This window comes from [Zimmermannella] faecalis ATCC 13722 (assembly GCF_000381765.1).
Taxonomy (GTDB): domain Bacteria; phylum Actinomycetota; class Actinomycetes; order Actinomycetales; family Microbacteriaceae; genus Gulosibacter; species Gulosibacter faecalis.
Genome location: NZ_KB907079.1, coordinates 1 through 56455, shown reverse-complemented (window position 1 = coordinate 56455; position 56455 = coordinate 1). Strand labels below are relative to the sequence as shown.

51 protein-coding genes are annotated in these 56455 nt (G+C 70.7%); 30 read left to right on the top strand and 21 right to left on the bottom strand.

Annotation, left to right across the window (positions count from 1 at the left end; genetic code table 11):
• Nucleotides 1-46: 46 nt before the first annotated feature.
• Nucleotides 47-748, bottom strand: a complete 702-nt coding sequence (locus G328_RS14850) for a FadR/GntR family transcriptional regulator (protein WP_019618892.1) — start codon at nucleotides 746-748, stop codon at nucleotides 47-49.
• Between the two features lie 121 nt (nucleotides 749-869).
• On the opposite strand from G328_RS14850, the gene G328_RS0108320 reads away from it, so the two are divergent.
• Genes G328_RS0108320 through G328_RS15890 form a run of 4 tightly spaced genes read left to right on the top strand, consistent with a single transcriptional unit; the run spans nucleotide 870 to nucleotide 4883 of the window.
• Nucleotides 870-1886 (top strand): ABC transporter substrate-binding protein, encoded by a 1017-nt coding sequence (locus tag G328_RS0108320; RefSeq protein ID WP_019618891.1) that lies wholly within the window; start codon nucleotides 870-872, stop codon nucleotides 1884-1886.
• Nucleotides 1883-2944, top strand: a complete 1062-nt coding sequence (locus tag G328_RS0108315) for a FecCD family ABC transporter permease (protein ID WP_019618890.1) — start codon at nucleotides 1883-1885, stop codon at nucleotides 2942-2944. Before G328_RS0108320 ends, G328_RS0108315 begins: the two co-directional genes overlap by 4 nt.
• Nucleotides 2941-3705: a heme ABC transporter ATP-binding protein gene (locus G328_RS0108310; RefSeq protein WP_019618889.1), complete on the top strand. Its 765-nt coding sequence runs from the start codon at nucleotides 2941-2943 to the stop codon at nucleotides 3703-3705. The genes G328_RS0108315 and G328_RS0108310 overlap by 4 nt, the downstream gene beginning before the upstream one ends.
• A complete protein-coding gene (locus G328_RS15890; protein ID WP_019618888.1) occupies nucleotides 3702-4883 on the top strand; it encodes an alpha/beta hydrolase in 1182 nt (393 codons plus the stop codon). Before G328_RS0108310 ends, G328_RS15890 begins: the two co-directional genes overlap by 4 nt.
• Here the strand turns inward: G328_RS15890 and G328_RS0108300 are convergent.
• Entirely contained in the window at nucleotides 4813-5748 is a 936-nt protein-coding gene (locus G328_RS0108300; RefSeq protein ID WP_019618887.1) for an EamA family transporter, read from the bottom strand. The genes G328_RS15890 and G328_RS0108300 overlap by 71 nt on opposite strands.
• A 78-nt stretch (nucleotides 5749-5826) precedes the next feature.
• On the opposite strand from G328_RS0108300, the gene G328_RS0108295 reads away from it, so the two are divergent.
• Together G328_RS0108295 and G328_RS0108290 are read left to right on the top strand one after the other, a co-directional pair.
• Nucleotides 5827-6702 carry a LysR family transcriptional regulator gene (locus G328_RS0108295; RefSeq protein WP_019618886.1) on the top strand — a complete coding sequence of 292 codons (876 nt, stop codon included), beginning with the start codon at nucleotides 5827-5829 and terminating at the stop codon, nucleotides 6700-6702.
• A gap of 99 nt (nucleotides 6703-6801) precedes the next feature.
• Nucleotides 6802-7107, top strand: coding sequence for a metal-sensitive transcriptional regulator (locus tag G328_RS0108290; RefSeq protein ID WP_019618885.1), 306 nt, complete (start codon nucleotides 6802-6804; stop codon nucleotides 7105-7107).
• Nucleotides 7108-7255: 148 nt separating this feature from the next.
• Here G328_RS0108290 and G328_RS14840 read toward each other — a convergent pair whose 3' ends face one another.
• Entirely contained in the window at nucleotides 7256-8041 is a 786-nt protein-coding gene (locus G328_RS14840; RefSeq protein ID WP_019618884.1) for a hypothetical protein, read from the bottom strand.
• Nucleotides 8038-8682 (bottom strand): TetR/AcrR family transcriptional regulator, encoded by a 645-nt coding sequence (locus tag G328_RS14835; protein ID WP_019618883.1) that lies wholly within the window; start codon nucleotides 8680-8682, stop codon nucleotides 8038-8040. Before G328_RS14835 ends, G328_RS14840 begins: the two co-directional genes overlap by 4 nt.
• Before the next feature lie 144 nt (nucleotides 8683-8826).
• On the opposite strand from G328_RS14835, the gene G328_RS0108275 reads away from it, so the two are divergent.
• On the top strand, nucleotides 8827-9699 hold the full coding sequence (locus tag G328_RS0108275) for a siderophore-interacting protein (protein ID WP_040905260.1): 873 nt from the start codon (nucleotides 8827-8829) through the stop codon (nucleotides 9697-9699).
• Nucleotides 9700-9734: 35 nt separating this feature from the next.
• Nucleotides 9735-10097 (top strand): DUF2200 domain-containing protein, encoded by a 363-nt coding sequence (locus G328_RS0108270; protein ID WP_019618881.1) that lies wholly within the window; start codon nucleotides 9735-9737, stop codon nucleotides 10095-10097.
• A 133-nt stretch (nucleotides 10098-10230) separates the two neighbouring features.
• Here the strand turns inward: G328_RS0108270 and G328_RS0108265 are convergent, their stop codons facing one another.
• Nucleotides 10231-11514 (bottom strand): DUF3500 domain-containing protein, encoded by a 1284-nt coding sequence (locus G328_RS0108265; RefSeq protein WP_019618880.1) that lies wholly within the window; start codon nucleotides 11512-11514, stop codon nucleotides 10231-10233.
• Between the two features lie 80 nt (nucleotides 11515-11594).
• Between G328_RS0108265 and G328_RS0108260 the strand changes: the two genes are divergently transcribed.
• The gene (locus tag G328_RS0108260) at nucleotides 11595-12107 is read left to right on the top strand and encodes a DUF192 domain-containing protein (protein ID WP_187325751.1); all 513 of its coding nucleotides are present in this window, start codon (nucleotides 11595-11597) and stop codon (nucleotides 12105-12107) included.
• A gap of 63 nt (nucleotides 12108-12170) precedes the next feature.
• On the top strand, nucleotides 12171-12563 hold the full coding sequence (locus G328_RS15885) for a DUF4262 domain-containing protein (RefSeq protein WP_019618878.1): 393 nt from the start codon (nucleotides 12171-12173) through the stop codon (nucleotides 12561-12563).
• 101 nt (nucleotides 12564-12664) lie between these two features.
• On the opposite strand, the gene G328_RS0108250 is transcribed toward G328_RS15885, so the two are convergent.
• Genes G328_RS0108250 through G328_RS0108230 form a run of 5 tightly spaced genes read right to left on the bottom strand, consistent with a single transcriptional unit; the run spans nucleotide 12665 to nucleotide 19537 of the window.
• A complete protein-coding gene (locus tag G328_RS0108250; protein WP_019618877.1) occupies nucleotides 12665-13354 on the bottom strand; it encodes a TetR/AcrR family transcriptional regulator in 690 nt (229 codons plus the stop codon).
• Between the two features lie 9 nt (nucleotides 13355-13363).
• A complete protein-coding gene (locus G328_RS0108245; protein ID WP_019618876.1) occupies nucleotides 13364-15163 on the bottom strand; it encodes an ABC transporter ATP-binding protein in 1800 nt (599 codons plus the stop codon).
• Nucleotides 15156-16922, bottom strand: a complete 1767-nt coding sequence (locus G328_RS0108240; RefSeq protein ID WP_019618875.1) for an ABC transporter ATP-binding protein — start codon at nucleotides 16920-16922, stop codon at nucleotides 15156-15158. The genes G328_RS0108245 and G328_RS0108240 overlap by 8 nt, the downstream gene beginning before the upstream one ends.
• Nucleotides 16923-16978: 56 nt before the next feature.
• Nucleotides 16979-18004 (bottom strand): asparaginase domain-containing protein, encoded by a 1026-nt coding sequence (locus G328_RS14825; protein WP_019618874.1) that lies wholly within the window; start codon nucleotides 18002-18004, stop codon nucleotides 16979-16981.
• 3 nt (nucleotides 18005-18007) lie between these two features.
• Complete coding sequence (locus tag G328_RS0108230; RefSeq protein ID WP_019618873.1) at nucleotides 18008-19537, bottom strand: amino acid permease; 1530 nt, start codon at nucleotides 19535-19537, stop codon at nucleotides 18008-18010.
• A 148-nt stretch (nucleotides 19538-19685) separates the two neighbouring features.
• Here G328_RS0108230 and G328_RS0108225 point away from each other — a divergent pair, with 148 nt between their 5' ends.
• Nucleotides 19686-20360, top strand: a complete 675-nt coding sequence (locus G328_RS0108225) for a FadR/GntR family transcriptional regulator (RefSeq protein ID WP_026339757.1) — start codon at nucleotides 19686-19688, stop codon at nucleotides 20358-20360.
• Between the two features lie 156 nt (nucleotides 20361-20516).
• Here the strand turns inward: G328_RS0108225 and G328_RS0108220 are convergent, their stop codons facing one another.
• From G328_RS0108220 to G328_RS0108205, 4 genes are read right to left on the bottom strand one after another with little or no spacing between them, the layout of a single operon-like run.
• Nucleotides 20517-21689, bottom strand: a complete 1173-nt coding sequence (locus G328_RS0108220; RefSeq protein ID WP_019618871.1) for a thiolase family protein — start codon at nucleotides 21687-21689, stop codon at nucleotides 20517-20519.
• 25 nt (nucleotides 21690-21714) lie between these two features.
• Nucleotides 21715-23199, bottom strand: a complete 1485-nt coding sequence (locus G328_RS0108215) for an aldehyde dehydrogenase family protein (RefSeq protein WP_019618870.1) — start codon at nucleotides 23197-23199, stop codon at nucleotides 21715-21717.
• Entirely contained in the window at nucleotides 23196-24353 is a 1158-nt protein-coding gene (locus G328_RS0108210) for an acyl-CoA dehydrogenase family protein (RefSeq protein WP_019618869.1), read from the bottom strand. The genes G328_RS0108215 and G328_RS0108210 overlap by 4 nt, the downstream gene beginning before the upstream one ends.
• A 6-nt stretch (nucleotides 24354-24359) precedes the next feature.
• The gene (locus tag G328_RS0108205; RefSeq protein WP_019618868.1) at nucleotides 24360-25118 is read right to left on the bottom strand and encodes an SDR family NAD(P)-dependent oxidoreductase; all 759 of its coding nucleotides are present in this window, start codon (nucleotides 25116-25118) and stop codon (nucleotides 24360-24362) included.
• A 128-nt stretch (nucleotides 25119-25246) separates the two neighbouring features.
• On the opposite strand from G328_RS0108205, the gene G328_RS0108200 reads away from it, so the two are divergent.
• The 4 genes from G328_RS0108200 to G328_RS0108185 all read left to right on the top strand — a co-directional run bounded on the left by G328_RS0108200 (nucleotide 25247) and on the right by G328_RS0108185 (nucleotide 28882).
• A complete protein-coding gene (locus tag G328_RS0108200) occupies nucleotides 25247-26056 on the top strand; it encodes an electron transfer flavoprotein subunit beta/FixA family protein (RefSeq protein ID WP_019618867.1) in 810 nt (269 codons plus the stop codon).
• On the top strand, nucleotides 26053-27033 hold the full coding sequence (locus G328_RS0108195) for an electron transfer flavoprotein subunit alpha/FixB family protein (RefSeq protein WP_019618866.1): 981 nt from the start codon (nucleotides 26053-26055) through the stop codon (nucleotides 27031-27033). Before G328_RS0108200 ends, G328_RS0108195 begins: the two co-directional genes overlap by 4 nt.
• Before the next feature lie 392 nt (nucleotides 27034-27425).
• Nucleotides 27426-28283 carry a cytochrome b/b6 domain-containing protein gene (locus G328_RS0108190; RefSeq protein WP_019618865.1) on the top strand — a complete coding sequence of 286 codons (858 nt, stop codon included), beginning with the start codon at nucleotides 27426-27428 and terminating at the stop codon, nucleotides 28281-28283.
• 53 nt (nucleotides 28284-28336) lie between these two features.
• Nucleotides 28337-28882 carry a MarR family transcriptional regulator gene (locus G328_RS0108185; RefSeq protein ID WP_019618864.1) on the top strand — a complete coding sequence of 182 codons (546 nt, stop codon included), beginning with the start codon at nucleotides 28337-28339 and terminating at the stop codon, nucleotides 28880-28882.
• Between the two features lie 224 nt (nucleotides 28883-29106).
• Here the strand turns inward: G328_RS0108185 and G328_RS0108180 are convergent, their stop codons facing one another.
• Genes G328_RS0108180 through G328_RS0108165 form a run of 4 tightly spaced genes read right to left on the bottom strand, consistent with a single transcriptional unit; the run spans nucleotide 29107 to nucleotide 33459 of the window.
• Nucleotides 29107-29877, bottom strand: coding sequence for an enoyl-CoA hydratase (locus G328_RS0108180; protein ID WP_019618863.1), 771 nt, complete (start codon nucleotides 29875-29877; stop codon nucleotides 29107-29109).
• Between the two features lie 29 nt (nucleotides 29878-29906).
• Nucleotides 29907-30806, bottom strand: a complete 900-nt coding sequence (gene mmsB / locus G328_RS0108175; RefSeq protein ID WP_019618862.1) for a 3-hydroxyisobutyrate dehydrogenase — start codon at nucleotides 30804-30806, stop codon at nucleotides 29907-29909.
• A complete protein-coding gene (locus G328_RS0108170) occupies nucleotides 30803-31960 on the bottom strand; it encodes an acyl-CoA dehydrogenase family protein (protein ID WP_019618861.1) in 1158 nt (385 codons plus the stop codon). The genes mmsB and G328_RS0108170 overlap by 4 nt, the downstream gene beginning before the upstream one ends.
• 2 nt (nucleotides 31961-31962) lie before the next feature.
• Entirely contained in the window at nucleotides 31963-33459 is a 1497-nt protein-coding gene (locus G328_RS0108165) for a CoA-acylating methylmalonate-semialdehyde dehydrogenase (protein WP_019618860.1), read from the bottom strand.
• Nucleotides 33460-33731: 272 nt separating this feature from the next.
• On the opposite strand from G328_RS0108165, the gene G328_RS0108160 reads away from it, so the two are divergent.
• On the top strand, nucleotides 33732-35054 hold the full coding sequence (locus G328_RS0108160) for a threonine/serine exporter family protein (RefSeq protein ID WP_019618859.1): 1323 nt from the start codon (nucleotides 33732-33734) through the stop codon (nucleotides 35052-35054).
• 61 nt (nucleotides 35055-35115) lie between these two features.
• On the opposite strand, the gene pepN is transcribed toward G328_RS0108160, so the two are convergent.
• Entirely contained in the window at nucleotides 35116-37659 is a 2544-nt protein-coding gene (pepN, locus tag G328_RS0108155; RefSeq protein ID WP_019618858.1) for an aminopeptidase N, read from the bottom strand.
• Nucleotides 37660-37784: 125 nt separating this feature from the next.
• Between pepN and G328_RS14820 the strand changes: the two genes are divergently transcribed.
• From G328_RS14820 to G328_RS0108120, 7 genes are read left to right on the top strand one after another with little or no spacing between them, the layout of a single operon-like run.
• Entirely contained in the window at nucleotides 37785-38978 is a 1194-nt protein-coding gene (locus G328_RS14820; protein ID WP_019618857.1) for an LLM class flavin-dependent oxidoreductase, read from the top strand.
• Nucleotides 38979-38981: 3 nt separating this feature from the next.
• Complete coding sequence (locus tag G328_RS14815; RefSeq protein ID WP_019618856.1) at nucleotides 38982-40643, top strand: ABC transporter substrate-binding protein; 1662 nt, start codon at nucleotides 38982-38984, stop codon at nucleotides 40641-40643.
• Nucleotides 40628-41608, top strand: coding sequence for an ABC transporter permease (locus G328_RS14810; RefSeq protein ID WP_222828680.1), 981 nt, complete (start codon nucleotides 40628-40630; stop codon nucleotides 41606-41608). Before G328_RS14815 ends, G328_RS14810 begins: the two co-directional genes overlap by 16 nt.
• Nucleotides 41605-42408, top strand: a complete 804-nt coding sequence (locus G328_RS0108135) for an ABC transporter permease (RefSeq protein ID WP_019618854.1) — start codon at nucleotides 41605-41607, stop codon at nucleotides 42406-42408. The genes G328_RS14810 and G328_RS0108135 overlap by 4 nt, the downstream gene beginning before the upstream one ends.
• Nucleotides 42405-43898, top strand: a complete 1494-nt coding sequence (locus G328_RS14805) for an ABC transporter ATP-binding protein (protein ID WP_019618853.1) — start codon at nucleotides 42405-42407, stop codon at nucleotides 43896-43898. The genes G328_RS0108135 and G328_RS14805 overlap by 4 nt, the downstream gene beginning before the upstream one ends.
• 10 nt (nucleotides 43899-43908) lie before the next feature.
• Nucleotides 43909-45453 carry a class I adenylate-forming enzyme family protein gene (locus tag G328_RS0108125; protein ID WP_019618852.1) on the top strand — a complete coding sequence of 515 codons (1545 nt, stop codon included), beginning with the start codon at nucleotides 43909-43911 and terminating at the stop codon, nucleotides 45451-45453.
• Nucleotides 45450-46805, top strand: coding sequence for an NtaA/DmoA family FMN-dependent monooxygenase (locus G328_RS0108120; protein ID WP_019618851.1), 1356 nt, complete (start codon nucleotides 45450-45452; stop codon nucleotides 46803-46805). The genes G328_RS0108125 and G328_RS0108120 overlap by 4 nt, the downstream gene beginning before the upstream one ends.
• A 10-nt stretch (nucleotides 46806-46815) precedes the next feature.
• On the opposite strand, the gene G328_RS0108115 is transcribed toward G328_RS0108120, so the two are convergent.
• Both G328_RS0108115 and G328_RS14800 read right to left on the bottom strand, forming a co-directional pair.
• Complete coding sequence (locus G328_RS0108115) at nucleotides 46816-47430, bottom strand: response regulator transcription factor (protein ID WP_019618850.1); 615 nt, start codon at nucleotides 47428-47430, stop codon at nucleotides 46816-46818.
• A complete protein-coding gene (locus G328_RS14800; RefSeq protein ID WP_019618849.1) occupies nucleotides 47427-48620 on the bottom strand; it encodes a sensor histidine kinase in 1194 nt (397 codons plus the stop codon). Before G328_RS14800 ends, G328_RS0108115 begins: the two co-directional genes overlap by 4 nt.
• Nucleotides 48621-48748: 128 nt before the next feature.
• Here G328_RS14800 and G328_RS0108105 point away from each other — a divergent pair, with 128 nt between their 5' ends.
• From G328_RS0108105 to G328_RS0108075, 7 genes are read left to right on the top strand one after another with little or no spacing between them, the layout of a single operon-like run.
• Nucleotides 48749-49813, top strand: coding sequence for an ABC transporter permease (locus G328_RS0108105; RefSeq protein WP_019618848.1), 1065 nt, complete (start codon nucleotides 48749-48751; stop codon nucleotides 49811-49813).
• A 28-nt stretch (nucleotides 49814-49841) separates the two neighbouring features.
• Nucleotides 49842-50534: an ABC transporter ATP-binding protein gene (locus G328_RS16360; protein WP_019618847.1), complete on the top strand. Its 693-nt coding sequence runs from the start codon at nucleotides 49842-49844 to the stop codon at nucleotides 50532-50534.
• Between the two features lie 42 nt (nucleotides 50535-50576).
• Nucleotides 50577-52325, top strand: a complete 1749-nt coding sequence (locus G328_RS0108095) for an ABC transporter ATP-binding protein (RefSeq protein WP_019618846.1) — start codon at nucleotides 50577-50579, stop codon at nucleotides 52323-52325.
• Entirely contained in the window at nucleotides 52322-54136 is a 1815-nt protein-coding gene (locus G328_RS0108090; protein ID WP_019618845.1) for an ABC transporter ATP-binding protein, read from the top strand. Before G328_RS0108095 ends, G328_RS0108090 begins: the two co-directional genes overlap by 4 nt.
• Nucleotides 54137-54155: 19 nt before the next feature.
• Nucleotides 54156-54767, top strand: a complete 612-nt coding sequence (locus G328_RS0108085; protein WP_019618844.1) for a mycothiol-dependent nitroreductase Rv2466c family protein — start codon at nucleotides 54156-54158, stop codon at nucleotides 54765-54767.
• Nucleotides 54767-55303: a ribose-5-phosphate isomerase gene (locus G328_RS0108080; protein WP_019618843.1), complete on the top strand. Its 537-nt coding sequence runs from the start codon at nucleotides 54767-54769 to the stop codon at nucleotides 55301-55303. The genes G328_RS0108085 and G328_RS0108080 overlap by 1 nt, the downstream gene beginning before the upstream one ends.
• Before the next feature lie 2 nt (nucleotides 55304-55305).
• Nucleotides 55306-56289 carry an Fpg/Nei family DNA glycosylase gene (locus G328_RS0108075; RefSeq protein ID WP_019618842.1) on the top strand — a complete coding sequence of 328 codons (984 nt, stop codon included), beginning with the start codon at nucleotides 55306-55308 and terminating at the stop codon, nucleotides 56287-56289.
• Nucleotides 56290-56455: the final 166 nt, after the last annotated feature.

Sequence of the window (56455 nt, the reverse complement as noted above, 5' to 3'; positions counted from 1 at the left end):
ACGACGTTGTCACCGACTACACCGAATTGATGCAGCTCGTGACGTCCTAGGAAATCTGAGCCGCCGGCCCACCCCCACGCGCCGCAATATCCCGCGCGACATGCCGCGCCATAGCATCCGCGGCGGCAGCAGCATCCCCCTGCTCAATCGCCAATGCGATCCGCGCATGGTCCTCCCGGCGCAGCTCAGCCCGATCATCGTCCTGAATCAACCCTGCGCCCCGCTTGTCGCGAATCGCCGCGATCGCGGCAACGTACAGGTCGCGCAGCAGCAGGTTCCCCGACGCCTCGACGATCTGCTGGTGGAACCCGCCGGGTGCCTGCCCGTGCGCGCGGGGGAGTGAGGTCTCGGCGCCGGCGTTGTGGGCGTCGCTCAACAGCATCCGCAGCCGCTCCGCCTGCTCGTCGGTCCGGTGCAGGGCGGCCTGGCGCGCGGCCTCGATCTCGAGCGCGGCGCGAAATCCGAGCACATCCTCGACCCCATACGCACCGATCGACGACGCCACGACCGCATTAACCGGCGTGCGCGAACGCACGAAGGTGCCCACCCCGCGAATCGGCTCGAGCATCCCGATGCCCGCGAGCGAACGCACGGCCTCGCGCACGGTCGATTTGCCGACGCCCATGAGCTCCATGAGCTCGGGCTCGCGGGGGATGCGGGAGTTCACCGCCCACTCGCCCGAGGCGATCCGCGCGCGCAGAAAGTCGACGGCGGCGGCGGACTTGCCAGAACCCAGTGCATCGGCCATCGAATCCCCTTCGTCGGCGGCGAAGCCGCACCAAGCTCTCGAGCGCGCTGGCGTCATGCGAGCGCGCACACCAATGCTAACGTACTTAGGCCATCCTTACTTACATCAGAAGAAGGTCACTATGCCACGAAGCCGCCCCGCAGCCATCGCGCTAACCCTCACCGCACTGCACCTCACCGGATGCGCAACGGCGACCGGCGCTACCGACGAGACGAGCGCCGCGTCGGCAATCGACGTCGAGATCCCCGACGCCTGGCACGTCGTCGAGGGGGATGCGCAGCCGACCGCGGTCGCCGACCCGCAGCTTCCCGTTTCGGTCACCGACGCCACCGGCGCCGAGGTCGAGATCGACGACATCAGCCGCATCATCGTCGCCGGTGATGACGTCGCCGAGATTCTCGGTGCGCTCGGGCTCGGCGACTACGTCTATGCCGCACCGGCCGACGGGGCCTCGCAGATCGCGCTCGACGCGCCGGTGCAGTACGAGTTCTCGCAGGCGACCGGCACCGAGGGGCTGCTCTCGATCGAGGGCACCCTGTTCATCGGCAACAACCCGCGCCGCCACGGCGACGTCGCCGAGCAGTTCCGCGACGCGGGCATCGACGCCGTCGTCTACGACGACCAGCAGTCGACCGCCGACAAGATCCGCGCCGTCGCCTCGTACATCGGCGCCCCGGAGGCTGGCGAAGAGATCGCCTCGGCCGTCGAGGAGCAGCTGACGCAGGCGGCGAGCCTCTCAGAGCAGATCGGCGACCTGCGCGTACTGCAGGTGACGTCGAGCGGCGCCGGCGGCGCGAACGCCGTGGTCGGCACGGGCACGGCCGGCGCCGATATCGCCGACGCCATCGGCTTCACGAGCATCGGCGTCGACAGCGGGCTGCGCGGATACTCCGTCGCATACAGCGACGAGGGGCTGCTCAGCACGCAGCCCGACGCGATTCTCGTCGGCACGGCCGACCTCGAAGAGTGGGGCGGCGTCGACGGCTTCATCGAGGCATTCCCAACGCTCATCGACACCCCCGCCTGGCAGAACGACCGCATCTACGTCATGCCGAGCACCCAGATCAAGATCAGCGGCCCCGCCCTCGGTACCGGCGCGCTCGCCCTCGCCGAGGCACTCGCCGCCGACTCGGAATGACGACGACCACCGCACCCGCCCGTCCGGTGCGCCGGCTCCCGCTCAGCGCGGGGCTCGCCGTCGGGCCCGCACTCATCGTCGTCGCGGTCGTGCTCGCCTTCGGCATCGGGCCGATCGAGATCGCGCCCGACCGGGTGATCCGCATCGTGCTGCACGACGTGATCGGCGTCGGCTGCGCAGGGGAGGCGCTCGAGACCACGGTCGTGATGCACCTCCGGATGCCGCGCGTGCTGTTCGGCGCACTCGTCGGCGCGGCGCTCGCGGTGTCGGGCGCCGCGCTGCAGGGACTCTTTCACAACCCGCTCGCTGACCCCGGCATCATCGGGGTCAGCGGCGGTGCCTCCGCCGGCGCCGTCTCAGCGATCGTGCTGCTGCCACCGATCAGCAGTGCCCTGTACGGCTGGCTCGTGCCGGCGAGCGCCTTCGCCGGCGGTGCCCTGGCCACCGTGCTGATCTACGTGCTCGCGCGACCCCGCGCATCCCGCGGCACGGCCCGGCTCCTGCTCGTCGGCGTCGCGGTCGGCGCGGGCTTCGCCGCGTTGACCGGATTTCTCACCTACGTCGCCGACGACGACGAGCTCGAGTCGGTCGTGTTCTGGCAGATGGGCTCGCTCGGCGGCATCGACTGGCTGAAGCTCGCCCTCGTCGCCCCGCCAATCATCGCGGGCCTCATCGTGCTCATGGCGCACCACCGCGCCCTCGACCTGCTCGCACTCGGCGAGCGGGATGCGCGACACCTCGGCCTCGACGTGACCCGCACGCGCGCGATCGTGATCGCCACCGCGGCGCTGCTCACCGGCGCGGCCGTGAGCTTCGCCGGCACGATCGGCTTCATCGGACTCGTGGTGCCGCACATCGTGCGCTTCATGTTCGGGCCGGCCCACCGGGCGGTCGTGCCGATGTCGGCGATCGTCGGGGCCCTGCTCATCGTGGTCGCCGACACGGCGGCCCGCACGATCGCCCCGCCGTCGGAGGTGCCGATCGGGCTGTTCACCGCGGCGCTCGGCGCACCGTTCTTCCTCTGGCTCGTCATGCGGTCGAAGGAGGTGCGCGTGTGAATGCCGAGGATGCGGTGCGCATCGAACAGGTGAGCGTGCGCGTCGACGGCCGCGCGCTGCTCCACGACGTGTCGCTGCGCGCGCAGCCCGGGGAGGTCGTCGCGCTCGTCGGGCCGAACGGCGCGGGGAAGTCGACCCTGCTGCGCGTGCTCGCGGGCGACATCGACCCGAGTGGCGGGGATGCGGCGATCTGCGGCAAGGCACCGCACGCGTGGAAGCCGAAGGAACTCGCGCGCCACCGCGCGGTCATGGCGCAGGACCACGCGGTCGCATTCTCGTTCACGGTGCGCGAGATCGTCGAGATGGGGCGCGTGCCGCACGACCGCTCCGATGACGACGACGCGATCGTCGACGCCGCGCTTCGCGACGGCGACGTCGACGCGCTCGCGGAACGGGACGCAACGACCCTCTCGGGCGGGGAACTCGCCCGCACCGTGTTCGGCCGCGTGCTCGCGCAACGCACCGGCGTCGTGCTGCTCGACGAGCCGACCGCGACGCTCGACCTGCGGCATCAAGAGCGGGCGATGCGCGTCGCCGCACGCCTGGCCGGCGAGGGCTGCTGCGTCATCGTCGTGCTGCACGACCTCAACCTCGCCGCCCGCTACGCGCACCGCGTCGTCATGTTCGCGGATGGGCAGATCGTCGCCGACGGCGCCCCCGCCGACGTGCTCACATCGGAGCGCATCCACGACGTGTACCGGCAAGACGTGCGGATCCTCGCGCATCCCACAACCGGCAGCCCGTTGGTGGTGCCGGTATGACCGCGAGCTTCGAGCGGCTGCAGCCGCTGCCCCGGCCGTCGGGGCACGACCGCACGTCCGTTCCGCGCCTCGGTGAGGCGGTTCCCGCGTATGACGAGCTCGGGCCCGGCTGCCGCGTCGTGCAGCGCGAGGGCGGCGAAGCGATCGTGCGGTTCTGGCATCACGCATCCGCGGCGCGCGCGGTTGCCTTGGCCGTATCAGGATGGTTCGTGCCCGACCAGCCCGATGCCTGCGACCTCGACCCGGCCGGCGACGGCTGGTGGACCGCCGCGTTCCGCGTACCTGACGACTGGCAGGCCGCGTACCAACTCGTTGAGCACGATGGCGATTGGCCGCCGCCGTGGCACACGGATGGGCTGCACCGGCGACCGCGGAGCGGGCCCGCGCGCCCGGGATCGCGGGATGTCGGGGCACGTACCGTCGTGCGGCTGCCCGAGGGGCGGACGTGGGCGTTGGCAGGGGAGTCGGGAGCGCGGGAGGAGGTCGTGACGCTGCTCTGCGAACGCCCCGGCGACCCGCGGGTTCGGCTGTGGCGCTCATCGTCTGGCGACGCGCGCGTGCCGCTCGTCGTGTTCTTTGATGGCGATGCGCACCTCGACCGGATGCACACCCCGGCCGTGCTGCGGGCGGCCGAACGTGAAGGTCTCCTGCCCGGTATTGCGGCGGTGTTTGTTGACGCCGGTGCCCGCCGCGCTCATGACCTTGGGCTTCCCGGTGGGCAGTCGGAATGGGTCGCGTCGCGGCTCGTGCCGCGGCTGCATCGCGAGGGTGTGCTCGGCGAGGTTGCGCCCGAGCAGACCATCGTCGTCGGGTCGTCATTCGGCGGACTGTCGGTGCTGTTCGCCCTCGCGCACGCGCGGGGCACGATCACCGCCGCCGTCGCCCAGTCGACCTCATTCTGGCGGTTCCCCGACGCCCTCGACGACGCACTTGCGCGTGCCTACTCCGGCACCGGGATGCGCGTGCGGCTGCAGGCGGGTAGGTACGAAGGTGCTGGGCCGGCTCGCAGTCGGGCGCTCGCGGAGCGCCTCGCGGACGTCGGGGTCGACGCGTCTGCTCGCGTCGTCAGCGGCGGGCACGACTGGACGTGGTGGGTGCCCGAAGCCGTCATCGATCTTGGTCGGCTGCTGCGGTCGCCCACCGAGGCCCCGGAAGCTGCCCCGCGACCATCGCGATGAGCGCGAGTGCGAAGCCGAGCAGTTGAATAGCCGTGAGTGCCTCGCCGGCGATCGCCGCACCGAGCACCGCCGCGACGAGTGGGGAGAGCGGCCCGAGCAGCGCGGTCGCGGTGACCGGGAGGTGGCGGATGCCCGCGAACCAGATTGTGTAGGTCAGCAACGCGCCGACGATGCCGAGCCAGGCGTATCCGAGCCACGCGGCGCCATCGATGTTCGGCGGCACGCCGTCGATGAGGAGTGCCGGCAGCAGGAGCACGAGCCCAGCCGCGGTGAGCTGCCACCCCGCGAGACCGATCGGCGAGACTCCCTCGGGGCGGCCCCACTTCTTCGTGAGCACGACGCCGGTTCCCATCGACGCGGCGCCACCGATTCCGGCAGCGACGCCGAGCGGCGACATCGCGGCGTCGGGGCCGAGCACGACGAGCGCGACACCGACCATGCCGAGCACGCCCCAGAACACGCGCCAGAGCGACAGTCGTTCGTGCAAAATCGCCACCGCCAAGAACGCGATCACGATGGGCTGTGTCGCCCCCAGAGTGGCGGCGACCCCGCCGGGCAGCTCCTGCGCCGCGAGAAACAGCAGCGGGAAGAACGCGCCCATGTTCAGCGTGCCGAGCACGAGGCTCTTCCACCACCACGACCCGCGCGGCAGCTGCCGTGCGATCAGCAGCGCCATGAGCCCGGCCGGGAGCGAGCGCATCATCGCCGCGAACAACGGATGCCCCTCGGGCAGCAGGTGCGTCGTGACGATGTAGGTCGTGCCCCACACCATCGGCACGATCGCGGTCAGTGCCGTCCAGCCCACGCGGTTGGGGGAGTCTGCCGCGGCGTTCTGCGGTGCCAGGGTCGGCGTCGTGGTGGTCATGTATCCATCGTTGGCCGCGACTGAGTATGCGTCCAACAGATTGCTGCCATAGCAATGATGAACTGCGACCATAGGAGCATGGAATTGCAGCAGCTTCGGTACGTCGTCGCCCTCGCTGAAGAGCAGAACTTCACGCGCGCGGCCGCGCGGTGCTTCGTCGTGCAGTCGTCGCTCAGCCACCAGATCAAGGCGCTCGAAGACGAGCTCGGGGTCAAACTGTTCGCCCGCAGTAGCCGCCGCGTCGAGCTCACCGCCGCGGGGGAGGCATTCCTCGACCACGCCCGCGCAAGCCTCGACGCCGCCGAGCGTGCCGTCGCCGACGCCGCGGCGGCGACCGGACAGATTCGCGGCACACTGACCGTCGGCGTGATCCCCACCGCGACGGCGATCGACGTGCCCGCGCTGCTCGGCGAGTTTCACCGCGCCCACCCGGATGTGCGCATCCGGCTCAGGGGCGGCGGCAGCGACGACTTCATCGCCGCGATCCGCGCCGGCCGCATGGACGTCGCCGTCCTCGGCCTTTCCGACCGCACGCCGCCGACCGGTGTGAACTCGCGCGTGCTCGCGAGGGAGCGACTGGTCGCCGTCGTCTCGGTCGAGCATCCACTCGCTGGGCGTCGGAGACTGCGGCTGGCGGACCTCGCAGAGGAGGCCTTCGTCGACTTTCCTGCGGGATCGCCAGGCCGGGCGCAGTCCGACCTCGCGTTCGACGCAGCGGGGCTGCACCGCGACGTCGCGTTCGAAGTGGCAAGCAGCGAGCTCATGCTCGACCTCGTCAGGCAGGGGCTCGTCGTCGCGCTGCTCCCACCGGCGGTGATTCCCGACTGTGAGGAGCTGCGCACGATCCCGGTCACCGCCGGCCCGACCCGGGTCGAGTATCTCGCGTGGAGCAGCTTCAATCCCTCGCCCGCGGCACGGGCGTTTCTTGACATGGTCGGGCCAGCAATCGGCTAAACGCGTAAGTGGGCTACCGCAACGCTCGCCCCGCCGCCCGCCCGATATCCTGGCGGCGGCGGGTTCACCCTGCCGATCGTCAGAAATGAGGACCTGCCCATGTGCGCCGACCCCGAGACCCACCAGCACGGCTACATCAGCGATAAAGAGCGCTACCTCAGCCGCATGAAGCGCATCGAGGGGCAGGCCCGCGGCATCGCGAAGATGATCGACGACGAGAAGTACTGCATCGACATCCTCACCCAGGTCTCCGCGCTTACCCGCGCGCTCCAGGGCGTCGCGACCGGGCTGCTCGACGACCACCTCAAGCACTGCGTGCTCGACGCCGCAAAACTGAGCGACGAAGCCGGCCTCGAGAAACTTCAGGAAGCCTCCGAAGCAATCAGCCGGCTCGTGCGCTCGTAGGCTCGCCGCGCATCCGTCAGCGCCGGTATCGGCGCAGCTGCAGCTTCTTCGGCGGCTCAGGCGCAGCGGAGCGTGTCGTGCCCGTCGTCGCTCGCGAACGAGCCCGGCCACTCCGCCTCATCCCAAAACGGCTCCGGGGCGACCGCGGTCAGAGGGTCCAGGCCTCGCCGCGCCAGCGCAGCACCTCGGCGAAGCGCAGCTGCCCGACGAGCTTCGCGGGCCGCCGCGGCGTGATCAGCAGGCCCCAGCCGTCGGCCGGTGGGTTCGGCTGCCGCACGAGATAGCCGCCGGTCGCCTGCGGGCCGAAGATTTCCTCCGCGGTCATCACCGTCGCACCGCGCGGCTGCCAGCCGACGTCGCGCGCCGCGATGTCCGCATCCGGGTCGGCCTCGAGTCGAGCGAGCCAGATTCGGAACGCCGTCAGCAGCCGCGCGGCCTGTGCATCCGGCGCCGCCGCGTCGATCGCGACGCACGTGCCGTGGTAGCCGTCGCCCTCGTGCACGTGGAACTTCGAGGTGCGCAGCTCGCAGAGCACGATGCGCACCGGCGGGATTTCCTGCAGGTCGCGGCCGCGTTGCCGCATCCGTCGTACCAACTCCCACACCGTCAGCGCCACGGCCACCACGAGCAGCCCGATGCCGATCGCCCAGAGCGCCGGAGCCGGTATCGCGCCGGCCCCTGACATTGGCAGCACCCCGACCGCGAGCCCGCCGAGGACGATCGCGCCCACCACCGCGGCGACGACCGCGAACGCCGGCAGCATCGACCGCTGCTCGCCGAGCCAGTCGAGCGTCGACGCGAAATCGGCCGACTCGACCTCGGGCGGGTCGGTCAGCCGCGTGATCGGGTCGGGGGAGTGGGTCGCCTCACGCCACGCCGACTCGGGGTCAGCCGGCCAGCGCGGGGCGGCGGGCGCTTGCGGTTCGGTGGTCATGTCGTGCTCCCGGGCGCGGATGCGCGGCTCGGCAGCCCGAGCAGCTGCATGGTTCCCCGCGCGGCGGCGCGCATCGACCACTCGAATCGTGCCTGGGGCGACAGCTCGGCGGCGGCCAGCGCGCCCGCGCGAACCGTCGCAAGACTCGTGCTCAGGTGGTCGGGGCTGCGGCGCTCCCGATGCGACCAGAAATCGAGCGCCGCGAGGGCGATCGCGTGCTCGGCGACGGTCGACACGAGGATGCTCGCCTGTTCGGCTGGGAATGCGTACCGCTCGGCGAACTGGGTCTGCGCGCGGTTGATTCGGTCGACGGCGAGCTGGGTGCGCGGCCCGAGGTTCGCGAGGTAGTCGGCGATGCCCGGATGCTCGAGCACGAACTCGCGCAGCCGCACGGCGAGGTCGACGAGCGCATCCTCGGGGTCGTCGAGGTCGGCAAGCGTGAAGTTGGCGCGGTCGATGATCGCTTCGGCGACGAGGTTTCGCAGCCCCTCGGCATCGCCAGTGTGCCGGTAGATCGACATCTCGCTCACGCCGAGCTCGGCGGCAATGCCGCGCACCGTGACGTTCGGCAGCGTTAGCTTCACCCCCGCGTCGGCAATGGCCTCAGCGGTGATGCGGCGGGGACGTCCGGGGGTGCTCACGCGTTCAGTCTCGCGTACGGGGCTTGTGATGTTCCGGGCATGATTAATAAGGTTAGCCTTACTCACATAATTCACGCACGCAAGGAACGCATGTCGAACTCAGCCGCGCCCTCGAACTCAGCCGCGCAGCAAGCCCAAGCCCAAATGTCGCGAGAAGAAGTGGCCGGCCTGCTGGCCGTACTGCAGCATCCCGACCACAAAACGGGCATCGAAGACCGCTACCTCACCGTCACCGGCATCGAGCGCCGCGCCGCGGGGCTTGTGCGGGTGTCGGCCACCGTCTCGGGCGACGACGACCTCGCGCACTGGGACCTGCCGAACCCCACCGTGCGCATCTCGATGCCGGAGCCGCCCGAGGAGTTCGCCTCGATTCCGGGCGCACCGCAGTCCACCTCCCGCGTGTACACGCTCGCCGACGTCGATATCGCCCGTCGCACCGTGGAGATCGACCTCGTGCGCCACGGTGAGGGCTCCCCGGCGATGCGGTGGCTCGCCGCGCTCGCGGTCGGCGACCGCATCGACGTTGTCGGACCGCGCGAGCACCGCATCCCCGGCCCCGGCTCGCCGCGCGTGCTGCTCGCCGACTCGTCGGCGCTGCCCGCTGCCGCGCGCATCCTCGCCACCACGCCGCTCGCCGAGGCGACGACGATCATCGCCGCGGTGCCCGCCGACGAGTTCGCGCTGCTCGAGGCGCAGCTTGCGGGGTTGCAGGGCGAGGTCACCGCTGAGCGGGTCGACCCCGACGGTCAGCTGCCGCTCGCGACCGCGTTCGCCGCGCTCGACCTCCCCGCCACCGCGAGCGTCTGGGCCGCGGGGGAGCGCGAGGACATTCGCGAGATCCGCCGCCGCTGCAAGCACGACCTCGGGCTGCCGCCCGCACAGACCCAGGTGTTCGGGTACTGGAAGCGCGGGATGACGAACACCCGCCTCGACCTCGCCCGGCTGCGCGCATCCCAGCGGGTGCTCGCGACCGGCGGCGACCTCACCGACCAGGACGACTTCGAGATCGAGCTCTGAGCTGCGGCCTGCGGGCGCCTCGCTAGAATTCGGGCATGAAGACCGACGAGAAGACGCTCAAGCGGGTCGCGAACATGCCGTTCTCGGCCGTGTATCCGCACTACGTCACGAAGGTCGAGCGCAAGGGCCGCACGAAGGCCGAGCTGCACGAGATCATCGAGTGGCTCACCGGCTACGACGAGGCCGCCCTCGCGCAGCACCTCGAGCGGGAGACGTCGATCGAGGAGTTCCTCGCCGGCGCCAACCTCAACGCGAACGCGTCGCTCATCAAAGGCGTGATCTGCGGCGTGCGAGTCGAGGAAATAGAGGAGCCCCTCATGCAGCAGGTACGGTACCTCGACAAGCTCGTCGACGAACTCGCGAAGGGCAAGGCGATGGAGAAGATCCTGCGGTCGTAGCCATCTCGGGCTTCCGCCTCGTTCCGCGCATCCGCTCTTCCCGTGCGCCCCACCTCCGCGAACTGACGGCAATTTGCGGCATTTCCGTTGAAAATGCCGCGAATTGCCGTCAGTTCGTGAGGGACTTTGCGCGTTAGTTGCTGGGCAGCTCGCCGTCGGGGAGCTCGCCGTCGGGTGCGCCGCCGCCCATCGCGCCGGATGCGGTCTCCTGCGTCACGCTGTTCGCGTAGTCGTTCGTAGGGTCGCGGTAGATCGAGTGCACGTGGCCCCAGCCGGAGGTGTTCACGCCGTCGACGTCGGCGCCCGCCGAACCGTTCTGCGCCTGCAGCGCGATGTAGACGTTCGGCCCCGAGATCGAGAACGAGATGCCGTCGCCCGAGGTCATGTCGTACGTCGTCTCGCCCGACCATGCGATGACCGTGTCGTCGAGCGTTGCCTCGATCTCGGCGAGCGCCGCGGCGTTCGTCTCGTCATCGGCCATGCCCACCCAGTTCGCGATGAGCTCGAGCAGCAGCGCGCGCTGCTCGTCGGTGAGGTCGGCGCCCGTGAGGCCGTCGCCCGACTCGAAGTCGCACGTGTCGCCGGGCGCACACATCGTGACGTCGCCCGACGTGAGCGTCGCCTGCTGCTCCTCGGTGAGGCTGTCGTAGAACGCGAACGCGTCGGAGTAGATGCCGTCGAACGTCTGCACCTCTTCGCCATCCTCGTTCGTGTAGACCGCCGGCTGCATACCGAGGTGGGTCGGCGCGAACGTGATCGCGTTCTCGCCGCCATTGAGGTCGGCGTTGAGGCCGAGGTGGTGGCCGCCGAACTGCACCGACCACGCTTCGGTGTCCGACGGGTCGCCGAAGAACGCGATGTAGTACTGGCCGAGCGAGTCTTCGGTGCTGCTGCTGTTCTCGAGCAGGTATTCGTCGCCGCCCATGATGTCGACGACCTGCTGATACGCCTCGTCGCTCAGCAGCGATTCGAGCACCTCGAGCGCGGCGGCCTGCTGTTCCTCGGTGAGGTCGGTGAGGTTGAGCCCCGCGCGCTCGACGAACGTCACCGGGAAGTTCGACCACGAGGTCGATTTCGTCTCGTCGTCGTAGTCGTAGAGCACCGCCTCGCGCTGCTCGTCGGTCAGCGTTTCGAGGAACGCCTCGGCGGCCGCCGCGGTGTCGCTGATCGTCTCGGCGGTCGTCGTCGCCGACGTGCTGCTCGAAGACGAGCTCGAGTCGGATGCGGTGGTTTCGGTCGCCGAGACCGAGCTCGAAGTTGTCGAGTCGGCGGTCGAAGCCGTGGAGGTCACGGCGCAGCCGGTGAGCGTCAGCCCGGTGGCGAGCAGCAGCGCGGCGGCGAGGCCAACGGGGCGGCCACGGCCTCGTCGTCGGCGAGTGGTGTCAGTGGTGTCGTCAGGGTTGGTCATCGTGTTCATGTCGGCGACGCTATGACCGGGGGATTTGCTCACGCCTTGGCGAACCTATGTGTGGGTTGTGGATCGGTGCGTGCCGTACTGTGACCCGCAGAACCAACTCGGGGAGGGCGATGCGGCGGATGCTCTGGGGGATACTCGCGGGCCTGCTCGGCCTCGTGCTCGTCGCGGTTCTCGCGCTCGCGGGCATCCACGCGTACCTGCGCGCGCATCCGCAAGACCTCTCGCGCCTGTCGACGATCACGACGACGCAGGCGGGGGAGCCGCTCACCCTGCTCGTGCCCGAGACCGACGACGAAAAGGGGCACGGCCTCTCGGGCATCGACTCGCTGCCCGCCGACACTGCGCTGCTGCTGCGCAGCGACGACGGTGACACCCGCATCATGATGCTCGGCATGCGCTTCGCCCTCGACCTCGTGTGGCTGGATGCGCACTGCGAGGTCGTGCGGGTCGTGACCGGCGCGAATCCCGGCTTCTGGCCCCTCTTCTACGCGGGCCCTGGTGAGGCGACGGCGGTGGTCGAATTCTCGGTGGGGGATGCTGCGCGCTACGGGGCTGGCGAGGTCGGCGCCACCTTGCGAGGCGCCTGTGGATAACCCTCTGGGGTCGAATTGTGGACAAGTCCCGAGCCTGTCGGGGCCCGCGGATACCTTGCCCGCATGAGCAACGACATCTCTGACGCACAACTCGAAGCCTGGCTCGACCAAGAGGCGCGACGCATCGCCGAAACGATCCGCACGCACCGGTGGGCCGTCGAATACATCATGGGCGAACGCGAGACCCCGCCGTTCGCCTATACCGTCGGCCTCTTCGGCCTCGGGCATCCTGAACTCATCGTGTTCGGGCTCGACCACTCCTCGTCGGGGCAACTGCTGAACTCGTTCGGTGAGCGCATCCTCGAGGGCGGCGACCTGCTGCCCGGCGAGGTCATCACGCCCGAGGGCGCCGACACGCAGGTGCGCGTCGAAGTGTTCCCCGACCCCGGCGCCGCCCTCTACGGCGCGAACGACTTCTACCACCGCCCGCGCGAGTACTCGGTGCCAGCGCTGTAGCTCGTGTGGGACACCGACGGCGCGTTCCCCGGCGAGCCCGGCTACAAGTACCCCGACTGGCTGCAGCCGCTACCCGGCAACTACCGGGAGCCGAGGCATCCCTAGTGCGCGGCCGGCAGGATGCCCGCCTCGAGCCCCGCGATGATGAAGTCGACCTTGCGGTCGAGCCAACCACGGTCGGCCCACGACTCGTCGACGCCGATGATCGCGTCGCCCTCGGCACCGGTACGCGACTCGAGCATCCGTCGCGCCGTGTCGATGCCGCGCTCGCCCGAGTCGCCGCGCCGGCGCATCGGCGCGATGCCGATGTGGGTCACGAGCACGGTGTCGCCGATGAAGTCGAGCACGAACGCGACCGCGTCACCGTCGCCCGGGAACCCGCTCGCGGCGAGCGCATCGCGCAAATCGACGAGGTACTCGTTCACGTGCGCGTGCGCCCCCGGATGCGCGAGAATCGCCGACGCGAGCCCCTCGTGCAACTCGAGCGCGCGCCACATGTCGGCCACGTAGTCGCGCAGCAGCCGCTGCCAGCCGGTGCCATCCCAGCCGCCGGGCGGCTCGACGAGCGAACTCGACGCCGCGAGCTCCCGCGCAACCCGCTCGAGGCACAGGTGCGCGAGATGCTCGCGCGACTCGGTCACCCGGTAGAGCGCCGGCGTCGACACCCCGAGCGCCTTCGCGACCCCCGCGAGCGAGAACCGGTCGAGCCCGAGCGCCATCGCCGCATCCACCGCGTCGTCGACCGTGAAGGTCGGCCGCGGTCCGGTGCGGGATGCGCGTGCGGGAAGCATCCGCCCAGCCTACTTCGCGGGGCCTGCCGCGCCGCGAAGCGACCAGCCGGCCGCGGCCGCCCGACGGTTCCAGAAGTGCCGATACTGGCCTTCGGCATCGAAGAGCTCGTCGTGCGTGCCCCGCTCGACGACCGTCGCGCCGGCCGCTCCCGGCTCGCGGCCGAGCACGACGATCTGGTCGGCCTCGCGCACCGTCGCGAGCTTGTGCGCGATGACGATGAGGGTCGAGGTCGCCCGCAGCCGCTGCATGCTCGCGAGCACATTCGCCTCGTTCTCGGCATCGAGCGCGCTCGTCGCCTCGTCGAACAGCACGATCGGCGCCCGCTTCAGCAGCGCCCGCGCGATCGCGACGCGCTGCCGCTCGCCGCCCGACAGCGACCGGCCGCCCTCGCCCACCCGCGACTGCCACCCGTCGGGCAGGCGCTCCGCGATCTGCGTCACGCCCGCGAGCCGGGCTGCGTCGTGCACCTCAACATCGGATGCGTCGGGCCGGCCCACGCGCACGTTCGCCTCGAGCGTGTCGTCGAACAGGTAGACGTCTTGGAACACCATCGACAGCTGCGACATGAGCTGCTCGGTCGGCTGCTCACGAATATCCACCCCGCCGACGCGGACGCTGCCGCCGTCGACGTCCCAGAATCGGCTTATGAGCCGCGCGATCGTCGTCTTGCCCGACCCCGAGTGGCCGACGAGCGCCGTCATCGTGCCCGGCCGCGCCGTGAACGACACGTCGCGCAGTACGGGCGCCGCCGCGTCGTACCCGAACGAGACGCCGCGCACGTCGACCTCGCCGGGCGTCGGCAGCTCGACCGCCGCGCCCGCCTCGGGCAGCACCTCGGCCTCGAGAATCTCCCGCATCTCGAGCAGGGGAGTGCGGCTCGACTCGAGCCCGATCGACATGCTCGCGAGGTCTTCGAGCGTGCGCATGACCCGCAGCGTGAGGCCGATGAACGCGACCGTCTCGATCGCCCCCATCGTGCCGTCGACCGCGAGGCTCGCGGCGACCGTGATGAGCACGACGACAATCGCCTGCATGACGATGCCGTTGAGCAGCAGCCCGATCGAACTCAGCCAGAGGTCGCGCACCTTCGCGGCGGCGAAGTCGCGGCCCGCCCGCTCGAGCGGCGCGAACCCGTCGGCACGCCCCGCCGCGCGCAGCGCCGGCTGACACACGGCGTACTCGACGATGCGATTTGCGTACTCGCGCTCGGGCTCGCGCACGACGCGGTCGCCGGCGCGCTTGATCGCGCGGGCGACCGCCATGACCGCGACCGCGACCGGTACCGCGACCGTGAAGACGAGGCCGAGCCGGGCATCCCACACCCACGACCCGACGATGATCGTGACGAGCGCCGACGCGTTCACGACGAGCGAGCCGAGCATGTGCGCGAGCACGCTCGCCGCGCTCATAAACCCGTCGGCGACGAGCCGCGACAGCCCGCCCGTGCGCGCCTGCCCGAACCAGCCGAGCGGCAGCCGCGCGAGCCGGTCGCCGATCGCCTGGTGCGAGGTGCGCATGAAGTCGAGCGCGACCGAGTACCCCTTGAGCTCCTCGAAGTAGCGCAGCACGAACGTGCCGGCGGCGAACACCGCGAGCACGACGAGCCAGCCGACAAGCGACAGGCCCCAGGCGGTGCCGCCCTGGGCGAGCACCGTCGCGATCGGCAGCAGCGAGAGCAGCGCGAGCCCCTCGACCACACCGGCAAGGATGTGCAGCCACAGCGCGCGGGTGAGCGTCGCCGAGCCCTCGGGCGTGAGCTGGCGGCGGTACGTGCCGAGCTGCAGCGGGTCGAAACGTGATTCAGGCACGGGCGGCCTCGCTTTCCATGATCCGGTCGAGCGCCGCGTCGGTCACTTCATCGCCGCGCAGGCGCTGCACGATGCGCCCGCGGTCGAGCAGCAGCACCTGGTCGGCGCCGCGCACCGACTCGGGGCGGTGCGCCACGACGAGCACGGTGCGGTCGGCGACGAGCCGGTTCAGCGCCGATTGGATTTCGGCCTCGGCGTCGGCGTCGGTCGCGGCGAGCGCCTCGTCGAGCACAAGCACGGGCGCGTCGGCGAGCACCGCCCGCGCGATCGCGATGCGCTGCGCCTGCCCGCCCGACAGCTGCGTCTCGTCGCCGTACACGGTGTCGAGCCCGCGCGGCAGCGCCTCGATCTCGGCGGCGATGTTCGCGGCCCGCGCGGCCTCGAGCACCTCGGCGTCACTCGCATCGGGGCGGGCGAGGCGGATGTTCTCGCGCACGCTCACGCGCAGCAGCTGCGGGTCTTGCAGCACGAACGACACCGTGCGGTACAGGTCGCGCGTCGTGAGGTTGCGCAGGTCGACCCCGCCGACGCGCACGGCGCCCGACGTCGGGTATTGGAACCGCGCGAGCATCGTCGCCATCGTCGACTTGCCCGAACCCGACTGGCCGATCAGCGCCGTGACCGTGCCCGGCTCGAGCGTCGCGCTCACGCCGTCGAGCGCGAGGCCCTCGCCGTACGAAGACGTGACGTCGTCGAACTCGACGCCCGCCGACTCGGGCGCGTGCGCCGTGCCCTCGTCAAGGCCGGGTGTTTCGAGGGTGTCGCGGATGCGCACCGCCGCGCCGCCCGCGAGCTGGTACGCCCACATCGAGCTGCTGATGACGTTCACGGTGCCCGGAATCACGAGCGAGATGAGCGTCGTCGCGATGAGATCGGCGGGCGCCACCCAGCCCGCGAGCACGAGCAGCGAGCCGAGACCAACGTTCACGAGCACGAGCATCGCGACCGACACGAACGACTGCGCGACCGCCGCGGCGCGGAGCATGGGGGAGCACCAGTCGTAGTAGAAGTCGGCGAACTCGCGGGCCGCCGTCGCGAACCGGCCGTGGGCGCGGCCCACCTGGCCAAACGCCTTCACGACCGCGATGCCGTCGGCAAACTCGACCGCGGTCTGCGAGACCGTGCCGAGCCGCGCATCCATCTCGGCCGTCTTCTCACCCATGCCGCGCATCTGCGACATCTGAATGCCGAGGTAGATCGGCACCATCGCGATCGCGATGAGCCCGAGGCGCCAGTCGATGACGAACGCCGTCACGGTGAGCGCGAGCGGCGTCACGACGGCCGCCATCGTCTCGACCGGGGCGTGCGCGACGAGCGTGTGGAGCGCCTTCGTGTCGTCTTGCACCGCCTTGCGGATGCGTCCCGAGGTCGCCTGCGAGAACCAGGCGAGCGGCGCGTGCGCGATGTGCTCGACGAGGCGCTCCCGCAGGATGCGCGCGAGCCGCAGGTCGCCGAGGTGCGTTATGAGCAGCGCGATAAACAGGCAGCCGAGCTGCGCGAGGAACGTGCCGACGAGCAGCACCGTGACGCCGCGCACCTCGTCGGCGTCGGGTGCGGTGCCAGCCGCCGCGGCGCCGAGCAGCAGGTCGCCAAGCCGCACGAGCGCGAGGTACGGCGCGACCGCGAGGATGCCCGAGGCGGCGGCGAGGATGCGCCCGGCGAGCAGGTGCCCGCGGATGGGCGTCAGCAGCCCCTTGAGTGCGTCGCGGCCATCGGCTGCGGCTTCGGTTGGGCCTGCGGGCCCAGAAGGATCGGTCACGTCGGGTGCCTCACTCTCTCGTTATGAAAGTAAGGTCACCCTAACCATTAATGGGCTTAAGTAATAGGTTCGACTTCGGCGAATTCGGCGCCGAGTTCCCCGACGAGGTTGGCGGCGAGTGCGCGTCGCAGGTCGTCACCCACGAGCCCCGCGCGGCCGAGCGCCGCGAGCTTGCCGAGCGCCGCCTCGGTCGTGAGGTCGCCGCCGCCGGTCACTCCGAGATCGGCGAGGTCGGCGCCCACCGCGTAGCGGCCGAGATCGACGCCGCCGTGCGCGCACTGCGTCACCGCGACGACCGCCTGGCCGCGCTCGGCCGCCGCGCGCAGGGGCTCGCCGAGCCCGTTGCCGCGCACCGGCGCGGTGCCGGCGCCATAGGACTCGAGCACGAGGCCACCGGGAGCCTCCTGGAGCGCTGCCGCGAGCATCCGTGCACCGAGGCCGGGGGAGACCTTCACGAGCCCGACCGCCGGCACCGGTTGGCCCGCGGCTGCACGGAGGGCTTCGGCGAGCGGCGCGGGGAGCGGGTCGCCCGCCGCGGCCCCACCCTTCGCGACATGAAAGCCAAACGGATCAGAGCTTGAACGCTTCGTCGCGCGCACCGCGGGGAGGAGACGACCGTCGAACGCGATCGAGACACCCTGCTCGAGCCCGCCCGCGGCCGACTCGAACGCGAACCGGAAGTTGCCGGGCGCATCGCTGTCGGGTGCGCCGAGCGGCAGCTGCGAGCCCGTGAACACGACCGGCACGGCGAGGTCGGCGAGCGCGAACGCCGCGAACGCAGCCGAGTACGCCATGCTGTCGGTGCCGTGGATCACGACGACCGCGCGCGGGTTGCGCTCGGCGACGAGCCCGCGTACCTGGTCGACGAGCTCGCCGAACACCGCGTACGACGCCTCGGCGCTATCGATCGCCCTCGGCGTCTCGGCGTATGACCACGGAGCCGACGCGCGGTCGCCGACGAGGGCCGCGACCTGCTCGTGCAGGTGCGGATGCGGTGCGAGCCCCGAGTCGGTCGGCACCATGCCGAACGTGCCGCCCGTATAGAGCACCACGACCGGCCGCGCGTCGTCTCCTGTGGTCATGCGTTAGTTCTCTCGTTTCTGCGATTCCGTGCGGTCCGGGCTGTCGACATCGAGCTCCGGGGCGAGGTCGAGCTCGGCGGCAATGTCGATGTTCGACGTGAGGGCCTCGGGGTTGATGCGTCCTCGCACCCGGTACCAGCCAATCACCATCAGCACGACGACGATGACGAACGCGCCCAGCGTGATGCGACCGACCCCCGGATCCAGTGCCATGAGCAGAATCACGACCGCGAGGAACACGAGCGTGACGACGTTCGTCACCGGCGCGAACGGCAGGCGGAACGCGGGTCGCTCGCCGCCCTCACGCTTCGTCTTTCGCACGAACAGCCAGTGCGTGAGGATGATCGACGCCCACACGCCGACGATGCCGAGGCCCGCGAGGTTGAGCACGATCTCGAACGCCTGCTCAGGCACGATGAGGTTCATGATCACGCCGAGCACGCCGAGGCCGGTCGTGATGAGGATGCCGCCGTACGGCACGCCGGCCTTGTTCATCCGCTTCGCGAACTTCGGGCCCGTGCCCGCGGTCGCGAGCGAGCGCAGCGTGCGGCCCGTCGAGTAGAGGCCCGCGTTGAGGCTCGACATCGCCGCGGTGAGCACGACGAGGTTCATGATGTCGCCCGCGTGCGGAATGCCGATGCCCGACATGACCGTCACGAAGGGGCTCTCGCTCGAGTCGTAGGCGGTCCACGGCAGCAGCAGCGTGAACAGCACGACCGAGCCCGCGTAGAAAAGCATGATGCGCCACATGATCGAGTTGACGGCCTTCGGCACGACCGCCCGCGCATCCTGCGCCTCGCCCGCCGCGACACCGACCATCTCGGTGCCGCCGTACGCAAACACGACGCCGAGGGCGATGACGAACATCGCGCCGATGCCGTTCGGGAAGAAGCCGCCGTTCTCAGTGATGAGCGCGATGCCGGGCGTGTGTCCGTCGATCGGGGTCTGCGTGACGATCATGTAGATGCCGAGGATGCCGAACAGGATGATCGCGCCGACCTTGATGAGCGCGAACCAGTACTCGAGCTCGCCGAACAGGCGCGCTGAGGTGACGTTCATCGCCATGACGATGATGAGCGCGACGAGCGCGATGACCCACTGCGGCACGGGCGTGAAGAACGACCAGAAGTGGGCGTAGAGCGCGATCGCGGTGATGTCGGCGATGACGGTCGTGCCCCAGTCGAGGAAGAACAGCCAGCCGACCGTGAACGCGCCCTTTTCGCCCATGAACTCGCGGGCGTACGACACGAATGCGCCCGACGACGGGCGGTACATGACGAGCTCGCCGAGCGCGCGCACGATGATGAACGCGAACAGGCCGCAGACGATGTAGACGACGGCGAGGGAGGGGCCCGCGATCTCCATGCGGCCGCTCGCGCCGAGGAACAGCCCCGTGCCGATCGAGCCGCCGATCGCGATCATGTTGATGTGGCGTCGCTGGAGCGACTTCTTGTAGCCGGAATCGCCCGCGTCGGTCACGGCCGGCGCGGTCGCCTGCGCCTCCGACTCGGGAACACCATTGTTCGTGTGCATTGTGAACCTTTCGTGGTGCTCGACAACCATCCTGAGATCTGTCCAGCTGTCGGACAGCTTAGGGGTGGTGGATGCGCGGCGCAAGATGAAGATTCCGGATGCCCGTCGGCTAGATTAGTTGGACCGATTCCGAACCGAGGCGAGCAGCGTGAACGATTCCCCAACCGCAGGCAAAATCAAGCGCGTGAGCGCCGCGGAGGCGACGTTTCAGGCACTCAAGGAGCTGCTGCTCAGCGACGACGTCGCGGTGGGCGACCGCCTGCCGAGCGAGAACGACCTCGCGAAGCGCTTCGGCGTGAGCCGCTCGATTCTGCGCGAGGCGCTCGGCGCGTGCTCGACGCTCGGGCTCACCGAGACGCGCGTCGGCAGCGGCACCTACGTGCTCTCGAAGCAGGAGCGGCCGCAGCTCACGTTCGGCGGCTACTCGGCCGCCGACCTCATCGAGGCGCGCCCCAACGTCGAGGTGCCCTCGGCCGGATACGCGGCCGAGCGCCGCACCGACGAGCAGCTCGAGGCCCTGCGCGACCTCGTCGAGCGGATGGACGCGAGCGACGACCTGCGCGCCTGGGTTCGCCTCGACGGCCAGTTCCACATCGCGATCGCCGAGGCGAGCGGCAACCCCGTGCTCGCCTCGCTCGTCGCGCTGCTGCGCGAGGGGCTCAACCCGCAGTCGGAGTTCCTGAACCTCACGCGGGCCCGCCGCGTCGCCTCCGACATCGAGCACCGCGAAATCTTCGAGGCGATCGAGGCCGGCTCGGCCGAGGATGCGCGTGCCGCCGTCGCGAACCACATCGCGCAGGTAAGCCGCGCGCTCGGCGAGTAGCCGCCCCGCCTATCCGCCCAGCTGCCTGGCCGCGAGCCGTCACGGATTTCATCGCTGACTGACGGCAATTTGCGTCGTTTTCGGCGGAAAAGCTGCGAATTGCCGTCAGTCAGCGGAGGTGGTGGGGCGGATGCTCGGCGAGTGGCCGGGCGCGCGCTAGGCTGCGAGGCGCTCGATGACTGTTGCGTTGGCCATGCCGGCGCCCTCGCACATCGTCTGGAGTCCGTAGCGGCCGCCCGTCGCCTCGAGCTCGCCGAGCAGCGTCGCGAGCAAGCGCGTGCCCGACGATCCGAGCGCGTGCCCGAGCGCGATCGCGCCGCCGCGGGGATTGAGCTTCGCCGGATCGGCGCCCGTCTCGGCGAGCCAGGCGAGAGGGATCGGCGCGAACGCCTCGTTCACTTCGAACGCGTCGATGTCGCCGATGCCGAGGCCCGCGCGGCGCAGCACCCGCTCGGTCGCGGGAATCGGGCCCGTCAGCATGAGCAGCGGGTCGTCGCCGACGACCGAGAACGCGACGAACCGGGCGCGTGGCCGCAGCCCGAGCTCGTCGGCCCGCTCGCGCGACATGATGAGCGCCGCCGAGGCGCCGTCGGTGAGCGGCGACGAATTGCCGGGCGTGATCTTCCAGTCGATCTCGGGGAAGCGCGCGGCGATGCCCTCGTCGACAAACGACGGGGCGAGCTGGCCGAGCTTCTCGACAGTCGTGCCGGGGCGCACCGTCTCGTCGGCGGTGAGTCCGAACGCCGGCACGAGCTCACCGTCGAACGCACCGCTCGACGCCGCGGCCGCCGCGAGCTCGTGCGAGCGCGCCGAGAACTCGTCGAGCTGCGCCCGGCTGAACCCCCACTTCGCGGCGATGAGCTCGGCCGAAATGCCCTGATGCACGAGCCCCTCGGGGTAGCGGGCGCGCAGGCGCTCGCCGAGGGGATCGCGCCCCATCGTCGCGACCCCGAGCGGCAGCCGGCTCATCGACTCAACGCCCGCCGCGATCACGATGTCCTGGCTGCCCGACATAATCGCCTGCGCCGCGAATGTCGCCGCCTGCTGGCTCGAGCCGCACTGCCGGTCGACCGTCGTGCCGGGCACCGTGTGTGGGAACCCGGCCGCGAGCAGCGCGCTGCGCGCGACGTTCTGTGTCTGCTCTCCCGCCTGCTGCACGCAGCCGGCGATGACGTCGTCGACGAGCTCCGGGTCGAGCCCCGAGCGGCGCACGAGCTCCTCGAGCACGCCCGCGAGCAGATCGACCGGATGCGCGGCCGACAGCCCGCCGCCCGGCTTCCCGCGGCCCGACGGGGTGCGGATCGCGTCGACAATGACGGCTTCGCGCATGGTGGTTCCTCCTCTAGTGACCGACTCAGCCGCGCCCCGCGCGATCGTGCATGAGGTGCACGAACCGCTCGAGCAGCGCATCCTGCCGCGGCGTGCGGCCGAACGACGTGAAGTTGGCGGGCGCGGGCAGCCGCTTTCGCACGACCGAGTGCGCGTAGGCGAACTCACGCAGGCCCTCGGGGCCGTGGATGCGCCCAAAGCCCGACGCGCCGACCCCACCAAACGGGGTGCTCGGCACCTGCGCGAAGCCGAGCGCGACGTTCACCGAGACCATGCCGGAGCGCATCCCGGCGGCGATCTCGTTCGCGCGCCGCTTGCCGAACACGGTGCCGCCGAGGCCGTAGTCGGTCGCGTTCACGAGCCGCAGCACCTCGTCGACGTCGTCGAACTTCGCGAGCGTCACGGTGGGGCCGAACGTCTCTTCGCGCACGGCGGCGGCCGACTCGGGCACGCCCTCGAGTACGACGGGCTGCACGAACTGGCCGTCGGGTTCGCCCACCGCGCCGGCGCGCACCCGCCCGCCCGCGGCGAGTGCCTCGGAGACGTGGCGGCCGACGACCTCAAGCTGCGACGGCATCGTGAGCGGGCCGAGCTGCCCGCCCGCGCCGGCGCGCACGCCGTTCACGATGCCGGCGAGTTTCTCGGCGAACTCGTCGTAGACGCTCGAGTGCACGTAGAGGCGCTCGGTGCCGACGCAGATCTGCCCGGCGTTCGCGAGGGACGTCCACGCGGCCGCCTCGGCCGCCGCGTCGAGGTCGGCGTCGTAGTCGACGACGAACGCGTCTTTGCCGCCGCACTCGGCGACCACGGGTGTGAGCCGCTCGGCCGCCGCCGCCATGACGCGCTTCGCCGTGCGGGTCGACCCGGTGAACGCGAGCTTGTCGATTGCCGAGCGCGCGAGCGCGTCGCCCGTGGCACCCTCGCCCGTGATGACCTGCAGCACCGGATGCTCGGGCACGGCCTCGGCGAACCGCTCGGCGAGCCACACCCCGACGCCGGGTGTGAACTCGCTCGGCTTAAAGACGACCGTGTTGCCCGCGGCGAGCGCGAACGCGATCGACCCGAGCGGCGTCATGACGGGGAAGTTCCAAGGGCCAATCACGCCGACGACGCCGAGCGGCCGGTACTCGACCGTCGCGCCGAGGTGGAAGCTCATGAGCGACGAGCCGCGCCGCTGCGGGCCGAGCACCCGCCGCGCGTGCTTCGCTGCCCACGCGACGTGATCGAGAATCAGTGCGATCTCGAGCGCCGCCTCGCCCGTCGGCTTACCGGTCTCCTCGTGCACGACGCGCGTGAGGTCGGTGAAGTTCCGGGCGATCGCGCCGCGGAACGCGCCGAGGCGCTCGGCCCGGTCGCGATACGACAGCTGCGACCACCAGGCCGCAGCTGCCCGCGCCCGCGCGACCGTCGCATCCACCTCGTCGCGCGTCGTTCGCGGATACGTGCCCACCACCTCGCCTGTGGCCGGGTTCCGAACGTCGAAGGTCGCCTGCGTCTCGGTCGTCGTCATCTCGCTCGCTTCGCAATGTCGCGGCCGATGATCTCTTTCATGATCTCGGTCGTGCCGCCGTAAATGGTCTGCACGCGCGAGTCACGGAACGCGCGCGCGATGGGGAATTCTTCCATGAAGCCGTAGCCGCCGTGCAACTGCAGGCTGCGGGTGACGACGCGCTGCTCGAGCTCGGTCGCCCACCACTTCGCCTTCGACGCCTCGACCGTCGTGAGCTCGCCCTCGTTCAGCGCGAGGATGCAGCGCTCGACGTACGCGCGCGTGATGTCGAGCTCGGTCTCGAGCTCGGCAAGCGTGAACCGCACGGTCGGCAGGTCACCGATCGGCTTGCCGAACGCCTCGCGCTCGAACACGTAGTCGCGGCCCCAGCCGTACGCCGCCTCGGCCGACGCGAGACCCGCCGCCGCGATCGAGATGCGCTCGCGCGGCAGCCGCTGCATGAGGTAGATGAGCCCCTGCCCGGCCTCGCCGATGAGGTTCGCGGCGGGCACCCGCACGTCGCTGAAGAACAGCTCGGCCGTGTCTTGCGCGTGCAACCCGAGTTTGTCGAGCTTGCGGCCGCGCTCGAAACCGGGCATGCCGTCTTCGACCATGAACAGCGAGTAGCCGCGCGAGCCCGCCTCGGGGTCGGTGCGCGCGAACACGAGAATCAGCGAGGCGTGGAACCCGTTCGTGATGAACGTCTTCGAGCCGTTCAGCATCCAGTCGTCGCCGTCGCGCACGGCCGTCGTGCGGATGCCCTGCAGGTCACTGCCCGCGCCCGGCTCGGTCATGCCGACCGCGCTGATGCGGGTGCCGGCCGCCATGCTCGGGAACCAGCGGCCGCGCTGCTCATCGGTCGCGAGGTCGAGCAGGTAGGGGATCACGATGTCGTCGTGCACCCCGAACGCCGCGTTGACGCTCGTCGCCTGCGCCCGCGAGAGCTCCTCGTTAAGCACCATGCGAAAGCGGTAGTCGTCGACGCCCATGCCGTCGTACTCTTCGGGAATCGCGAGGCCGACGAGCCCGGCCGCGCCCATCCTCGCGTAGAGCTCGAACGGCACCTCACCGGCCCGCTCCCACTCGTCGTAGTGCGGCGTGATCTCGCGGGCGACGAACTCGCGCACGCTCTCGCGGAACGCGTCGTGCTCTTCTTCGTAGAACGTTGATCGCATGCTGACCTACCTTGGTGCCATTCGAATCGCCCCGTCGAGCCGAATCGTCTCGCCGTTGAGCATCGGGTTGTCGAGTATTTGGGTGACGAGCAGCCCGAACTCGTCGGGGTTGCCGAGGCGGGCGGGATGCGGCACCTGCTTCGCGAGCGACTCGCGCGCCGCCTCGGGCAGGCCCGCGAGCAGCTGGGTGTCGAACGTGCCGGGGGCGATCGTGTCGACGCGGATCAGGTAGTCGGCGAGCTCGCGCGCGATCGGCAGCGTCATCGCGTGGATCGCGCCCTTCGACGCCGAGTACGCCGCCTGCCCGATCTGCCCGTCGAACGCGGCGACCGACGCCGTGTTCACGATGACGCCGCGCTCCTCGCCGAGCGGCGCGAGCCGGAGCATCCGCTCGGTCGCGAGGCGAATGACGTTGAACGTGCCCGTGACGTTCACCTCAAGCACGCGCTGAAACCGGTCGAGTGGGTACGGGCCGTGCTTCGAGTTCACCTTGATCGCGTCGGCGACGCCGGCGCAGTTCACGACGGCGCGCAGGTCGCCGAGCGCATCCGCGGCGTCGAGGGCGGCCGCGACCTGCGCCTCGTCGCGCACGTCGGCGGGCGCGAACACGGCGCCCTTGAGTTCGGTCGCGGCGTCGGCGGCCGGGGTGCCGGGGAGGTCGACGATGACCACCTTTGCCTGCCGCGCGAGCAGCCGCTTCACGGTTGCGAGCCCGAGCCCCGAGGCCCCGCCGGTGACGAGCGCTACCTGACCGTTGATATCCATGCTGACCCTTCGGTTCGGTTGCCCGCGAGGGTAGCAAGGCACGCTTCGGAATACATTGACATCCAATTAATCGATAGGATGTGCAACGAACGACGACGGGGTCGTTCGGGACCGAAGGGAGCCCGCCGATGAAGATCGTCGTGCTGGTGAAGCCCGTACCCGATACGTTCGGTGACCGCGCGCTGACGCTCGAAACCGGGCTCGCCGACCGGGCGGTGAGCGAGACCGTGCTCGACGAGATCACGGAGCGCGCGCTCGAGGCAGCGATCGCGCACGCCGAGACTGGCGAGAACGTCGAGGTCGTCGCTGTGACGATGGCGCCCGAGTCGTCGCAGGCCGCGCTGCGCAAGGCGCTCGCGATGGGCGCGGCCTCGGCCGTGCACGTCATCGACGAGCGCCTGCTCGGCGCCGACCTCGTGCGCACCGCCGAGGTGCTCGCCGCCGTCGTGCGCCGGACGGCACCCGACCTCGTGCTCACCGGCAACGCCTCGACCGACGGCGTCGGCGGGGTTATGGCGTCGATGCTCGCCGAACTGCTCGAGTGGCCGGCCGTGACGCAGGCCGAGACCCTCACGATCGAGACGGATGCGGTGCGGGCGACGCGCGCGAGCGACGGCGGCACCATGGCCGTGACGGCGACGCTCCCCGCGATCGTCTCGGTGACCGAGTCGCTGCCCGACCCGCGGCTGCCCGCTCTGCGCGGCATCATGAGCGCGAAGAAGAAACCGCTCGAGACGCTCAGCCTCGACGACCTCGCTGACGAGCTCGCGCAGCTCGCGGCGCCGCTCGACGAGCTCGAGGAGCCGCGCTCGATCATGATCGCGGCGACAAAGCGGCCCCCGCGCAAGGCCGGCGAGGTCATCACCGACTCCGGCGACGCGGCCGAGCGCATCGTCGCGTTCCTCACCGAACGCCGACTCGTGGGGGAGCGGGCATGAGCACTTCAGTTCTCGTGCTGCTGCTCGCAGCTCCCGGCGAGGGTGGGATGCTCGCGGCTGGCGCCGCCGAAGCGCTCGGCGCCGCAGCCACCCTCGGCACGCCCGTCGCCGTCGTCGTCGGGCCGGAGGCGCAGCTCGGCGAGCTTGCCGCCGAGGCCGGGCGCCTCGGCGCGGCCCGTGTGCGCACTGTTGGGGCCAACCCTGGCGAGGTCGGAGCCCGGGCCGCCGCCGCGCTCGCGGCCGCCGTCGCCGACGAGCATCCCGAGGCCGTGCTCGTGCCGAACTCAACCGAGGGCGCCGACGCCGCGGGCCGTGCCGCCGTGCGCCTGCGCGCGCCGCTCGCCGCCGACGCCGTCGCCGTGGAGCGCGACGACGAGGGCATCCTCGCGCGGCACTCCGTCTACGGCGGCGCCTACGAGGCGACCTCGGCGGCGACCTCGGGCCCGCTCGTCGTCACGCTGCGCCTCGGCTCGATCGACGCCCGCGCGGAGCCCGCCGCGGGCGAAACCGTGCCGCTCGAGCTTGCGAGTACCGAGCGTCGCGGCCTCGTCGTCGACGGCTTCGAGCCCACCGCCGGCGCCTCGTCGCGGCCCGACCTGCGCTCCGCCAGCCGCGTCGTCTCGGGCGGCCGCGGCGTCGGCTCGAAGGAACAGTTCGTCCTCATCGAGCAGCTCGCCGACGCCCTCGGCGCCGCAGTCGGAGCATCCCGCGCCGCCGTCGACGCCGGCTACGTCGACCCCTCACTCCAGGTCGGCCAGACCGGCACCTCGGTGTCACCCGACCTCTACCTCGCCGTCGGCATCTCGGGCGCGATCCAGCACCGCGCCGGAATGCAGACCGCCACCAACATCATCGCCATCGACAAAGACCCGAACGCGCCCATCTTTGGGATCGCCGACCTTGGTGTCGTTGGTGACCTATTCACCATCGTGCCAAAGGTCATTGAGCTGTTGGGTGGGAAGGGCCCGTCGTCATGACCAGGCAGGGGCTGCCGCGGACTCTTGGTGGGGCGCCGTGGCCGCCGTTGGCGGAAGTGTTGGAGCAGCGACAGGCGCAAGCGGAGGCACCAGTTCCAGCACCAGCGCCGAAGCCAATACCAGCCGCTGTCCCTGGACGCGCATCCAGAGTCGTCGCGCCGCATGGGGCCCGGCAAGGCCTACCGCGAGTGGTCGGCGGCGACCCATGGCCCCCAATCGCGGAGCGAACTGAAACCGTCGAGCGGGTCGCCATCCAAGAAACTTCCGCACCGGCCGAAACCCCCGAACCCGCCGAAACTCAGGTCACCAAATCGGCTCTTGAGATTCCGCCGGTCACGGCCGCACCACCATCCTTCCGCCCCACAACCCGCCGGCAGTGGCTCGCCGCATCCGTGCTCGTGGCCCTCGCGGTCGTAGGTCTCGCGACCATCGTCGTCGCGATCGCCCGCGGCCTCATCGGGTGGGCGCCGATCGCGGGCTTTGTCGAGCGGTTCCCGGGGGAGTACGCGCTGCCCGACTGGGCGCCCGTCGGCCTGCCCGCGTGGCTGAACTGGTCGCACTTCTTCAACCTGCTGCTCATCGCGCTCATCATTCGCAGCGGCCTGCAGGTGCGGCGCGAGCGCAAGCCCGAGGCGTATTTCACGCCGAAGCGCGGCGGCAAGAAAGTGTCGCTCGCGGTGTGGCTCCACACGAGCGTTGACCTGCTCTGGCTCATCAACGGCGCCGTGTTCGTCGTGCTGCTGTTCGCGACGGGCCAGTGGGTGCGCATCGTGCCGACGAGCTGGGAGGTCGTGCCGAACGCGCTGTCGGCGGCGCTCCAGTACGCGGCCCTGCAGTGGCCCGCCGAGAACGGGTGGGTGAACTACAACTCGCTGCAGCAGCTAGCGTACTTCGCGACGGTGTTCATCGCGGCGCCGCTGTCGATCGCGAGCGGATTCCGCATGAGCGAGTGGTGGCCGAGCCACAACGAGCGCCTCAGCGCGCGGTTCCCCGTCGAGTGGGCGCGCGCCGTGCACTTCCCGGTCATGCTCTACTTCGTCGCGTTCATCATCGTGCACGTGTTGCTCGTCGCCTCGACCGGGCTGCTCACCAACCTCAACCACATGTTCGCGGCCCGCAGCGACCACGGCTGGCTCGGGTTCTGGCTCTTCGCCGCCGGGATGCTCGTGACGGTCGCCGCCATGCTGCTCGCGCGACCCGTGTTGCTGCGGCCGATCGCGAACCGGTTCGGCAGCGTGACGGCCCGCTGACCGCGCTACCGTAGCGAGACCGCACCGTAACGAAACCGACGAGAACCGAGGTGATGGGCGTGGCACAGCGCAAACCGCTGCGAGTCGACCCGATCGCGCAGGCGAAGCGCAACTGGCTCGACCACGGCTGGGAGGATGCGGCGCTCGGCATGTCGGTCGTCACCTCGGTCGTGCGCGCGCACCAGCTCATGCTCGGCGAGATCGAGGCGACCCTGAAGCCGCTCAAGCTCTCATTCGCGCGGTTCGAGCTGCTGCGGCTGCTCGCGTTCACGCGCGAGGGGCGGATGCCCACCGCCAGCGTCATCTCGCGCCTGCAGGTGCATCCCACGAGCGTCTCAAGCGCCGTCGACCGGCTCGCGACCGCCGGATTCGTCGAGCGGGAGCCGCATCCCACCGACGGCCGCGCGACGATGCTCGTCATCACCGACTCGGGCCGGGAGGCCGTCGAAGCCGCGACCGCGCAGCTCAACGAGCACGTGTTCGTGCCGCTCGGCGAGCCCGCCGACGACGCGACCGAGCTCGTGCGCATCCTCGCCCGGTTCCGCAAGCAGGCCGGCGACTACCTCGAGCCGAAGCCCCACGTCGAGCCGCTCGCGTAGTTGCTAGGACGTGTCTCTCAAAGCTTGACGAGGCTTCCTGCGAGAGCGGAGATCGTCGCGATCTCCATCGCGGTCTCCATCGCTAACTGACGGCAATTTGCGACATTTTCGGGCGAAAAGCTGCAATTTGCCGTCAGTCGGCGAAGGTGGTGCGGAGGTGGTGGGGCGAATCGCGTGGAATCGCGTGGTGCGGAGGTGATGGGGCGGGGCGAGTCGCGCAGCGGCTAGTCGTGCGTGAAGTTTGGCGGGCGCTTCTCGACGAACGCCGCCATGCCTTCCTTCTGATCGTTGAGCGAGAACAGCGACGCGAACGCCTGCTTCTCGAACCGCAGTCCCTCGGCAAGCCCCGAGTTCTGCGACGCCTTCAGCGCATCCTTCAGCGCGTACACGACTGGCAGCGACTTCGACGCGATCGTCTCGGCGAGGGTCGACGCCTCGTCGAGCAGATCGTCGGCCGGTACGACCCGCGAGACGAGCCCCGCGCGCTCGGCCTCCTCGGCACCCATCATGCGGCCCGTGAGCATGAGCTCGGCGGCCTTGTACTTGCCGATCGCGGCCGTGAGCCGCTGCGTGCCGCCCATGCCGGGAATCACGCCGAGGTTGATCTCGGGCTGCCCGAACTTCGCGCTGTCGGCCGCGAGAATCACGTCGCACATCATCGCGAGCTCGCAGCCGCCGCCGAGCGCGAAGCCCGCGACCGCGGCGATCACGGGCGTGCGCAGCGCCGTGAACTCATCCCAGCGCGCGAACGGCCCGTCGAGGTACATGCTCGCGTAGCTGCGGTCGGCCATCTCCTTGATGTCGGCGCCCGCCGCGAACGCCTTCGCCGACCCCGTGATGACGATCGCGCCGATCTCGGGATCGGCATCGAACTCGAGCGCCGCATCGACGATCTCGTGCGCGAGCTGCAGGTTGAGCGCGTTGAGCGCCTCGGGACGGTTCAGTGTGATGCGGCCAACGCGGCCCTCGGCCTCGGTAAGAATCAGTTCGGGCACGGATGCTCCTAGCGGGTCTGGACGCTCGCTCACGAATCGCTCGCGTCGCGGATCGTATTGATGATTGCCGAGAAATCCTGCGAACCACCCTCACCCGCCGCGAACTCGGCGTAGAGCCGCTGCGCGAGCATCCCGAGCTTCGCGTCGACCCCGCCGAGCTCGATCGCCTTCGCGGCGAGGCCGAGGTCTTTCGCCATGAGCGCGCCCGCGAACCCGGGCTGATAGTCGTTGTTCGCGGGGCTCGTCGGTACGGGCCCCGGCACGGGACAGTTCGTCGAGATCGCCCAGCACTGGGCCGACGCGTTGCTCGTGACGTCGAACAGCACCTGGTGCGTCAGGCCGAGCCGCTCGCCAAGCACGAACCCCTCGGCCGCGGCGATCTGCGTGATGCCGAGGATGAGGTTGTTGCACACCTTCGCGGCTTGGCCGAGGCCGTTCGCGCCGCAGTGCACGATGCGGCGGCCCATGTCCACGAGCAGCGGCTGCACGCGCGCGAAGTCGGCGTCGGTGCCGCCGACCATGAACGCGAGCGTCGCGTTCTCGGCGCCGACCACGCCGCCCGACACCGGCGCATCCATCGCCCGATGCCCAGCCGCGACCGCGAGCTCGGCCGCCCGCTGCGCCTCGTCGACCGCGATCGTCGAACAGTCGAGGAACAGCGTGTCGGGCGGCGCCGCCTCGAGCAGCGACGCCTGCCCCTCGCCCGTGTAGGCGGCGAGCACGTGGCGGCCCTGCGGCAGCATCGTGAGCACGATGTCGGCCCGCGCCGCCGCGGCCGCCGCCGACTCGGCGACCGGCACGCCCGCGTCGCGCGCCCGCTCGGTGAGCTCGGGCACGAGGTCGAACGCGAGCACGTCGTGGCCCGCCCGCACGAGATTGACGGCCATCGGGCCGCCCATATGGCCGAGGCCAATAAACGCGATGGTCATGCTGCCGTTCCCTTCGCTGGCGCCGCGAGCACGGCGCGGCCGACAATCGAGCGCATGATCTCATTCGTGCCCTCGAGAATCTGATGCACCCGCAGATCGCGCACGACCCGCTCGATGCCGTAGTCCTGCAGATAGCCGTAGCCGCCGTGCAGCTGCAGCGCCTGGTTCGCGACCTCGAAGCACGCGTCGGTCGCGAACCGCTTCGCGAGCGCGCACGTCGCCGCGAGATCGGGCGCCTGCGCATCCATCTTCCTCGCCGCCCGCTGCACGAGCGCGCGAGCCGCCTGCTGATTCGCCTCCATGTCGGCGAGCGTGAACACGACCGACTGGTTGTCGCTGAGCGGGCCGCCGAACGCGTGCCGCTGCTGCACGTACTCGCGGGCGCGCTCGAACGCCCACTGCGCTCCGCCGAGCGAGCACGCCGCGATGTTGATGCGGCCACCGTTCAGGCCCTTCATCGCGATGTGAAAGCCGTCGCCCTCGTCGCCGAGTCGGTTCGCGACCGGCACGCGTACATCGTCGAAAATCACCTGGCGGGTGGGCTGCGCGTTCCAGCCCATCTTCTTCTCGAGCGGGCCGAAGCTCAGGCCGGGGGAGTCGCCCGACACGAGCATCGCGCTAATGCCCTTCGCGCCCGGCTCGCCCGTGCGCGCCATCACGAGGTAGACCGCGGCCGCGCCGGCCCCCGAGATGAACTGCTTCGTGCCGTTCAGCACGTAGTCATCGCCGTCGCGGCGCGCGCTCGTCGTGATCGCCGCGGCATCTGACCCCGCGCCAGGCTCGGTGAGGCAGTAGCTCGCGAGATCGGTCATCTCGACGAGGCCAGGCAGCCAGCGGCCCCGCTGCTCGTCGGTGCCGAACGTGTCGATCATCCAGCCCAACATGTTGTGAATCGAGATGTACGCCGCGACCGTCACGTCGCCCTTCGCGAGCTCCTCGAAAATCGCGACCGTGTCTTCGCTCGTGAGCCCCGTGCCGTAGTCGTCGCGCACGTAGATGCCGCCGAGGCCGAGCTCGCCCGCCTGCCGCAGCGCATCCACCGGGAAAGTTTTCTCGGCGTCGCGCTCCGCCGCGAACGGCGCGAGCGCCCGATTCGCGAAGTCCCGCACCGCGCTGACGATCGCCGCGCGCTCTTCAATTGCCGTGTCAGTCATGGTTACTGCATCGTCGGAATGACGAAGCTCGCCCCCTCTCGAATGCCGGTCGGCCAGCGGCTCGTCACCGTTTTCGTCTTCGTCGTGAAGCGAATCGAGTCGGGCCCGTGCTGGCCGAGATCGCCGAAGCTCGAGCGCTTCCAGCCGCCAAACGAGTGATACGCGAGTGGCACCGGAATCGGCACGTTCACGCCGACCATGCCGACGTTGACGCGGGCCGTGAAGTCGCGCGCCGTGTCACCGTCGCGGGTGAAGATCGCGACGCCGTTTCCGTACTCGTGATCGGTCGCGAGCGCGAGCGCTTGCTCGTAGTCGTCGGCCCGCGCGATGACGAGCACGGGGCCGAACACCTCCTCGCGATAGATCGTCATGCCTGAGGTGACGTGGTCGAACAGCGTCGGGCCGAGGTAGAAGCCGCGCTCGTAGCCCGGCACCGTGAGGCCGCGGCCGTCGGCGAGCAGCGTCGCGCCCTCGTCGATGCCGAGCTGAATGTAGCGCTCCACCCGATCGCGCGCCTGCTGCGTCACGAGGGGTCCGTAGTCGACGGCCTCGGCGTCGGCCGGGCCCACCTTCAGCGAGGCGACCCGCTCCGTCAGCTTCGCCGCGAGGGCGTCGGCGGTCTCCTGCCCGACCGGAACCGCGACCGAAACCGCCATGCAGCGCTCGCCGGCCGAACCGTATCCGGCCCCGATCAGCGCGTCGGCCACCTGGTCGAGGTCGGCGTCGGGCATGACGATGAGGTGATTCTTCGCCCCGCCGAAGCACTGCGCGCGCTTACCGTTCGCCGCAGCCGTCGCGTAGACGTACTCGGCAATCGGCGTCGAACCGACGAAGCCGACCGCGCTCACCCGATCGTCGGCGAGCAGCGCGTCGACCGCCTCCTTGTCGCCGTTCACGACGTTGAGCACGCCCGGCGGCAGGCCCGCCTCGAGGAACAGCTCGGCGAGGCGCAGCGGCACCGACGGGTCGCGCTCCGACGGCTTGAGGATGAACGCATTGCCGGTCGCGAGCGCCGGCCCGCACTGCCACAGCGGAATCATCGCCGGAAAGTTGAACGGCGAGATGCCGGCGATGACGCCGAGCGGCTGCCGCATCGAGTACACGTCGATGCCGGTGCCCGCGCTCGTCGAGTACTCGCCCTTCAGCAGGTGCGGCGCGCCCGCCGCGAACTCGATCACCTCGACGCCGCGCTGCACGTCGCCCCGCGCATCCTCGAGCGTCTTGCCGTGCTCGCTCGAGAGCAGCCGCGCGAGGTGCGGCAGGTCGGCCGCGACGAGATCGAGGAACTTCAGCAGCACGCGCGCCCGCTTCTGCGGGTTCGTCGCGCCCCACTCGAGCTGCGCCGCCGCCGCGTTCGCGACCGCCGCATCCACCTCGGCCGCGCTCGCGAGCGGCACGCGCGACTGCACGTCGCCGGTGCTCGGGTTGAACACGTCGGCGAACCTGCCGGACTCGCCGGCCCGATGCTCGCCGCCAACAAAATGGGTGAGGTCGGTCATGGCTGCGCCTCTTTCCGCACGTCGCTGTGCTTGCCGCCTTGGGCTTGCCCTTCTAGGCTTCCCGCCAGACTACGCTGACGTCCATCCATTTCGTCTGTATCCCATCTATTTCTCCGCAGTTCGGTGGCCAAAAGTTGCTGTTCTCAGCGCTGAAAACAGCAACTTCAGTCCACTCAACTGAAGCGGCTGCGAAGATGGGGGCGATGGAATCACGGAGGCAGTGGCGAACGCGCATCGCGAGCGCAATCAGAACCGATCCGGCGTCGCGGCCGATGACCGAGGCGCTCCTCTCAATCGACGAGGTGTACGCCCGCAAGGTCATCGATCTCGCGATGCGCATCGCCGAATCGCTCATCGCGGTCGGCGCCTCGGCGAACGAGGTCGTGCTCTCGGCAATCCGCGTCGCGGCGGCCCTCGGCATCAAGCCGATTCACGTCGAGGTCACCTACAACGCGCTCGGCCTCTCGTACCACCGCAGCGACGCCGACCTGCCGTTCACCCTGATTCGCGTCGTGCGAGCCCCCGTGCCCGACCACGCGAAACTGCAGGCGCTGCAGGCGCTCGTCGCCGAGATCGAGTCGGGCCTGCCGCTCGACAAGGCGCGCGCGAAATTCCACGTCATTCGCCGCACGCCGTTCCAGTACCGCCCCGCCGTCATCGTGCTCATGCAGGGCCTGCTCGCGGTCGGCGTCGGCATGCTCTACGGCGCCTCGTGGCTCGTGCTCTGCATCATCATGCTCGCCGCGTGCTCGGCGGCGATGACGCAGCGACTGCTCTGGCAGTGGCACGTGCCGTTCTTCTTCTCGCAGGCTGCCGGCGCGCTCGTCGTCACCGCCTTCGCGGCCGTCACGAACCTGCTCGGCAACCACGGCGTGCCCCTGCTCGACGAGGCGCGCCCGTCGATCATCGTCGCCGCCGGCATCGTGCTCATGCTCGCGGGCATGTCGGTCGTCGCGGCGGCACAGGATGCGATCGACGGCTTCGCGCTCACCGCGGCCGGGCGCATCCTCGACCTCGCGCTCATGACCCTCGGCGTCGTGATCGGCATCGTCAGCGGCATCTCGCTCGCGCAGGTGCTCGGGTTTGGGTTCACGTTCTCGCACACCGCGCCGCCGCTCGGCCCGGCCTGGATGCAGGCGGTCGGCGTGCTGCTCATCGCCGGCACGGTCGCGGTCTGGAACGGCGCCGGTCTGCGCACCATCGTCGTCTCGCTCGGGCTCGCGAGCATCGCGTGGGGCGGATACGCGCTCGGCACGTTCGCGGGCTCGGGCGTCGCGCTCGCGAGCGGATTCGGCGCGCTCGTGGCGAGCTTCATCGGCACGCTCATCGCGCACAAGTTCCACGTGCCGTCGATCGCCGTGACGACCGCCGCGATCGTACCGATGGTGCCCGGTTCGGCGGTGTTCCGCGGCATCCTCGCCGTCGTCGAGGCCGAGAACGACCCGCTCGGCCTCATGGTCGGCGCCTCGGAGCTCATCGGCGCCGGCGCGATCGGCATCGCGCTCGCGGCCGGCGCGTCGCTTGGTCTCTACCTCGGCGCCCCGCTGCGCGACACGATGCAGTCGGTCGTGCGGCGTCGCCGCCGCATTCGCTAGCGCAACAAAACGCGGGTGCCGCCGGGGGAGTCCCGACGGCACCCGCGTTCGCGGTACCGCGCTACTTCGCGGCGCGCTGCACCCGCAGTGCGCGCTGCGTGTCGTCGAGGCCTTCGACGATCATGCGGCGCAGCGCCGGCGCCGCGTCGGCGTTCGCCGCGAGCCACGCCTCGGCCGAGGTCGCAACCCGGTCGGTCGTCGTCGTCGTCGGGTAGAAGCCCTCGATGAGGTCTTCGGCGATGTGGAAGCTCCGCGAGTCCCAAATGCCGCGCAGCTCGTCGAAGTACGGCGCGACGAACGGGGTCACGAGCTCGTCGTTCGACGTGTTCCAGAACCCGGCGATCGTGGCGCGCACGATCTCGTTCGGCTGCTCGTTGCGCTTCCACACGAGCTCCCACGCGGCCTGCTTCGCCTCGGCGGTCGGCACGGATGCGCGGGCCGTCGCGGCGTGCTTGTTGCCGTTCGAGGTCTTGTCGGCCTCGTTGCGGGCTGCGATCTCGGCCTCGCCGGCGCGGCCGCCCGCGACGAGCGCGGTGAGCAGCTCCCAGCCGAGGTCGGTGTCGATCTCGAGCCCGTCGAGTCGCGTCGAGCCGTCGAGCAGCGCCTGCACGGCGTCGAGCTGCGCGGCCGTCGTCGCGAAGCCGCTGAAGGCGCGCACGAACGCGAACTGCGCATCCGACCCCGCCTCGGCGCCCTGTGCGAGCTCGAGCAGGCGGTCGGCGACGCGCTCGACGGTCGCCTCGCGGTCGGCCTTCGGCGTGAAGCGGTGGGCGGCGGTGGTGAGCTGGCCGAGCTGCTGACGACGCGTCGTCGACTCGGTCTCGTGCCCCACGGTGCGCAGCAGGTGGTCGATGAAGTCGGCCACGGGCAGCTCGGCGTCGCGCGTCGCGTCCCACAGGCTCGCGAGCACGAGGCCGCGGGCCATCGGGTCGGCGATGTCGGCCGCGTGGCCGAGCGCCGTCGCGAGCGAGGCCCCGTCGAACCGGATCTTCGCGTACGCGAGGTCTTCGTCGTTCACGAGCACGAGGTCGCCGCGCTGCTTGCCGACGAGCTCGGGCACCTCGGTCTCGGCGCCGTCGATGTCGAGCTCGACGTGGTCGCGGCGCGTCAGCGCGCCGTCGACGAGGTCGTAGAGGCCAACGCCGAGGCGGTGCGGCCGCAGCGTCGGGTAGTCGGCGGGCGCCGTCTGCTCGATGACGAACTTCGTGATGACGCCCTCGGCGTCGACCTCGATGCGCGGGCGCAGCGTGTTCACGCCGGCCGTTTCAAGCCACTTCTTCGACCAGTCCTTGAGGTCGCGGCCCGAGGCGGCCTCGAGCTCGACGAGGAGGTCGGCGAGCTCGGTGTTGCCGAACGCGTGCTTCGTGAAGTACGCGTTGACGCCCGTGAAGAATGCCTCGCGGCCCACCCAGAAGAACAGCTGCTTGAGGACCGAGCCGCCCTTCGCGTACGTGATGCCGTCGAAGTTCACCTGCACGTCGTCGAGGTCGCGGATCTCGGCGACGATCGGGTGCGTCGAGGGGAGCTGGTCTTGGCGGTACGCCCACGTCTTCTCGGAGGCGAGGAACGTCACCCAGTTGTTCGTCCACTCGGTCGCCTCGGCGGTCGCGAGGGTCGAGATGAACTCGGCGAACGACTCGTTGAGCCAGAGGTCGTTCCACCAGTTCATCGTGACGAGGTCGCCGAACCACATGTGGCCGAGCTCGTGCAGGATCGTCACGACGCGGCGCTCGCGCACGGCGTCGGCGACCTTCGAGCGGAAAACGTACGCCTCGGTGAACGTGACGCAGCCCGCGTTCTCCATCGCGCCCATGTTGTACTCGGGCACGAACAGCTGGTCGTACTTGTCGAACGGATACGCCACGCCGAACTCGCGCTCGTAGAACTCGAACCCGCGCTTCGTGATGTCGAAGATGTACTCCGGATCCATGAACTCGCCGAGCGAGGCACGGCTGTAGACGCCGAGGGGGATCGTGCGGCCGTCGGACGACGTGAGCTCGTCGCGCCACTCCTGGTACGGGCCGGCGACAAGCGCCGTGATGTAGCTCGAGATGCGCGTGGTCGTCGTGAACGCCCACTTCGCCTTGCCCTCGCCGAGCTCGGTGCGCTCGGCGACCGGCTGGTTCGAAACGACCTTCCACGCCTCGGGCGCGGTGACGGTGAAGTCGAAGGTCGCCTTGAGGTTCGGCTGCTCGAAGTTCGGGTACATGCGGCGCGCGTCGGGCACCTCGAACTGCGAGTAGAGGTACACCTCGCCGTCGGCCGGGTCGACGAACCGGTGCAGGCCCTCGCCGGTGTTCATGTAGAACATGTCGGCCTCGATCTCGAGCTCGTTGTGCTCGGCGAGGTTCGGCAGTGCAATGCGCACACCGTCGGCGACCGTGGCGGGGTCGAGCGATTCGCCGTTGAGCTCGACGCGGTGCACGGTCTCGGTGATCGCGTCGATAAAGCTCGACGCGCCGGCCGTGGCCGAGAAGGTGACCTTCGTGACGGTGCGGAAGGTGGTGTCGGAGGTCGTGAGGTCGAGGGTCACGTCGTAGTGGTCGACCGAGATGAGGCTCGCACGCTCGTCGGCTTCGACTCGGGTGAGGTTTTCGCCCGGCATGTGCATCCTTTCGTTCAGTTGTGGTGCCGCTTTTGGCAACCTGCCCAGCCTATCCCCGCAGCGAATCGGCACTAGCTGGACACCATGTTGTTGTATGTAGTGCAGCAAGTGGGTAGGGTTGCCGGGTGCCAATCGAGTTCGTTCACGCCGCAGCCCTGAATCCCTCCACCGAGCTGAACGGCCTCGGCCAAGTCGGCGTCGACGGCGAGTATTTCCGCAACTACGTGCGCGAAATGGATGTGCTCGGCTACGACCACGTGCTGCTCGCGTACGGCGCGGCGACGCCCGACCCCTTCGCGCTCGCGGCGGTCGCGCTCGAAACGACCGAGCAGCTCGGCGCCTTCATCGCGCTGCGCCCGAACCTCATGGCCCCGACGTTCGCCGCGAAGGCTGCGGCGACCCTCGACCAGCTCAGCGGCGGCCGCGTCGCCTACCACCTCATCGCCGGCGGCCGCGCGGCCGAGCAGGCGCGCGAGGGCGACCGCGCCTCGAAGCCGCAGCGGTACGAGCGGATGGGCGAGGCGATCGACATCCTGCGGCGCGCGTGGGCCGACCCGACGCCGTTCGACTACCACGGCGAGTACTTCGACATCGAGGACTTCAACAACGCCGTCGTGCCAGTGCAGTCGCACATTCGCATCGGCGTCGGCGGCGCCTCGCCCGAGGCGCACACCGTCGTCGGCGAAAAGGGCGACTTCTACGGCATGTGGGCCGAGCCGCTCGACGAGACCGAGCGCATCATCGCGCGCATCCGCGACATCGCCGCGGCCGCCGACCGCACCCCGCCCGCGTTCTGGGCGACGTTCCGCCCCATCGTCGCGCCCACCGAGCGCGAGGCGTGGGAGAAGGCGTGGCGCATCGTCGAGGTGCTCCGCAAGCGCACGAGCGCGGGCGTCGGCAACCCGTGGGCGCTCGGCGTGCCGAAGACCGAGAGCCAGGCCACGCGCCGCGTGCTCGAGGCGCACGGCGAGGGCGCGCTCCACGACCGCGCGACCTGGTTCGAGACCTCGGCCGCGGCCCTCGGCATCGGCACGACGACGGCGCTCGTCGGCAGCTATGAGACCGTCGCCGCCGCGATTCTCGACTACGTCGACGCCGGCGTCGAGATCATCGGGATGCGCGGGTACGACAACCTCGCCGACATGCGCGAGTACGGGCGCGAGGTCATTCCGCTCGTACGCGCCGAGCTCGCGCACCGCGAGGCGACGGGGGAGCGCGGCCGCATCGTGCCGCAGCCCGAGTATCAACGCGGCCCCCACGCCGAACCGTTCCCCGACCTCCGCGTCGCCCAGCTCACCGAGCTCGCCGGGCAGCGCTGACCCATGCGGCACACCACGAACCGGGCCCGTCGTTCGGCCCGCGCGCTCATCGGCGCCCTCGCGACCCTCTCGCTCCTCGCCGGCTGCGCGGGCGCCGCCGGCACCGCGAGCGAGGGCGGCGACCCCGTCTCGGGCGGGACACTGCAGCTCGACCTGCCGCAGGACACGAGCGCGAACCCCTGCCTCGACCCCATCCAGTTCTACGGCCGCGAGTGGCAGCTCATCACCGGCAACTCCGCCGAGCGACTCGTCGACATGGACCCGGAAACCGGCGAAATCGTGCCGTGGCTCGCCGACTCGTGGGAGGTCTCGGCCGACGGCCTCGACTACACGTTCGAGCTCAAGCAAGGCATCACGTTCGCGAACGGCGAGGAGTTCAACGCCGACGCCGTGAAGACCGCGTTCGACACCAACCTCGAGTTCGTCGAAGAAAACCCGTCGTTCGGGTGGAACCTCCTCGACATCGACGGCGTCGAGACGAGCGGCGAGCACACCGTGACCATCTCGCTCTCGCAGCCCGACTCGGCGTTCCTGTCGATCCTCACCGAGCGGAACATGGGCATCCTCTCGCCGTCGTCGTACGCGCTCTCGGCGACCGAGCGCTGCCAGGCCGGCATCTCGTCGACCGCCGCCTACCAGGTCGAGTCGTTCGTGCCGTTCGAATCGATCGTGTTCGTACGCCGCGACGACTACGTGCCCACCTCGGCGCTCGCGACCCACGACGGCGCCGGCTACCTCGACCGCATCGAGATCGACTTCGTGAGCGAGCTCAACGTGCGCGTCGGCAACGTGACGAGCGGCCTCACCGACGTCTCGTGGACCCGCAACCCGTTCACGAAGTCGGAGATCGACCAGCTCACTTCCGCCGGGCTCACCGTCGAGCAGAGCCCGCTGAGCGGCCTCACCTACATGTACTACCCCAACGTGCGCTTCGACCGCCCGCTCGGCGACCCGAAGGTGCGCGAGGCCCTGCAGCACTCGATCGACCGCGCGAGCTACGCCGACGTGCTCTACGGCCCCGACTATCCGGTCGCCGAGGGCATCTACCAGCAGGGCACGGCGCTCGCCGAGGCGGCCGACCCCGACCTGCTCAGCTACGACCCCGAGCTCGCCGCGAGCCTGCTCGACGAGGCGGGCTGGAAGCTCGGCGACGACGGCTACCGCTACAACGACGCGGGGGAGAAGCTCACCCTCGTCGCGCTCGGGCACAACACGAACGCCCTCGGCGAAGAGCTGCTGCAGGCGCAGCTTCGCGAGGTCGGCATCAACCTCGAAATTCAGGTGATCACCGTCGCCGAACGCGTCGGCATCGGCAACGCCGGCGACTACGACCTCACGTACACGTTCACGTACACGAACGACCCGAGCGTGATTCGCCGCACCCTCGAGGTCGACCGCGCGAGCGAGGTGCCGCTCGCGCAGAACGCGATGAGCGACGCCGACTACGAGGGGTTCACCGAGATCCTCGGCAAGCTCGTGGTCGAGCAAGACGACGCGACCCGCGCCGAGCTCAGCACCGAGCTGCAGCAGAACGTGCTCGAGCACAACGCCGCGTTCCCGCTCTACGACCGCCAGCAGCAGGCCGCGTTCGCGCCCGACGTGCACGGCGCCGAGTTCACCGCCGACGGCATGATTCGCTTCCACGACCTGTGGCTCGACCGCTGACCGGGGCGCGGATGCGCTGGGTCGGCCGCGTCGCGCAGGCGGGGGTCGTGCTGCTGCTCGCGTACGTCGTCACCTTCGTCATCCTGCGGCTGCTGCCCGGCGACCCCGCCGAGGTCATGCTCGCGGCCGCCGGCGTCGACCCGGCCGCGATCACGCCCGAACAGTACGCGGCGCTGCGCGAGAAGTTCGGGCTCGACCAGCCCGCGCCCGTGCAGCTCGTGACGCAGCTGCTCGCCGCGCTGCGGGGCGACCTCGGGCTGTCGTACGCGTCGGGCCGCCCCGTGAGCGAGCTCATCGCCGAGCGGGCGCCCGGCACGCTCGCCATCGGCTTCGGCGGGTTTCTGCTCGCCGCCGTGCTCGGCGTCACGATCGCTTGCGCGGCGACGCTCGTGCGCGCGCCGTTCCTGCGCCGACTCCTGCGGCGCCTGCCCGCGATCGGCATCTCGCTGCCGTCGTTCTGGACCGGCCTGCTGTTCGTGCAGCTGTTCGCATTCACGCTCGGCTGGCTCCCGCCCTCGGGGAGCCGCGAGCCCGGCAGCGTCGTGCTCCCCGCGCTCACCCTCGCGATCGGCTCCTCGGCCGTCATCGCGCAACTGCTGCTGCGCGGCCTCGACGAGGCGTACCGCGAGGGGTTCGTGAACACCGCGCGCATGAAGGGGCTCTCGCCGCTGCGCGTGCTGCTGCGGCACGGGCTGCCGAACGCGGCCGCGCCGACCCTCACGATGCTCGCGCTCATCCTCGGCAACCTGCTCACCGGCACCGTCGTCGTCGAGACGCTCTTCTCACGCGCCGGCCTCGGCCGGCTGCTGCAAGACGCCGTGCTCAACCAAGACGTGCCCGTCGTGCAGGGCATCGTGCTGCTCGCCGCCGCGATCTTCCTGCTTCTCAACCTGCTCGTCGACCTGCTGTATCCGCTCCTCGACGCGCGCCAGCGCCCCGAGCCGACCGCGGCGGTCGCAGCATGACCGGGATGCTGCGCCGCCCCGGCGTGCTGCTCGCCTCGGCGTTCCTCCTCGCCGTCGCGGTCGCCGCCGCGTGGCCCACGCTGCTCACGCCGCTCGACCCCGCCGTCGTCGACGCGCAGGTGCAGCTCACCCCGCCGAACGCGGCGCATCCTTTTGGCACTGACGAGCTCGGCCGCGACGTGTTCGCGCGCGTCGTGTGGGGCGCCGAACTCACGCTCAAGGCCGCCGTCATCGCGATCGCGATCGGCGTCGGCGCGGGCTTCGTCATCGGCGCCGTCGCGGGCTACGTGGGTGGCCGCGTCGACGCCGTGCTCATGCGGCTCGTCGACGTCGGCCTCGCGCTGCCCTCGCTGCTGCTCGCGCTGCTCATCATCACGGCGATCGGCTACGGCACGGTGCCGGTCGCGATCGCCGTCGGCATCGGATTCATCCCGACCTTTGCGCGCACCACCCGCGCGCGCATCCGCGAGGTGCGGGGCACGCCCTACGTCGAGGCGGCGCGCATCGCCGGCGTCGGCTCGACCGGCGTGCTCGTGCGCCACGTGCTGCCGAACTCGGTCGGGCCCGTCGCCGTGCTCGCCGTGCTCGACGTCGGCACCGCGATCATTTGGGTCGCCGCGCTCAGCTTCCTCGGGTTCGGCGCGCAGCCCCCGCTCGCCGACTGGGGCTCGCTCATCTCCGACGGCCGCTCGCTGCTCGTCAGCGCGCCGTGGGTGCCGCTGCTGCCCGGCCTCGTCGTCGCCCTCACGGTGTTCTCGCTCAACCACATCAGCAAGTCGATCGAGGAGGCCGGCGCATGACCGCGCTCGTCGCGCACGGACTGCGCGTGACCTACGGCGACGGCACCCGCGCAGTCGACGGCATCGACCTCGAAGTGAATCCCGGCGAACTCGTCTCGCTCGTCGGCGCCTCGGGCGCCGGCAAGAGCTCGCTCGTGACCGCGCTGCTCGGCCTGCACGAACCGCCAACGCGCGTCGACGCCGACCGGCTCGAACTCGACGGCGTCGACCTGCGCGGCGCCCGCGAACGCGACTGGCGACGGATGCGCGGCAGCAGGGTCGCGCGGGTGCCGCAAGACCCGCTCGCCGCACTCAACCCGAACATGCGCATCGGCGCGCAGATCGCCGAGGCCGTGCGCTCGCTCACGCCCGACGCCCCCGTCGACGAGACCGTCGCGCGGCTCTGCGACGAGGCACAGCTCGCGGGCGCCGACGTGCTCCACGCGCATCCGCACGAACTCTCGGGCGGGCAGCGGCAGCGCGTGCTCATGGCGATCGCCCTCGCGGGCTCGCCGCGGCTGCTGATCGCCGACGAGCCGACGAGCGCCCTCGACCGCGTCGCGCGCCAGCGCATCCTCGACCGCCTGCGCGCCCTCGCGAGCGACGACGGTCGCGCCGTGCTGCTCGTCACCCACGACCTCGAGTCGGCGCTCGCGCTCAGCGACCGCGTCGAGGTCATGCACGAGGGCCGGCTCGTCGACCCCGTCGCGCATCCGCACGCCCGCGCCCTGCGTGAAGCCGCACGGGCGCTTTCGCTGCGCGACGGCGACCGCCGCGGCGCCCCGAACCCCGACGCGCGCGAGCTCGTGCGCTTCAACGACGTGGCCGTCGTGCGCGCCCGCCGCGGCCCGCGCGGGGCAACCCGCACCGTCGCCGCGCTCGACGGCGTCACGCTCGGGGTGCCCGCGGGCGAGACTCTCGGCATCGTCGGCGAATCGGGCGCCGGCAAGACGACCCTGCTGCGCGTCGGCCTCGGGCTCGTGCCGCCGACCGCGGGCAGCGTCACGTTCGACGGCGTCGACCTCGCCGGCCTCGGCCGCCGGGAACTGCGGGCGCTGCGCCGCCGATTCCAGCTCGTGCAACAAGACCCCGCCGCCTCGCTCGACCCGCGCCGCACCGTTGCCGAGAGCATCGCCGAGCCCCTGCGCGCCCACGGCGTCGGCTCGCGCGCCGATCGCGGCCGTCGCGTCGCCGAACTGCTCGACCAGGTGCGCCTGCACGCCGCGATGGCGTCGAAGCGGCCGCGCGAACTCTCGGGCGGGCAGCAGCAGCGCGTCGCCCTCGCCCGCGCCCTCGCCCTGAAGCCCGAGCTCATCTACCTCGACGAGCCGGTCTCTGCGCTCGACACCGAGGTGCAGGCCGAGGTGCTGCGCCTGCTCATCGAGGTGCAGCGCGAACTCGGCATCACCTACCTATTCGTGTCACACGACCTCGGCGCCGTCGCTCGCATCTCGCACCGCATCGCGGTGTTCCGCGCGGGCCGGCTCGTCGAGGTCGGCCCCGCCAACTGAAAGGACCCGCATGCCGTTCGCCCGCGCCCTCCTCGAAACCGCCGAGGCACATCCCGACCAGCTCGCGATCGCCGACGCCGAGCGCACGCTCGATGCCGCGGGCCTCGTCGACCTTGCCGGCCGCGTGAGCACGCTCGTCGAGACGCTCACCGCCGAGCAGGCGCGCGACGGGCGCGCCGTCGCGCCGCCGCCCGAGGCCGACGGCGTGCCGGTGATCGCGCTCGTCATCGACGACGCGTTTGACCTCGCCCGGATACTCGCGGCCGTCATGTGCGCCCGCGCCGTCGTCACGGTGGTCGACACCGTCTGGCCGTTCGCGCACCGCATCGACACCGTGCGCCGCGCCCAGGCGACCCTCGTCGTCACCGACCAACCGGAGCTGCGGGATGCCCTCGGTGAGCAGGGCGGACCGCAGACGCTGTCGGTCGCCGAGTTCGACGCGCGGGCGGGGGATTCGGCGCTGGCCAGCATCCAGGTGCGCCCCGACGACGAGCCGTTCCTGCTGCTGTTCACCTCGGGCACGACGAACCTCCCGAAGGGGTTCATCAAGAACCGCGCCAACTGGCGCGCCTGCATTCCCGTCAGCCTCGAGCACTTCGGCGCGGCCGAGGGGCTCATCACGCAGGCACCCGGCTCGCTCGCGTACAGCCTCACGCTCTACGCCCTCGTCGAGGCGCTCGGCACGGGCGGCGGCTGCCTCGTCGCCCGCAACTTCGAGCCGTTCGCGGCGGCCGCGCAGCTCGAGGCCGGCCGCGCCGACCGCTTCGTCGGCGTGCCAGCCGCAGTGCACGCCCTCGCCGTGCTCGCGCGCCGCCGCCCCGAGGCGCTCGAGTCGCTGCGCTGGGCAATCACCGGCGGCGCGAATCTCAGCGGCCGCATGCGCGACGAGTTCGCCGCCGCCGTGCCGCACGCGCGACTCGTGAGCTACTTCGGTGCCGCCGAGATCGGCTTCATCGGCTGGAGCGACACCGGCGACGGCACGCGCCTTCGCCTGTTCGACGGCGTCGAGGGCCAGGTGCGCTCGCCAGAGGGGGAGCGACTCCCGTACGGCGAGCTCGGCACCCTGTTCTTGAACGCCCCCGCGAGCTGCGTGCCCGGCTACCTTGCCTCGACCACCGACGTCGTGCTCCGCGGCGAGGATGGCTGGGCGACCGTCGGCGATCAGGCCCGCCAGCTCGACGAGCGCGTAGTGGAGCTCGTCGGCCGCGCCGGTGACGTCGTTGCGACCGGCGGGCACAAGGTCGCGCTCCCCGAGGTCGAGCGCGCGCTCGCGGCCGTGCCCGGTGCCGACCGCTCGTGCGTCGTCGCGGTTCCGCACGACGTGCTCGGCACCGAGCTCGTCGCGCTCCTCGAACCCGCGGCGGGGCCGTGGCCACCCGACAAGGCCGACCTGCTCGCGCGCCTGCGCGACGCCCTCGCGCTGCAGTACGTGCCGCGGCGGTTCTACACCGTCGACGCCCTGCCCCGCACCGCGAGCGGCAAGGTGCGCCGCGGCGAGGTGACGCAGCGCGTCACCGACGACTTCGACGGTCTCGAGGGGGTGACTCGCCTGTGAACACCACCGCCCAGCGCCACGAGCACCTGCTGCTGTTTCTGCTCGCCGAATTCCCGTACACCGAGGCGTTCCCCAAGACGGAAATCGCGCCGACCCGCGGCGTGCGCGAGTACCTCCGGTTCGCCGTCGAGGCCGAGCGGGCCGGGTTCGATGCCGTGTTCGCCGTCGACTTCCTCGGCCTCAAGCGCAACTCGCAGGAGATGTACGACGACGGTCCGTTCCGCGGCCACCGCTTCGAGCCGCTCTCGCGCCTTTCGGCGATCGCTGCCGTGACGAACCGCATCGGCCTCATCGGCACCATGGCGACCGAGTTCGTGCCCTCCTACACGCTCGCCCGGCAGCTCACCTCGCTCGACGCCCTCTCGGGCGGCCGCGCCGGCTGGAACATGGTCACCGCGTTCCGCGGCGAAGAGAACTTCGGGCAGCAGCTCCGACGCCCCGAGACCCGCTACGAGCGCGCCCAGGAACACGTCGACATCGACGTCGCCCTCTGGAAATCGTGGCGCGACGGCTGGGCGCGCGAGCACGAGGGCCGCCTCGTGTTCGACTTCGACCGCATCCACGACCTCCACCACCACGGCGAACACTTCGACGTCGAACAGGCCCTCGACCTCGCGCCGTCGCCCCAGCGCATCCCGCTGCTCATGCAGGCCGGCGCCTCGGAGTCGGGCCTCGCCTTCGCGGCGCGCAACGCCGAGGTCATCTACGCCGCGACGCAGACGCTCGAGGAGTCGCGGCAGTACCGCGCCGACCTCGACGCGCGGCTCGTCGCCGAGGGGCGGCACCCGAACGACGCCCGCGTGCTGCCCGGCGCGCGCATCGTGCTCGGCACCGACGACGCCGACGCGGCCGCTCGGCTCGCGGAGATTCAGGCGCGCCTCGACCTCGGTCAGGCCCGCGAGGGCATCCTGCGCGAGGTCGCCGGGCTCGACCTCGACGGGCTCGACCTCGACGACGCGATTCCCCTCGACCGGTTCCCCGATGCCGCCGCGCTCCGGGCGGGGGAGCGACGCACCTCGCGCGCCGTCATCTACCGCGAGTGGGTCGAGCAGGGCCGGTTCCCGACCCTCGGGGCGCTGCTGCGCCACTACGCGACGACATTCGGACACACGCTCATCGTCGGCGGGCCCGACACCGTCGCCGACGAGCTCGAGCACTGGTTCACAACCGGCGCGGCCGACGGGTTCGTGCTGCACCGCCTCAACGGCTGGGACCTCTTCATCGACGAGGTCATGCCGCGGCTGCGCGCCCGCGGCGTGCTCCCGCCGCCGCCGACCGACGACGAGCTCGCGGGGGAGCCCATCCCGCTGCGCGAGCGACTCCGGTCACAACTGCCGCCGCGGCACCGCTAGGCCGGATCCCTTAGGCCAGAAGCCCGGTCTCGCGCGCCTTCGACACCGCCGCTGTACGGCTCGACACCCCGAGCTTGCCGTAGATCGCCGCGAGGTGACTCTTCACCGTCGTCGGGCTGAGGTGCAGCACCTCGCCGATGCGCTGATTCGTCGCGCCGGTCGCGAGCTGCGCGAGCACGTCGGCCTCGCGCGGCGTGAGGTGCACGCGCGGGGCACGGAGCTGCCCGACGAGCCGCTCCATGATCTCGGCGTCGAGCACGTTCTCGCCCGCCGCGGCCCGCCGCACCGCGCGCACGAGCCGCTCGGGTGGCGCATCCTTGAGCAGGTAGCCGCAGGCGCCCGCCTCGATCGCGGTGAGAATCTGGTTGTCGGTGTCGTAGTTCGTGAGCACGAGCACCGCGGGAGCCTGCTGCAGCGCACGGATACGCCGGGTCGCGTCGACCCCGTCGCCACCGTCGCCGAGGCGCAGGTCCATCGTGACGACGTCGGCGCCCGGCGCGAGCGCGACCGCCTCGTCGGCCGTCGCCGCCTCGCCGACGACCTCGAGGTCGCCGTCGTGCTCAAACACGGCGCGCAGGCCCGCCCGAACAATCGGGTGATCGTCGCAAATCAGTACCCGGATCATGCCGACACCGCCCCCTCCGCGACCGCCCGTGGCAGTTCGGCGCGCACGAGCGTGCCCTCGCCCGGCTCCGACACGACCGAGACGAAGCCGCCGAGCGTGCGCATCCGCCCCTGCAGCCCGCGCAGGCCCGTGCCGCTGCCGTCGGCGCGGCCCGACGCGAGCTCGGGGCGCTCGAACCAGGCGGCGGCGTCGAAGCCGCGGCCGTCGTCATCGACCTCGACCGCGACGGCGTCGTCGGCGAAGACGAGGCGCAGCGCGACGTGCTCGGCGCCCGAGTGCGCCCTGGCGTTGTGCAGCGCCTCCTGCGCCGCCCGCAGCAGCGCCGTGCTCGCCGGCATCGATAGCCGCCACGGCTCGCCCTCGACGTAGAGCGGCGCGAGCCGCTTGAGGGCCGCGGCGAGGTCGGCATCGCGCAGCTCGGCCGGCGTGAGGTCAGCAATGATCGCCCGCACCTCGGCGAGCGCGCCACCCGCCGTGCGCTCGATCTCGCCGAGCCGCTGCCGCCGCTCGGCATCGCCCGTGTCGTCGCGGTCGGCGCTCGCGGCAAGCAGCCGGATGCTCGAAAGGTGCTGCGCCGTCGTGTCGTGCAGGTCGCGCGCGAGGCGGGCGCGCTCGGCGACGACGCCGGCCTGCCGCTCGGTCGCGGCGAGCGCCGCCTGCGTCGTGCGCAGCTCGCCGACGAGCCGGGCATTCTCGCGGGCGGAGCGCACGAACTGGCGGTACCCCCACATGACCGCGACGGCCGCGATCGCGCTGATGACGGGGCCCGCGACCCCGCCGAAGCCAAGCCCGTGATGCACCGCCTGGCCCGCGACGACGCCCGCCGCGAGCACGATGACCGACACGACGCCGGCACCCTCGGGCAGCAGCCAGAGCACGACGAAGAACAGCGCCATCGCGGCGTACGCGCCCTCGGCCGAGAACGCGATCATCGCGGCGACGGGCACCGCGAGAAGCACCGACGCGACGACGCCGATCGGGCGCAACCGCTCTGCGGGCGCCGCGAACTCCTGCGGCCGCCGCACGACGAGCAGCGACACCGCCACCGCGAGCACGCTGCCCGCAGTCGCCGTCGCGAGCATCCACCCGAGCTGGCCGCTCACGGCCGTCGCCGGGTCGGCGACCGCCACGACGATCGGCACCCAGAGCAGCACGGCGAGCAGCATGGCGAGCGGCGTGAGCGGGGACATACCTCGATGCTAGGCGCCCACCCGCCCCGCACCTCCTCCAAACGGAGGGGATGGAATCCGCCCGTTCCGCCGCTGTGGCGAGCGCCTGCGCGACCGACGCTGGAAGCACCACAACGAAAGGACTCGCAATGTTCCTCGCCCTCCGCGACCTGCGTCACGCTCCGGGACGCTTCACCCTCATCGGCGCCGTCATCGCGCTCATGATGCTCCTCGTCGGCTTTCTCACCGGCCTCACCGGCGGCCTCGCGGGGCAGAACATCTCGGGCATCCTCTCGACCGGTGCCTCGTCGGTCGTCGCCGCGACGCCCGACGACGGCGAGTTCAGCTGGTCGACCGCGCAGGTCGACGACGCCCAGGTCACCGCGTGGCAGGATGCGGCGGCCGGCACCGACGCCACCGTCACGCCGGTCGGGGTCTCGACCACGCGGCTCGAGGCCGGCGACGCGAGCGCGGCCGTGACCCTCTGGGCCGAGCCGAGCGGTGACGGCGTCGCCACCGGTGACATCGTGCTGCCCGTCGAGGCGGCCGACCAGCTCGGCCTCGCGGTTGGCGACCAGCTCGAGCTCGCGGGCAACGCGCTCACGGTGACCGAGATCGCCGACACCGGCCAGTTCTCGCACACCGACCTCGCCCGCGTCTCGCTCGACGACTGGCGCGACTACCTCGCCGCCACGATGCAGCCCGAGCGTGCCGCGAGCGTGCTGCTCATCGACGGCGACCTCGCCGACGCCGACGCGCTCGCGGCACAGACCGGCACCCAGCAGGCCTCCCTGCTCGAATCGCTCCTCGGCCTCGAGGCGTTCAAGAGCGAGATCGGCACCCTCGGCCTCATGATCGGCATGCTGTTCGGCATCTCGGCACTCATCGTCGGCGTGTTCTTCCTCGTCTGGTCGATGCAGCGCCAGCGCGACATCTCGGTGCTCAAGGCGCTTGGCGCCCCGAGCGGCTGGCTGCGCCGCGACGCCCTCGGCCAGGCGCTCCTGCTGCTCGTCGTCGCGATCGCGGTCGGCTCGGGCCTCGCGCTCGGCCTCGGCGCCCTCATCGCACCCGTCGCGCCGTTCGTCGTCGCCTGGTGGACCATCCTCCCGCCCGCCATCGCGATGCTCGCCGCCGGCCTCATCGGCGCGCTCGTCTCACTCCGCCAGATCAACCGCGTCGACCCGCTCGTCGCGCTCAACGCCTCCGCCGCCTAATTCCACTTACCTGAGAAAGGGAACGCACATGCTGACGCTCGACCACCTCACCCTCACCTACCAGGACGGCGACGACACCCTCACCGCCGTCGACGACGCGAACCTCACCGTCGCGCCTGGCGAATTCGTCGCCGTCACGGGCCCCTCGGGCTCGGGCAAGTCGAGCCTCCTCGCGCTCGCCTCGACGCTCGTCACCGCCGACGCCGGCAGCGTGCGCATCGACGACACGACCGCCTCCGACCTCAGCAGCGGGCGCGCCGCCGAACTGCGCCGCAACCGCCTCGGCATCGTGTTCCAAGCCCCGAACCTCATCGGCTCGCTCAAGGTGCGCGAACAGCTCGAGGTGATGGCGCGCATGGGCGCGCAGCCGCTCGCCGGCCTGTCGAAGGCCGACCTGCGGGCGCGCATCGACCAGGCGCTCGACGAGGTCGGGATGCTCGACCGCGCCGAGTTCCTCCCGTCGCAGCTCTCGGGTGGGCAGCGCCAGCGCGTCAACATCGCGCGGGCGATCGTGAACGACCCCGACGCGATGCTCGTCGACGAGCCGACGAGCGCGCTCGACGAGGCGCGCTCCGCCGACATCATGCGGCTGCTGCGCGACCTCACGCACGAGCGGCGCCTCGCGACCGTCGTCGTCACGCACGACCTCGCCCAGCTGCCGCTGTTCGACACCGCCTACGAGATGCACGACGGCAAGCTGGGGGAGGGCATAATGGGGTAAATGCGGCGATTGTGGGCAGTGACCAAACCAATCCGGGGCCGAATGTTGCTCGGGTTGCTCGTCGCCCTACTCGCCGCCGCGACCACCCTCGCGATGCCGCAGATTCTCGCCGCCTTCGTGAACGACGCGGTGGGCACGGATGCGACGGTCACGACCGTGCTGATCGCCGGTGTCGCGCTGCTCGGCATCGGCATCTTCGACGCCGTGCTCGTCTTCTTGCGCCGCGTCTTCACCGTCGACCCCGCGATGGGCGTCGAATACCGCATGCGCCGCAGCTTCTTCCGCAAACTGCAGCGCCTGCCGATGAGCTTCCACGATTCGTGGGAGTCGGGGCAGCTGCTGTCGCGCTCAATGAGCGACCACACGAGCATCCGTCGCTGGCTCGCGTTCAGCTCGATCATGCTCGTCAACGACGTCGTCATGCTCGTCGCGGGCATCGTGCTCATGTCACTCGCGAGCCCGTGGCTCGCCCTCATCTACCTCGCGGGCGCCCTGCCGCTCGTCATCACCCTCGCGAACTTCGGCACGCGCTTTCAGAAGATCTCGCGCCTCGGGCAAGACCAGGCGGGCGACCTCGCGACGAACGTCGAGCAGTCGGTGCACGGCATCCGCGTGCTTAAGGCGTTCGGCCGCGCCGAGAGCGCCCTCGACGACTACAGCGAGTACGCGAACCGGGTGCGCGAAACCGAGACGCGCCGCGGCCGCCTCGTCGCGAGCTTCGACTCGATCATCGCGCTGCTGCCCGAGCTTGCGCTCGGCGTCGCGCTGCTCGTCGGCCTGTTCCAGGTCGATGCCGGGGTCACCTCGGTCGCCTCGCTCAGCGCGTTCTTCGCGACCGCGATGCTCATCACGATGCCCGTCGCGATGCTCGGCGTGCAGATCGCCGACCTCATCTCGACCGTCACCTCGCTCCAGCGCATCAACGAGGTCATCGATGAGGTGCCGAGCATCGTCTCGCCGGCGCACGCGACCGCGCCCGAGCGCATCAACGGCGAGGTCGTGTTCGACAACGTCGTGTTCCGGTACCCCGACGCGAGCGAAGACGCGACGCTCATCTCCGGCGTCGACCTGCGGGTGCGCCCCGGCGAGACCCTCGCACTCGTCGGCACGACTGGCTCGGGCAAGTCGACCCTCCTGCAGCTCGTGCCGCGCCTGTACGACGTGACGCGGGGGAGCATCCGCGTCGACGGCGTCGACGTGCGCGACTACGACCTCGAGCAACTGCGCACCATCTCGGCGGTCGCGTTCGAAGACGCGACGCTGTTCTCGGGCAGCGTGCGCGAGAACGTGCTGCTCGGCGCCGCGCCCGGCCTCAGCGAAGAAGAATCGGATGCGCTGCTGCGGCTCTCGCTCGAGACCGCCGACGCGACCTTCGCCTACGACCTGCCCGACGGCATCGACACCCGCATCGGTGAGCAGGGCATGTCGCTCTCGGGCGGGCAGCGCCAGCGCGTCGCCCTCGCGCGCGCGATCGCCGCGAAGCCGAAGGTGCTGCTGCTCGACGACCCGCTCTCGGCGCTCGACACCGCAACCGAGGAGCGCGTCACGCAGCGGCTGCGCGAGGTGCTCCGCGGCACGACCACGATCGTCGTCGCGCACCGCACCTCGACCGTCGCGCTCGCCGACCGGGTCGCCCTGCTTGAGGGCGGCCGTATCGTCGCGGTCGGCACCCACACCGAGCTGCTGCTCAACGATCGCCGCTACGGCTTCGTCATGGCCGACATCTCGAGCGAGGGCTTCGACGTGACGGGCCAGCTCGATCTGCAGGAGCTTCGGGAGGAGGAGAGATGAGCACCGACCAGACCACCGACGATCTCGACGGCGGCCTCGCCGCTGACGCCCTCACCGACAAAGAGAAGCGCCGCCGCTCGCTCGGCCTCCTCGGCGCGCTCATCAAGCCGTACCGCGTGCAGGTGAGCTGGGTCGCCGTGCTCACCCTCGTCGTGCAGGTCTGCACCGTCGTCGGCCCCGCGCTCATCGCGTTCGGCATCGACTCGGCCCTGCCCGCCCTCGGCGAGGGCAACGCGTCGCTCGCGATCGGCGTCGGCGTCACGTACATCGTCATCGCGATCGTGCGCGCCCTGTCGACCTACTGGTACCTGCGCGTATCCACCTGGGCCGGGCAGCGCATCCTCTACAACCTGCGGCGCCGGATGTTCCGGCACACGCAGCGACTCAGCCTCGGCTTCCACGAGCGATACACGTCGGGCCGCGTCATCTCGCGGCAGACGAACGACACCGAGTCGCTGCGCGAGCTGCTCGAATTCGGCGTCGAGACGATCGTCGGCGCACCGATGCTCATGCTGCTCACGGTCGTGACGATCGTGTGGATGGACTGGCTCACGGGCGCGCTGATGCTGCTGCTGCTCGTGCCGGGGCTGTTCATGAGCCGCTGGTTCCAGCGCGCCTCGAGCCGCACGTACCGCCAGCAGCGCACGCACTCCGCGCGGCTCACCGTCGAGTTTGTCGAGACGATGGGCGGGATGCGCGCCGTGCAGGCGTTCCGCCGCGAGGAGGCGAACGACCGCCGCTACGGCGAGGTCGCGAACGACTACCGGGCCGCGTCGCTCAAGGCGGTGCGAATCTGGGGCATCTACCAGCCGAGCCTGCGGCTGCTCGGCAACCTCATCGTCGTCGCCGTGCTCGTCGTCGGCGGCCTGCGCGTGATCAGCGGCAACCTCGAGGTCGGCGTGCTGCTCGCCCTCGTGCTCTACTCGCGCCGGTTCTTCCAGCCGATCGACATGATCGCGAACTTCTACAACGTGCTGCAGTCGGCGGTGTCGGCGCTTGAGAAGATCTCGGCGCTGCTCGCCGAAGATCCCGACATTCCCGAGCCCGAGCATCCGAAGCAGCTCACCGCGAGCGGCGGCGGCGAGGTGCGGTTCGAGGGCGCGTCGTTCCGGTACAGCGACGACGGGCCGCAGGTGCTGCATCCGCTCGACCTCGAGATTCCGGCGGGGCAGACCGTCGCGCTCGTCGGGCAGACCGGCGCGGGCAAGTCGACCGTCGCGAAGCTCATCTCGCGGTTCTATGACGTGACCGAGGGGCGCGTCACACTCGACGGCATCGACCTGCGCGACCTGCGCGACGAAGACCTGCGCCAGGCGATGGTGATGGTCACGCAGGAGTCATACCTGTTCGGCGGCTCGATCGCCGACAACATTGCGGTCGGCAAGCCGGGCGCGACCCGTGAGGAGATCGAGGCGGCCGCCGCCGCGATCGGCGCCCACGAGTTCATCACCCGCATGCCCGACGGCTACGACACCGACGTGCACACGCGCGGCGGCCGGCTCTCGGCGGGGCAGCGGCAGCTCGTGTCGTTCGCTCGCGCGTTCCTCGCTGACCCGCGCGTGCTCATTCTCGACGAGGCGACGAGCTCGCTCGATATTCCGAGCGAGCGGGCCGTGCAGAACGGCCTCGAGCAGCTGCTCGGCGACCGCACGTCGATCATGATCGCCCACCGCCTCGCGACCGTCATGATCGCCGACCGGGTGCTCGTCGTGCACGACGGGCGCATCGTCGAAGACGGGTCGCCGCGCGATCTCATCGAGGCCGGCGGGCGCTTCGCTGAGCTGTATCGCGCCTGGCAGGAGTCGCTGTAGCGGGCACTAGGCTGAGGGCATGGCTGAGAACACCAAGGTTGAGTTTTGGTTTGATCCGATTTGCCCGTGGGCGTGGATGACGTCGCGGTGGATCGAAGAGGTCGAGCGCCTGCGCGACGACGTCGAGGTTGACTGGAACGTCATGTCGCTCGCGATCCTCAACGAGGGGCGCGACATGGACGACGCGCACCGCAAGCCGCACGCATTCTCGAAGCGTTCGTGCCTCGTCGCGGCCGGCGTGAAGGCCGAGCTCGGCAACGAGGCGATGAAGCGCTTCTACGACGCGATCGGCACCATCAACCACCCGGGCGGTCGCTCGGGTGAGGAGGGCACGCTCGAGGAGGCGGCCACTAAGGCCGAGATTCCCGCCGAGCTCATCGCCCGCGCCGACGCCGGCGAGTTCGATGACGTGCTGCTCGCCTCGCACAACGGCGCCATCTCGCGCGTCGGCGACGAGGTCGGTACGCCCGTCATTGCCGTCAACGGTGTTGCGTTCTTCGGCCCCGTCATCTCGCCCGCACCGAAGGGCGACATGGCGCTGCAGCTGTTCGACGGCGTCGTCGCCGCGGCCGGCTACGAGGGATTCTTTGAGATCAAGCGCTCGCGGACGCGCGGACCGGAGTTCAACTAATGCGCATCCACATCGCGACCGATCACGCGGGCCTCGAGTTTTCGCAGCAGTTGCAGGAGCACCTTCGCGGCGCCGGCCACGAGGTCATCGACCACGGGCCGCAGGAGTATGACCCCGTCGACGACTACCCGTCGTTCTGTGTGAACGCCGCGCGCGCCGTCGCGAACGACTGGGCCGCGGGCACCCCCGCCCTCGGTGTCGTGTTTGGCGGTTCGGGCAACGGCGAGCAGATCGCCGCGAACAAGGTTGGCGGCGTGCGCGCCGCGCTCGTCTGGAACGAGTCGACCGCGCGACTCGCGCGCGAGCACAACAACGCGAACGTCATCTCGATCGGTGCCCGCCAGCACACGGTCGAGGAGGCGATCGGGTTCATCGACACGTTTATCGCCGAGCCTTTCCCGGGCGACGAGCGGCACGTGCGCCGAATCTCGCAGCTGCGCGAGTTCGAGGTCGCCGGCACCATCGCCGGCCACGAGATTCTCCCGCCCGCGAACGGTGACATCCCCGCCGTGCTCGGGGCCGAGTCGGAGGCGTAGGGGTGCCCGAGGGGCATTCCGTTCACCGAATCGCGCGGCAGTTCACGAAGAGCTTCGTCGGCGAGATCTGCGAGGCCTCGAGCCCGCAGGGTCGTTTTGCCGAGGGCGCGGCCGTGCTTTCTGGCCGTGAACTGCTGCGCTGTTTCGCCGTCGGGAAGCAGATGTTTGCCGAGTTCGGCGCCGTCGAGGGGATGCCCGGGGCCGCGGAGCCGGTCTGGCTGCGCGTGCACCTCGGCATCTATGGAGCCTGGGACTTCGCGGGCGCCGTGACCGCGAAGCTGGGGCAGACCGGCGAGTACGGCCGCGGCGGCCGACCCGAGGACGCCGACGGCGAGGACTCGCTCACCTCCATCGGTGCCCCGCGTCGCGCGCGTCTGCGCATGGCCGAGAACGAGAAGGAAGCCGAGGTCGTCGAGGGGTGGCCGCCCGAGCCCGTCGGGGCCGTGCGCCTGCGCCTGCTCACCGAGGATTGCGTCGCCGACCTGCGTGGACCCACCGCCTGCGAGTTGCTCGACGAGACCGGGGTGAACGCCGTACTCGATCGGCTCGGCCCCGACCCCCTCGTCGACGACATCGCCGAGGGCGGCCGCCGCTTTGCTTCGCGGGTGGTCGGCCGTCGCGTGCCCATCGGTCAGCTGCTCATGGACCAGTCGGTCGTCGCCGGAATCGGCAACATCTATCGCGCCGAGATTCTCTATCGTGCTCGCCTCGACCCGTACACTCCCGGCACCGAGGTGAGCGAGACGAAGCTCGCCGAGATTTGGGCCGATTGGGTCGAGCTCTTGCGCATCGGCGTCGAGGTCGGCCGAATGATGACCATCGACGGACTCACCGGCGACGACTATCAGGACGCCCTGCGCGATGTCCGGCACCGCCACTGGGTCTACGGCCGCGCCGGCGAACCCTGCCGCACCTGCGGAACGCCCATCGCGCTCGCCGAGATGCAGAACCGCAAGCTCTACTGGTGCCCTACCTGTCAGGTGTGAGGTCGGCCCGTTCCTTGACATACCAACGCCCCAGCGCACTCCGAGTACCGCTTCGGCGGGTGTGCCGGTGCGGTGTCGCCTGCGTGTGCGGGCGTGAATTCGGGATGCGCTGGGGTGCTGGGGCACGTCCACCGGGTGTTGGCGGGTGGTGCCCTTAGAAGGGTGG

Excerpts from the sequence above, each read along its gene's own strand:
- G328_RS14850 (WP_019618892.1), bottom strand. The coding sequence starts at position 748 with ATGGCCGATGCACTGGGTTCTGGCAAGTCCGCCGCCGCCGTCGACTTT.
- G328_RS0108320 (WP_019618891.1), top strand. The coding sequence starts at position 870 with ATGCCACGAAGCCGCCCCGCAGCCATCGCGCTAACCCTCACCGCACTG.
- G328_RS0108315 (WP_019618890.1), top strand. The coding sequence starts at position 1,883 with ATGACGACGACCACCGCACCCGCCCGTCCGGTGCGCCGGCTCCCGCTC.
- G328_RS15890 (WP_019618888.1), top strand. The coding sequence starts at position 3,702 with ATGACCGCGAGCTTCGAGCGGCTGCAGCCGCTGCCCCGGCCGTCGGGG.
- G328_RS0108300 (WP_019618887.1), bottom strand. The coding sequence starts at position 5,748 with ATGACCACCACGACGCCGACCCTGGCACCGCAGAACGCCGCGGCAGAC.
- G328_RS0108295 (WP_019618886.1), top strand. The coding sequence starts at position 5,827 with ATGGAATTGCAGCAGCTTCGGTACGTCGTCGCCCTCGCTGAAGAGCAG.
- G328_RS0108290 (WP_019618885.1), top strand. The coding sequence starts at position 6,802 with ATGTGCGCCGACCCCGAGACCCACCAGCACGGCTACATCAGCGATAAA.
- G328_RS14840 (WP_019618884.1), bottom strand. The coding sequence starts at position 8,041 with ATGACCACCGAACCGCAAGCGCCCGCCGCCCCGCGCTGGCCGGCTGAC.
- G328_RS0108275 (WP_040905260.1), top strand. The coding sequence starts at position 8,827 with ATGTCGCGAGAAGAAGTGGCCGGCCTGCTGGCCGTACTGCAGCATCCC.
- G328_RS0108270 (WP_019618881.1), top strand. The coding sequence starts at position 9,735 with ATGAAGACCGACGAGAAGACGCTCAAGCGGGTCGCGAACATGCCGTTC.
- G328_RS0108265 (WP_019618880.1), bottom strand. The coding sequence starts at position 11,514 with ATGAACACGATGACCAACCCTGACGACACCACTGACACCACTCGCCGA.
- G328_RS15885 (WP_019618878.1), top strand. The coding sequence starts at position 12,171 with ATGAGCAACGACATCTCTGACGCACAACTCGAAGCCTGGCTCGACCAA.
- G328_RS0108250 (WP_019618877.1), bottom strand. The coding sequence starts at position 13,354 with ATGCTTCCCGCACGCGCATCCCGCACCGGACCGCGGCCGACCTTCACG.
- G328_RS14825 (WP_019618874.1), bottom strand. The coding sequence starts at position 18,004 with ATGACCACAGGAGACGACGCGCGGCCGGTCGTGGTGCTCTATACGGGC.
- G328_RS0108230 (WP_019618873.1), bottom strand. The coding sequence starts at position 19,537 with ATGCACACGAACAATGGTGTTCCCGAGTCGGAGGCGCAGGCGACCGCG.
- G328_RS0108220 (WP_019618871.1), bottom strand. The coding sequence starts at position 21,689 with ATGCGCGAAGCCGTCATTGTCGACGCGATCCGCACCCCGTCGGGCCGC.
- G328_RS0108215 (WP_019618870.1), bottom strand. The coding sequence starts at position 23,199 with ATGACGACGACCGAGACGCAGGCGACCTTCGACGTTCGGAACCCGGCC.
- G328_RS0108210 (WP_019618869.1), bottom strand. The coding sequence starts at position 24,353 with ATGCGATCAACGTTCTACGAAGAAGAGCACGACGCGTTCCGCGAGAGC.
- G328_RS0108205 (WP_019618868.1), bottom strand. The coding sequence starts at position 25,118 with ATGGATATCAACGGTCAGGTAGCGCTCGTCACCGGCGGGGCCTCGGGG.
- G328_RS0108200 (WP_019618867.1), top strand. The coding sequence starts at position 25,247 with ATGAAGATCGTCGTGCTGGTGAAGCCCGTACCCGATACGTTCGGTGAC.
- G328_RS0108195 (WP_019618866.1), top strand. The coding sequence starts at position 26,053 with ATGAGCACTTCAGTTCTCGTGCTGCTGCTCGCAGCTCCCGGCGAGGGT.
- G328_RS0108185 (WP_019618864.1), top strand. The coding sequence starts at position 28,337 with ATGGGCGTGGCACAGCGCAAACCGCTGCGAGTCGACCCGATCGCGCAG.
- mmsB (WP_019618862.1), bottom strand. The coding sequence starts at position 30,806 with ATGACCATCGCGTTTATTGGCCTCGGCCATATGGGCGGCCCGATGGCC.
- G328_RS0108170 (WP_019618861.1), bottom strand. The coding sequence starts at position 31,960 with ATGACTGACACGGCAATTGAAGAGCGCGCGGCGATCGTCAGCGCGGTG.
- G328_RS0108165 (WP_019618860.1), bottom strand. The coding sequence starts at position 33,459 with ATGACCGACCTCACCCATTTTGTTGGCGGCGAGCATCGGGCCGGCGAG.
- G328_RS0108160 (WP_019618859.1), top strand. The coding sequence starts at position 33,732 with ATGACCGAGGCGCTCCTCTCAATCGACGAGGTGTACGCCCGCAAGGTC.
- pepN (WP_019618858.1), bottom strand. The coding sequence starts at position 37,659 with ATGCCGGGCGAAAACCTCACCCGAGTCGAAGCCGACGAGCGTGCGAGC.
- G328_RS14815 (WP_019618856.1), top strand. The coding sequence starts at position 38,982 with ATGCGGCACACCACGAACCGGGCCCGTCGTTCGGCCCGCGCGCTCATC.
- G328_RS0108135 (WP_019618854.1), top strand. The coding sequence starts at position 41,605 with ATGACCGGGATGCTGCGCCGCCCCGGCGTGCTGCTCGCCTCGGCGTTC.
- G328_RS14805 (WP_019618853.1), top strand. The coding sequence starts at position 42,405 with ATGACCGCGCTCGTCGCGCACGGACTGCGCGTGACCTACGGCGACGGC.
- G328_RS0108125 (WP_019618852.1), top strand. The coding sequence starts at position 43,909 with ATGCCGTTCGCCCGCGCCCTCCTCGAAACCGCCGAGGCACATCCCGAC.
- G328_RS0108115 (WP_019618850.1), bottom strand. The coding sequence starts at position 47,430 with ATGATCCGGGTACTGATTTGCGACGATCACCCGATTGTTCGGGCGGGC.
- G328_RS14800 (WP_019618849.1), bottom strand. The coding sequence starts at position 48,620 with ATGTCCCCGCTCACGCCGCTCGCCATGCTGCTCGCCGTGCTGCTCTGG.
- G328_RS0108105 (WP_019618848.1), top strand. The coding sequence starts at position 48,749 with ATGTTCCTCGCCCTCCGCGACCTGCGTCACGCTCCGGGACGCTTCACC.
- G328_RS16360 (WP_019618847.1), top strand. The coding sequence starts at position 49,842 with ATGCTGACGCTCGACCACCTCACCCTCACCTACCAGGACGGCGACGAC.
- G328_RS0108095 (WP_019618846.1), top strand. The coding sequence starts at position 50,577 with ATGTTGCTCGGGTTGCTCGTCGCCCTACTCGCCGCCGCGACCACCCTC.
- G328_RS0108090 (WP_019618845.1), top strand. The coding sequence starts at position 52,322 with ATGAGCACCGACCAGACCACCGACGATCTCGACGGCGGCCTCGCCGCT.
- G328_RS0108085 (WP_019618844.1), top strand. The coding sequence starts at position 54,156 with ATGGCTGAGAACACCAAGGTTGAGTTTTGGTTTGATCCGATTTGCCCG.
- G328_RS0108080 (WP_019618843.1), top strand. The coding sequence starts at position 54,767 with ATGCGCATCCACATCGCGACCGATCACGCGGGCCTCGAGTTTTCGCAG.